This window comes from Halomonas sp. KHS3, assembly GCF_000830495.1.
Classification (GTDB): domain Bacteria; phylum Pseudomonadota; class Gammaproteobacteria; order Pseudomonadales; family Halomonadaceae; genus Vreelandella; species Vreelandella titanicae.
On sequence record NZ_JWHY01000016.1, the window covers coordinates 1 to 55,369 of the forward strand.

Consider the following 55,369-nt stretch of genomic DNA (forward strand, 5'->3'; position numbering starts at 1 on the left):
CGGATTAAGACCAAATTAAAAGGCCTGAGTCCGGTGCAGTACCGAAATCAGGCCTTGGCTGCTTAGTTTTTCACTGTCCAAGTTTATGGGGTCAGTTCATTCGGCTGCCCTTTTTATTTGTGACTGGCTCTATTATTAAACCGTCACCCCCGCCGCTTCTGCTGGCGCTCACGGTTATTGGCTTTGGCGCGATCGCTTTTACGTAGCATTACCCAGGTCGCGCCCAACCCACCTTCCGAAGGCTGTGCGGAGACGTACGCCTGCACTTCCTCAAACTGGCATAGCCACTTGGCCAAGTATGAACGCAGTACGTTGGCGGGGCTATCAATCTCTCGCCCGCGGCCATGCACGATCATAACGGAGCGTAAATCGTGGGCGTAGGCTTCTTGAATAAAGGGAAACAGCATACGGCGACACTCTGTTAATGGGCGCCGAAGCAAGTGGAGCTGCGACTGAACGCTATAGCCCCCGTGCTTTAATTTATCGACTACACCCTGCTGAATGCCCTCGCGGCGATACTCCATGGGATCAAAGGGGGGCAGCAGATCGACAAAGTCGTCGGACAGAAAGTTGCGTGCCCCCATCTCTTCCTCTGCCCACTCCCGCCGAGCCAACTGGGATTCTGAGGGGCTTTTGCGATTAGCGCCTGGGTCAGCACGATTTCTCGGTGGCAAAGGTTTCACATCACCTACGAGAGCACGAAAATCCAGATCATCACGAAGCGGCTGATTCATTGCAGGCTCCTACGGCAGGTTCTAATGAGCACCTATTTTACATGCAGGCTTTACCAACATAGCCTAGCAAACCTGGGTAGTTTGCTTAAGCAGATTCATACAGTCGATAACATAGAACTTGTCATCCTCTGCCTGTAGCGACAAGCTAAACGTCCGTTTTTTTTATCGCCCCATTCATATTCTCATCCTACATTGCGAGGCGCCCTGGTGTGATTAAAATGGTTTGGCTAAAACGCCTTTTGATTTTAAGCGGTGTGGGGCTCCTTAGCTTAGCCGGGTGGCTCTGGTTAACCATGCTGAGCCCGTGGTTTTATGACCGACCTGACGATCTTCCTACTATCGAACAGCGAACCCATCAGGTCTTTGTGTATGGCACGCTACGCTATGCCCCCGTTCGCTTAGTGGTCATGGGAAGTTTCGGTGCCCCTAAAGATGCGGTGCTAGCGGGGTACCAACGCAACGGTCTCGACCTTTCACCCCAGCCGGGGAGCAACGTTAAGGGCCTACTGTTACGAGTGGATGCCGACGAGCTGTCTCGTCTTGATCGCTACGAACGACTGGGGATTCGTTACGAGCGCAGGACAATAACCCTCGACGATGGTACCCGGGCCTGGGTCTACCTGCGTTTACCTGAGCAACAAAATACGTTTGTACAGCACGCGGACTTCCCGTTCGCTCTGATACCATAGACACCATGCTGTGCCCTATTTTGCAAAACCCTCATGCAAAGCCCTATTGCCAGGACAGCTTTTATGAACCCATTCAGGAATAGTGATGAGTGAAATGACACCGTACGTTTTGGTTCTGTACTACTCGCGCTCTGGCGCGACCGCCACCATGGCGCAGCAGGTTGCGGCTGGTGTAGAAAGCGTGCCGGGTATTCAAGCGCGTTTACGCACAGTGGCGCCGGTTTCAACGACCTGTGAAGCCATTGAGCCAGAAATTCCTGCAGAGGGCGCTGTTTATGTTGAGCTAGACGACCTGCGCAACTGCAGCGGGTTAGCACTGGGTAGCCCCACCCGGTTTGGCAACATGGCCGCTCCGCTTAAGTATTTTATCGACTCCACCAGCAGCCTGTGGATGAACGGTGCCTTGATCGACAAACCCGCCAGTGCCTTCACTTCGACCTCCAGCCTCCACGGTGGGCAAGAGAGCACCCTGCTCACTATGCTGGTGCCGCTACTGCATCATGGCATGGTCTACGCAGGGGTTCCTTATAGTGAAACCACCTTGCTGGAAACGCGTACTGGTGGCACGCCCTATGGTGCAAGCCACTTAGCAGGAACGCGCAGTAACCGCTCTGTTGATGAGCACGAACGCGCGCTGTGTGTTGCCCAGGGCAAACGACTGGCACGACTCGCTCTAGCGCTGCACGCCATGCGTCAGGAGGCATTATGAGGCAGTGGCTGGAGGATGTAGAAGCACGCCATGGGCTTGATAAACTGACCCTTCGAAGCCGACAGGTGGTATTAGCCAGCTTTGCTCTTCTGCTGGTACTGGTTATTTACCGTGGCTTTTTACTCCAAGACGACGATTTTAACTGGCGGCCGGTGGTTGCGTTTGTGCTGCCCCTGGTACTGTTTTTACCCTCCATCATTGGTAAACGTGCTCGAGGCCACGCCTGGCTCGCCTTTGTTAGCCTGCTCTACTTCACGCAAGGTGTGATGTTGGTCACTTTGCCTGGGCAGGGCTTGCGTGGAGTGGTCGAGGCGGTTGTCGCACTGGTGCTATTTACCGGCTGTATGGGCTATGCGCGCTTTCGCAGTCGACAGCTGAATCAATAAACACCGCTTTAAAACCAGAGCCATAGTACGGTGCCCGCTGCAATCAATAGCGCACTCAGCGCACGTAAGCGCAGCGTGGCAGCCTGCAGTCGCTCCTTACGCGCATCGACAGGCTGCTGGCGAAAGCGCTTGGTACCTACCAGCATTGCTGCTACTAGCGGTTCACCTAGCAGCCGATGTGCGATCAAGCCAGCCAGGTGCAGCCCAATTAGAATGATGAGCAAATCACTGTTGAGCTGATGCAGTGTTCTCAACTGGTTGCCTACTGCTTCGCCAAATACGCCATAGAGCGGCGCCTGAAAAAAGATATCGTCACTTAAAAACAGCCCGCTCACGGCTTGAAAACTAAGCGAAAGAAGCATTAACAGCACCATCCAGCCGCCTAGTGGGTTATGGCTGGCATAAGCGCTGGGTTGGCGCTTAAAAAATGACTTGGCGTAGGCGACTGTTTTCGCGGGTGGATATAAAAACGTTTTAAATCTCGCATACACGCTGCCCAAGGCACCCCACAGCCATCGGAAAACGAGTAGACCGATTATCAGGTAGCCCGCCTGGGCATGCACTTCAATTGGAAATAGGAAAGGCGCTCCGCTAGTCTTGGTGGTATAAAATGAAATCAACACCGCCGCCACTAACCCCCAGTGAAACAGGCGAAGCCAGCCATCCCATACCTCAATCGCTACCTTGTCGCGCATAACATGTCCTCTCTCAGCAGTGATGAGCCCCCAGTGGTGAGATAGCTTCGCATTAATTGAGCCTTTCTCATAGAATGCGAGACAGTTAGCCGCAATCGTCAGTCGTAACGATTAGTCGCAACACCGCCGAAAATATAAGCAGTGAGTCAACGCATTAAACATCCATTGATGTCGGTCACTTGAGCTTTAAAGACAGACCGGCGAACATGGATGAAACTCCAGGGAGAAGTATTCGATGACACGTAACATAGCCGATATCAGGCGTGATTATGAAGGCGGCAGGCTTGATGAGTCCCAGACACCCGACGATCCATTCGTGCTATTCGATGAGTGGTTTAGCCTTGCCCTGGAAAAAGAGGGCAAAGATGGCAACGCCATGACACTAGCCACCGTAGATAGCCAAGGCCGCCCTCACGCGCGGGTGGTGCTGTTAAAGGGATTTGATGAGCGCGGCATGGTTTTTTACACCAATTACCATAGTCATAAGGGGAGCGAACTGAGCAATGTGCCCTTCGCGGCCATGACCTTCTGGTGGCCTTCGCTTTCACGGCAGGTACGTATAGAAGGCCCCGTTGAGCAGGTTTCAGCCGATGAGTCTGATGAGTACTTTGCCAGCCGACCACGGGGTAGCCAATTGGGCGCATGGATTGCGACTCAAAGTGTGGTGATTCCCGACCGTAACTGGATCGAAGAGCGCCAAAAGCGCTTTGAGCAAGCCTATGATGGCCAGGATATTCCCCGCCCGATCCACTGGGGTGGGTATCGTGTTACGCCGGAAATGATCGAGTTTTGGCAGGGTCAGCCTAGCCGCCTCCATGACCGCCTACGCTTTGAGCGTCGTGACGGCGGTGAATGGGGCCGTTTCCGCATGGCGCCATAACGTCAGCAACAAGTTCACAATTTAGGCCTGCGTTTTATACGCAGGTCTTATCGTTTTTAAAGCTTTTCAAATGCCTAATCTGGTAGGCTCTCAAGGCGGTGCCGCTGCCATTCACTTTCGGGTTCGTTGAGGCGTAACACCGCATCAATCACCTGCTCTTCCATGTTATAGCGGCATTTAAAGCCTAAGTGCTTCATCAGCGCCCGCATTGGATGGTTATCGACCATAATTTTGCCGACCATTTCCAGAGTGCCGATGTTCGTGCAGTAATCGATCATCTTCTTCATTAGCAGGCTGCCAATGCCCAGCCCTTGAAGGTCATCACGAATAATGACCGAGAACTCGGTACGAATATTGTCCGGGTCATTCCATACCCGCACCACCCCAAGCATCTCTTTGCTGCCCTCATCGCCTAAATATTCCGCGATAAACGCCATCTGACGGTCGTAATTGATATGCGACAGGATCGACAGGTCGCGCTGGGTTAAATTGGACTTATTATGGAAATAGCGGAAACGGATGCTCTCTTCTGAGAGCTGGCGATGGAAGGTGGTAATCAAATGGGCATCTTCGGCACGAATAGGCCTTACCTCGACCTGCCAGCCGTTTTTCAGCGTCACCCATTCACGCAGCTCTTCAGGGTACGGCATGATCGCAAAGCGCGATGGCGAACCAAGATCCAAGGCGAAATCGACGGCGACCATACCGTCACGATTCAGCAGCAGAGGATTTACTTCCAGACCCCGTAGATCGCTTAGATCGGAGGCCATTTGCGATAGTTTGACCAGCATTTGGCATAAATGCTGAATGTCACGCTCTGGGTCGGCGGAGTGTTCACGAATTAATGAGGCGGCGTGGGTTCTCCCTACCACATCGGCAGCCAGGCTCATATTGAGCGGCGGCAGCGCGACCTGGCGGTCAGCCAGCACGTTGACCTTATAACCACCGATGCCAAAGACGATAAGTGGGCCGAACACCGGATCACGGGTAATGCCCGCGCAAATCTGCATCGAGTGCTTGCCACGCTGCATGGGCTGTAAACAGTACTCGCGGATCGCATACTCGGGAAATTTTTCAGCGACTTTTTCACCTAGCTGGCGAACGCCTTCCGCTACCTGTTCGGGCGTATCCAAATCCTGTAGCAAGCCTGCTGAAATTTTATGCGGGTGCTTGCGGTAGCGATAAGGGCGACAGTTGCCTTCATGAACCACTTTCAGCGCTTTGGTGCCAGGTATCTCTGCAGCGCGAGCAAGCGCCTCATCGGGGTTGGCCAAATACACGCTGGGTGCCGTGGGGATACCATAGGCCTCGAGCACTTGGGCGGTTTCAGAGTGGGTCAAGGTTTGCCTGCCCTGCTCTTTTGCCTGCTTAATCAGTGTACGGCACTGGGCGCGTATTTCTGGACTGGTGGAAAATGGCAGGCTGGGGGGGATCTCTTGCAGCAGCGCTTGAACGCGCTGATAAATCACCATATGCATAAACGCCTTAACGGCCTTTTCGGGTGAAATATAGGTTGGAATCCCGGCTAAATTACAGATATGGCGCGCATTAAGCGCCTCTTTTAAGCCCATCCAGCTGGTGAGCAGGTTGCGGCGAAATTTCTTGCGGTTATCGATCAGCGCCTGGGCAGTCACCAGCGATGGCGCCATCCGGGTGGGTGCGTGCACCACCAGTACAGCATCCACGTTGGCGTCAGCAGCGACAATCTCCAGCGCTTGGACAAACCGCTCGGGCGAGGCGTTGCCGCCCAGATCCACCGGGTTCTCGCCCGGCTTGCTCATATCGACCTCGCTACGGTGCAGCGCTGCCTGGGTTTCGTCGCTAAATTCAGCCAATTTACCGCCCGCGCTAATCAGCTTATCGATCGCCAGCATGGCGGGCCCTAAACCGTTAGAGACAATGGCCAGACGATCGCCCTTCAGGGGTTTCATGCGCGACAGGGTTTCCAGCGCATCAAGCAGCTCATCGGAATCATTTACCCGCACCACCCCTGCCCGAGCAAAAGCGGCATCAAACACCACGTCACGGTTAGCAATCCCAGGCGTGGGTGACATGCCGGATATATCCGATTCTGGGGTGCGGCCGCTTTTTATTGCCAGTACCAGACGATTACGTGATGCATCACGCACGGCGGTCATAAAGTGCTGGGCGTCGCTGATTCGCTCAAGGTGCAGCATAATGGCCTGAGCGGGCGAGAATTGATTAACGTAATCGATCAGGTCTGGCAATAGCACATCGACACTGTCGCCAACGGTTATCAAGTGCGAAAAGCCCACATCACGCCCGGCGGCCCAATCAATCATCGCATTGGCCAGCATGCCGGACTGGCCCAGGTAAGCGACGCGGCCCGCTTTCACCGGCTGACTGGCGTAAGAGGCGTTAAGCTTTTTGCCCGGTACAATTAGCCCCATGCACTCGGGGCCGAGTACACGAATACCCGAGACGCGTGCCGCACTCAACATTCGTTCGCGAATGGAACCCTGATTGCCTTTATCTCGATCCAGGTAAGCCCCGCCAGAGAGCACCAGGGCCGCTTTGACACCGTATTGCCCAAGCTTTTTAATCAGGCTAGGCACACCTTCAATCGGCGAGCAGACCACGGCTAAGTCGGGCACTTCGGGTAGCTCGCTTACGCGGCTGACGCACGGCACACCGAAGACTTGAGAGTAGCCTTTTAGATTGACTGCCCAGAGCGGCCCTTTGAAGCCACCCTCCTGAATATTTCTCAGCACTAGACCGCCCAACGACGCGGGTTTTTCAGAGGCGCCAAACACCGCTAGTGTGCGAGGTTCGAAAAAATGGTGTAAAAAGCGCGTACTCAAAATGCGTCTCCCCTGACATGAATCGCGGCTGTACGACTTATTGACACTGTCGCCCAGACCCTGAAGGCGATTAAGGTGGCATCAATGATAATGGAGCGTTGGAATGATTACCGCCTACCTTACCCACCCAGACTGCTCATTGCACCACATGGGGCCGGAGCATCCTGAAAGCCCTCAGCGTCTGGAGGCTATTCGCGCTCGCCTATCGCTTGTTGGGTTATTACAGCAAACCATGCAGGCCGATGCCAAGGCAGCCTGCGAGGAGTCTCTTGCCAGAGTACACCCCTTGCGCCATTTGCGCTCCCTAGAGAAGTGCTTGCCCACCGAAGGCATCGTTACGCTAGATAGCGATACCATGATGAATCCTGACAGCTTACAAGCCGCACGGGTTGCAGCGGGAGCGGTTATTCGTGGGGTAGATCAGGTATTTAAGCGTCAGGCGGATAACGTTTTTTGTGCGGTTAGACCACCAGGCCACCATGCGGAAGCCAGCGATGCGATGGGATTCTGTTTTTACAATAATATCGCCGTGGGGGCGGCCCATGCGCGAGCCAAATATGGTGCCAAGCGTATCGCTATACTGGATTTTGATGTTCACCAGTGCAATGGCACCATCGATATCTTTAAAAATGATCCTGAGATACTGATCTGCACCAGCTTCCAGTATCCGTTTTACCCCTGGCGTTATTTGCGCAGCGAGTGGCAAAACGTTGTGAATACCCCGCTTGAAGTGGGCACCGATGGCCCAGAGTTCCGGCGCATCATCGAAAACCACTGGCTACCTGCCCTGCACGCCTTTAAACCTGACTTGGTGATGCTCTCCGCGGGTTTCGACGCTCACCGTGATGACCCCATGGGGGATATCTGTTTAGAGGATGAAGACTTCTACTGGATTACCCATCTAGCCATGGAGATCGCCACCCTGTATGCCGATAATCGCATTGTATCGGTGCTTGAAGGCGGCTATAACCCGAAGTCGCTGGCAAGTGGCGTTGAGGCACATCTAAAAGCGCTGTTGGGGCTGCCGTTTGCTGAAGTGCCCTAAGCAAGCGTCAGCGCTCTTGCTTCTGCCAGCCGTTCTTAGCCGCTTCTTTGCTGTGATATGATGTTCGTTTACGCGCGCCTATAGACACGCACCGTTAGACAACGCAGCCAATGTGACGACCTATGACCGCTACGACTGAAGAGCATGCCGCGCTGCGTATTGCATCGGGAAGCAAACCCTTTGTTGAGCCGTTGCGTTTAGGCGAGCGGCTCAAACAAATTCGTCTCGCTAATCAGTGGACGTTGGAAGAGGTTAGCCAGCGCACTGGGCTGGCCCGCTCAACGCTGTCTAAAATTGAGAACGATCAAGTCTCCCCCACCTTTAGCGTGGTGCAAAAACTCACTACCGGGCTCAACATCGACTTGCCTCAATTGCTCACGCCCCCCAAGCGGGAACGTTATACCATGGGGCGGCGCGATCTAACTCGTAAAGGCAAAGGGCAACTGCACCCCACGCCCACGTACGAGCACGAATTATTGGGCCATCAACTCGCCCAAAAACGTATGATTCCCTTCAAAACCATCGTACGTGCACGCAGCTTTGACGAGTATCACCAGTGGGTACGCCATGATGGCGAAGAGTTTTTGATGGTGCTGCATGGCGATATTATGCTCTACACCGAATTTTACGCCCCATTAGTGCTAGCTGAGGGCGACAGCATCTATTTTGATAGTGATATGGGCCATGCACTGGTATCCACTAGTCCAGACGATGCCGTTGTCTTGTCGGTCTGTACGCGCGGTGATGTGGCCTAAGCTATTCGAGAACCAGCGAGCCATTTACACGGGTTATAGGCAGTTGGTAGGCTTCGGCAAACCGGCCAAGCGGGCAATTCGCTTTGCCGGGCTGCCGGGGAAAAGCTGCATCAGGTAAATGGAACGCCCTTTCTCTTCACCCAGTGCGTTTTTGGTTGCTTTCACAAGCGGTCGCATCGCCGGAGCCATTTCGTAACGCTGATAAAATGCCCGCACTACTTCGATGACTTCCCAGTGTTCAGCGGTAAGCGTTAAACCCTCTTCTTCAGCCATTAAATGAGCAACGGATTCGTCCCACTCTGACTGGTTAACTAGATACCCTTCTGGGTCTAGCGGATATCTTTTTTGCGAATCAAGATAACGGTATACTTTTGTCTCTGACATACTTAGTACCAGGTGACTGTCTTTTCATACTGCTCGGTGAGCGCCACAAAGCCATCCATCTCTAGTGTGGGCAGCTCATTATCCGTGGCAATGCTGGCAAGCCCGCGGCTTATAAGGTCTTCCGATAGAAGGAATATGCGCGACTGACACTGCTGCCATGCCTGCCAGGAGGGATCAAGGGCAGCTGTTACCGCTTCTTCGATCAGCAGCACGGCATCCTGCCCCCCTATCGCTTGCTGCATTTGAGTAGCGACAATGCTATCAGGCGCTTTGGTGAGGATGTGTAAGATCATAATTCTCTCACTAGGCCTAAAAGTTAAGTATCTGGGTGTGCTGCTGTAACAGCCCTGGTATTTCCTGATCCGCTATCAGGGTGATGCCCTCTACCAGTGAATCGGCGGATAGATGCATCCCTTGCAGCGCTTCTTCGGTCACCCAAAGCTTGTCAATATCATACATTTCCAACATATCAATGGTGGGCAGCGTGGCTTTTTGCCCCGGCGCACCACTGCCCTGTTCTTTCAGCAGTGCCATTATACCCTGCCCCATAAACAGCAAATGCACGGGTTGTCCAAAGGCCGCCGCCACCAGTGCGGCATCTAACCCTTCACGTAACCAGTTTGAGCTGTGGGGCGCGTGGCGAATTATCACTAATAGTGCATCAGGTGTCGCCATTGGCTCTCCTCTAAGCAAAGGTAATCAGGCGATCAGCGCGTTGCTGTAGCTCAAGCAGTTGCCCTAGCCCTGTCAACTCGAAAGGAGGTGCTACATTAAAGACCTGCTTGCCATGTCGCTGTGCTTCCGATTCGCTCATCAAACCTCGTCGCAACGCAGCGGCAATACAGACATCTAACTGAATCGCATGCTGCTGATGCAGTTCAATCCAGGCTTCTCTGAGGTTGAGTTCATCCTGGGGAGGAGCCATCAGCGATGATGCATTATGAACGCCGTCGTGATAGAAAAAAACACCGGCAATCTGATGCCCTCGCGCTAGAACGGCATGGGCAAAACGCAATGCAGAGTGCGGTGCTGGGCTGCTATACGGCGCCCCCATCACCAATAAGCCGTACTGCATCATGATAATACCTGGTAACGGTTACCCTAAAAAAAGACAGGCCCTAGCAATAGGGCCTGTCATATCGTCTATCGCTTGCTTAGATCAATCGCTGCTCATAATACCCAAAATCGACAACAGGCTAACAAAAAGGTTGTAGATGGATACGTAGAGCGTCACCGTAGCGAGAATGTAGTTCGTTTCACCTGCGCGATGAATGATCTCGCTGGTTTGATACAGAATGGCTGCTGAAGCAAACAGCACAAAGCCAGCTGACACCATCAATGAAAGCGCCGGGATGTTAAAGAAGAACCCAGCCACCATGGCCAGAATCAACACGATGGCGCCCGCCATCAAGAAGTTGCTCAAAAAGCTAAAGTCTTTCTTGGTGGTAAGCGCTACCGCGGAAAGACCAACAAACGTCAGACCGGTCATGGCCAACGCGTTCATAATCAACGCACCGCCATTAGGCAGGGTCAGGTAGGCAGAAAGAATCGGCCCAAGCGTGAACCCCATAAAGCCGGTAAAGGCGAACGTTGCTAATAAGCCGGCCGCAGAATTTGCGGTTTTATGTACCAGGAACATTAAGCCGTAGGCACCAACCAAGAACACGAAGATGTTCATTTGTTGGATGCCGAGGGCTACAGCAGCACCCGCGGTGACTGCTGAGAACAGCAGCGTCATTGCCAGTAGCGCGTAGGTGTTACGCAATACCTTGTTAGTGCTAACACTATTGGCAACGCCACTCGACTGAGGACGTGCCGTACGTAAATCGTTGTAAGCCATGTGTTCATGCTCCCTAATGGTATTTCCAACAACTGACAAGCATGCCGTTACCGAGTTCCAGACGCAAGCCTTTGTCTGTCTCGAGAACACCCCTTCACCAATGGTGATTCAACGTTGAAACCGCTTTGTAAGCGTTGTCTATGCTGGTTAAGCACTTCGTTTAGACACCAAAATGATGAAAAAATTCTACTTACTGATCGTTCAAACCGCCCCTTTGGCGACGCCCAGCGCCGCCAAAGGGTTGCTAGCAAGGCTAGGTTATAGCTTCACCGGCTTCAAAAACCGGATCGAGGGTAACCACAGCTTAGCTTTGCACCTCTTCTTCGTCTTCTTTTTCATCTTTATGTGGCGTAACGGAGGTCACAGCCGTTTGACGCGCATCTTGAGGAGAGTTATAGATACGAGCATCAATCACATGCAGTACCGCCAATTGCGCAAACAATACCGCAAAACAGACGATCAAACCTTTTAACATGGCGGCATATCCAGGGATGGTGGGACTAACATCCGCATATTAGCCGATCGCTAGCCAAACACAATCTATTTTGTGCGCCTGAAAACACCCTGTTTGAAAGCGTTGAATAGCGCGCAAAGCAGCTGTTCAGAACACGCCGCGGCTACTCCTTAACGGATACTTTGCGCAGATCCTCAACCATTACCCCCTCGGGTAAATCTGATTCCTCCGCGGGCAGCCATACGGGAGAGAGAGCGCTATCTTCCCGGCCATCTTCATACTGATGACCGGGAATGCGGTAAACGATCTGACTGTGGTGGTGATCCCATGCAAATACACGATCCATATGCTTATCCTAAAAAATAAAACTTCAGCTATGACATTCAGGTTAAGCACGATGTTCCCTCGCATTACATCGACACATGCAACGCCTATAAGGTTAAATGTCGAATGGATTATTTGCTGACAAGGAGTCATCAATGAAAGCACTCATCGCCCTTTGCCAGGTTACCTTTATACTTGCAGGCTGCAGTTCAGGCCCCACTTCATCAAGAACCGCAGACTGTCGCCAACTGGCAGAGAAGGCTGGCGACACCATGGTCTACGGTGACTGCATACGCGGCACCCAAGTGAATAAGGCAGGATCTTAATACCACATTATTTTCACGTTGATTTTGCTGGATTAATGGCAGGTGATGGCTTGAAAGAATCTCATGGCGGTAAAGACCCACAAGAGGCCCTGCGTGCCAGGCTAACGAAAAGCTTACAAGAACGCAGGGCCTCGGCCCATCGCCGTAGAATCGGCGCCCGAGCGACTCGTCAACAGTTTTTAGAGGCGACTCGCAACGTTGGGGTCATTGTGGTCGCTACTTGCTTCACTGCTGGCTGGGTAGTCACTAACCCCAGCCTGAATACCGATAACGTTTGGCTCGGTGTGGGGCTAGGTATAATCTTGATCTTTGTAGGGTCTTTCGGCTATGGTTACGTTGAGCGTGATAAAACCTCAGATGAGGATGATAAGCCATGAATGAACTTATCCTTGCTGGCATGTTGATGAGCCTAGTGGTCGTGTCAGGTGGCATGGTATGGAGCCAGCACCGAGAACACCACGGTAAAAAATCGCTAACCGATAGCGCATTTTCCTGGATTGCCAAACACTTTGCTTAATAAATCCAGTTAGCAAATATGAAAGGGTCGCGAATAGCGGCCCTTTTGTTTATTACGAGTACGCTAGCAGGCGCGTATTGTTTCGCTTCAACAGCTCATTTTTATTTTAAAGGTGATGATAGGGCCAGCGACAGCGAAGGAACCGGGTCACTCTTTTATCATCACTCAATTCCCATGCCGAAAACTGGGCTGACACACCATCACCGTAAGAGACCACCATGCCTGTTATTCAGCGACTGCTCCGCGTTCTTAAAGCCTCTACGCTACAAATTTCGTGGACATTCCTGCTTCTTATTGTGCTCGCCCATATGGGCACCACCTGGATGCTTTTCTCACTGGTCGGCGAATCGCTGGCCGACTCCGCTACCAACTGGGTTTATTTTTATGTCGTTGTTTCTAGCACCGTAGGTTTCGGTGATTTCAGCCCGACAACCGTGGCCGGGAAGTGGATCGCTACGATCTATCTCATTCCAGGTGGCATTTCGCTGTTCGCTGCCTTGATCGGTAAAGCCACCGTCACACTTTCAAATTTTTGGAGATTGCAGATGCAAGGTAAAGGCGATTTCAGCCACTTGTCCGGTCACACCCTTGTCATTGGCTGGCACGGCGAAACTACCGAGCGCATTTTGGACATTCTTAAAGCTGATAAGGGCCTGCCGGATGAAGTCGTGCTCTGCGTTACCAAGGAGATGAGCAACCCACGCCCTGCGGATTTGAAGTTTATTAAAGGGGAAAGTTTCTCCAATGCCGAGCTTCTCAAGCGAGCGGGTGTCGAAAGCGCCAGCCGCATCATCATTTACGACACCAGCGATGATCGAGTGGCCACTGTCGCGCTGAGTGCCTACAGTCTTAAAGCAAAAAACGCCCATATCGTCGCCCACTGCGCCAATCCCGACACCGCAGCGATGTTACGGCGCACTTTGCCCGGCATCGAATGCACCCAGGCCTTAGCGTTGGAAATGCTGGTACGCTCAGCCTCTGATGCGGGAATTTCGCGAGTCGTTAACGAACTACTCGCGGTTGATCGTGGCGCTACCCAGTACCAAACCAAGTTAAGCCAACCGCCTGCCGGCGCCACCTTTGGCGATCTATTTATGCAAGCAAAAAAGGTTTATAACGCCACCGTACTGGGGCTCGCCAATAGCAGTGGCGACGGCGAAGGTAATATGCTCAATCCCGCCAACAACCGCCCACTCAAAGATGGTGACATACTCTACTACATGGCTGATAGACGCCTTTCTCAGCAGCAACTGAGCGAGCTTCTCAGCGTGGAAAGTTAACGAGGTGGGTTTGTTCTTGTGATAGTTCTGATATAGCGCTTGGGTTTAGAGGCGGCGGTAAAAAGCGGTAGCGGCGAGGCACACCCGGCTAACGCTCTCCTACTCCGTAAGCCCCCAAAAATGCGCTATATGCCGAGTCGACGAAATGCCGACTTCCAGCATATACTTATCTGCTTCTCCGAGGCCTTCGTCGCCTCCGGCCATGATTGGCGTTCCGTGGCCCATCCCCTCGATGATGTACTCCTCGATCACTTCCTGCCTATCCGCATTGCACCAGACCTGGCGGGGAAAACCGGCCACTTGCTCTACCCGTGTCGGTGGCCCTTCAACTTTGTGGATCTGCTGCCACTGCCGAACAATAGAATCGGCGTTGGCGTTATCAACGGTCGAGTCGCTGCCCCCATGCCAGACTGAAATTGTTGGCCAAGGGCCGTCGAAAGTTGAAGCGCCACGCACAAGCGCGTCAAGCCGGTGGTCCGATGGGCCGCCATACCCCTTCATGCGAACCATCGCCTCTATCAGGTTGTCCGCGCTACGATAGGGAAGACCAGCGATGATCGCACCTCCTGCAAACACCTCTGGATAAGTCGCCAGCATCACCGATGTCATGGCACCACCTGAAGACATGCCGGTGACAAACACCCGCGTGGAATCGATGGCGTGATCATCAACAACCTGCTTGATCATATGACGAATAGAGAGTGGTTCACCGCCGCCTCGACGGCTATCGCCAGACTTGAACCAGTTGAAGCTGCTAATAGGGTTATTGGTTTTTCTTTGCTTTGGATACAGCAGTGCTATGCCGCTCTCATCGGCAAGAGTCGACCAACCTGACCCGCGGTCATAACCCTCCGCCGACTGGGTGCTGCCGTGAAGCACGACGACGAGCGGCCCATTCTTGGGGAAGTTCTTCGGTATATAGGTGTCCGCATGCAGCGACCCGGGGTCAGCCCCAAATTGTTGCAAGTTGGTCAGACGATCATGGCTATTTGAAGATGTCGGCATATAACCTCCTTGTACAGGTTAGCTCTAAGCTGGGGGTAGCAATCCACTCGCAAAAAGACAGCATTAGAGCTACCCCTGCTGCCAAAGGACAAAGAGCGGGGCGAAGAATGAGTTATAACCGAACAATTTATTTCAGGGAGGGACGCTGCCTCCCTTGCAGCGCATCGCGCAACATCCTTGTTTAGGCATATCCTTTGCCTCGCTTGCTTTAATGATGAGCCTTAAAGCGCACATTTACCGTGCGCTAACGAACATAGCAGTGAGGATTTTCAGGTATGCAGACTAGAAAGCGTTCATCTACTCATCCGGCGCTAACTCCTCACGTCTGGGCGGGCGCCCCACCTGCACTTCGCTAAGATCTTCTTGGGACAGGCCGCGGTATAACGCAAACATCATTGCAAACACCAAAATGAACATCGGTAGGCCAACAACGGTAATCACCTCCTGCAAAGCAGTAAGCCCGGCCTCGCCAGCAAGCACAATCAGCATCGCTGCCAGCATACCCTCCGAAACACCCCAGAAAACACGCTGATGCCATGGTCCGGGATCCGCACTGCCGGTACACAGCATATCGACAACCAGGGACGCAGAGTCTGATGACGTGGCAAAGAAGATCGCAACGATCACAACAGCCAAGCCCTGGATTAACGTAGCGGCCGGGAAGCTCTCGAAGAATGCGAACATAGCGAGGGGGATGCTTTCACCTACGGCGGCAGACAAGATACCTGCCTGCTCTCCCAGTGCTTCTCGAGCATCGGGCCCAATCCCGTCGATCTCCATTGCCGACCAACCAAAAATTGCAAACCAAACCAGTGTGAAGATAGAGGGGGCAAAAAGCACACCAAGGACGAATTCGCGGATTGTGCGCCCGCGTGAAATTCGCGCCACAAAGATCCCGATGAAAGGCGACCACGTCACTGTCCAGGCCCAATAGAATACCGTCCAGCTACCCTGCCACCCCCAGGCGCCGCCATCCCTGGAATAGCTTGCCAGCGTGTCATTCCAGAAAGCCATGGGCAGCAGGTTCGTTATGTAGAGACCAAAGGTTTCGACCACAGCGCGCAAAAGGAAAACGGTCGACCCGGTAAAGAGTACAAACAACAACAGGCCGACGGCCATGGCGATATTGATATTAGAAAGCCGTTTCACGCCTGAATCCAGCCCCGCCACAATCGATCCCACAGCGACAGCCGTCAGCATGGCAATGATGAACACCTTGGTGATAACGGCATCTGGAATACCAAACAACTCCGTTAGCCCCGCATTGATCTGTTGGGTGCCCAGGCCAATAGAGACCGCTACGCCAAACAGGGTGCCAAGTATGGCGAAGACATCCAGAGATTTGCCGAGAGGGCCATAAATGCGCTCGCCTAACAGCGGATAGAATACTGAACTAAAACGCATCGGCAGATTATAGCGATAAATAAAGTAAGCAAAAGCCAGTCCGGGCATAGCGAAAATCGCCCAGGTATGTAGCCCCAGATGGTAGATCGAAAAACTCATGGCATCGTCGGCGGCTTCCACAGAGAAAGGCACAACATCCGGCCTGGGTGGATTAGAAAAGTGGGAAATGGGTTCGGCCACGCCCCAGAACATCAGCACCGTTCCGATGCCGCCTGCGAACAGCATGGTGAACCAGGAGATATTATTGTAGGCAGGTTTTGCATCATTGCCCCCCAAGCGGATCGCCCCGAACCGGCTAAGCGCCACCCACAGCAGAAACGCTACCCAACTCGTCACCCCTAAAATAAAAAACCAGCCAAGATTGGTAACAATCCATTCCCGCCCGGCACCAAAGGCTGCCCCGATGGGGCCCGGCGCAATCAGTAGCACCACAAGAAAAAGGATCATGATCCCTGCGGACGTGAAAAAAATGATGGGATCCGTCTTGAGGCCCAGTTTTCTCGCTAGTGCATCCATTATTATTCCTCCCGTGTCTTTCCACCAACATAGGAGTCATTGACCGATAACGCCAAGGGGCCAGCAAACCGTGATATTTTCCCAGGAGAAACTACGTATGAATAACCACTTACCTGATAGACGATAATCGATTATCTCAGCCGATAACCCACTCCAGTCAACGTCTCTATCCGCGCAGACTGGCTGCCAAGTTTGCGGCGCAAGGTGCGTACAATGGCATCAACCACATTGCTGCCTCCTTGATATCGGGTACCCCAGACATGCTGCAACAGCTCACGACGGGACACTGCCTTACCCTGGTGTTCGACCAAATAGCGCATGACACCGAACTCAAGGGGCGTCAGCGCAACGAAGCCTTCCGCCAACATCAGTTGCCGGGCTTCGACATCTAACAAGGCAGGATCACGCTTTATGCCCAGCTCGGCCGCGGCAAGCTCCGCCAGCCAGCCATCCACAGATGCCGGCCCGAAATCGAGCACCGCACTCGGATAGCAAACGCCATCCAGCTCCACCTCCCATCCGCCAAGGACTTCAAACCCCAGCCGCTGCGCCACTTGCCGGTAAGCGCCAAGATCGGTCGCCGTAAGATAGACCCGCCGCAGCCCAGGGCGCAGCTCCATATAGCTGCGCTTAAGATCCAGCCAGATAGCCGCCTGTATTTCACTGGGTGAATCGCCTTCCTTGAGACTTAGCCAGCGGCGACAAAATAACGCCACCTCGCCCGACCGCATAGGCGACTGTTCAAGATGGGAATACCACTGGGCGGTCACCGGGTCATTGAGCAACCAACTGGGTTCAACCTGGTCGGAGCGCAGTTTGCAATACAGTCCTTCTACTTCCCCGGTCACGCCCCGCACGATGGAAAACGCCTGGGGCATACGCCGCCACCATTGCAGCAGAAGCTCGCTGGCCTGACGGCCATCACGGGCGCGGACAATCCCGGTAAGGGCTTCATCGTCTTGAGGCTGTGCCGCTTCCACGCTGTGAAGCGTCGTCACGGTGGGGAAAAATGCCTCACGCACCACGGGGTTTTCAATCAGGTAGAGCATGTCCGCCGTATAGCGCCAGAGATCGTCGCTGGCCGCGAATTGCGACTCGCTGACCAGCTGTCGCCAGGCCGACCGACGATAGTCCAGGTAGCGGCTAGGGTCGCTGGCATGCAGGGAACGGGCAAGCGGATCACGCACGGCCTCATGAATAATCAGCCCGTCATGCATGCCATCCACAAAGGGCAACCTGCGCAGCCGCTCGTAGGCATCCTGGGGATCGAGTTCCGGAAACAATGCCTGTAACAGAGAGACCGTCACCCGGCGTAGCACCACGGCGCCCTCCAGCACATGTCGGCTCGCCGAATCTTCCACATCGGCAAGAAACATCCGACTCAGCTCATCAACCGCGTGCTGTAGCACCGTCTCTTGCGGCCACGAACGGGCGTGGTTTTCCCGGCTGGCGGTGGCCGCCAGTTTCAGCGCCAGCGGATGACCATGGGCGGCCCGGATCAGGGATGCCGCATCTTCCTCCTGTATGCCATGCAAATTAAGGAGCACTTGAGCCTCCGTCGGGCTCAACGGCTGTACCGGCACACTCTGAACCAGGCGCCCCCAGTCCGGCGCCGCAAACCAGACATCCAGAGGGCGTTGGCGACTGAAAAAGACGATGCGTACGTTATCCGGCAACAACGGGACAAATATCTGACGCAGCCAGGTATCGAGCAGCCTGAACACTTCGTAGGTGTCCAGCGCGAGCAGAACCGTGGGGCCCAGCAGGCCCAATCGCTCCACCAGCGTATCCACCCCCGGTCCACCATCCCCAATGGCGACACCTAGCGCATGTAAAAATCCAGGTTCGGTGGGCTCTATGTGGCGACAGTCCAGTCGGATGACGCTAGCACCTGCGTCCTCCGCCTCGGCCGCCAATATGTCCAGCAGCGCCGTCTTACCAATGCCGGTAATACCGTAGACATGCGCCACCCGAGGCCCTGCCGTCGCAAGCACACCGCGAAGAGTATCAAGCTCACTAGTGCGGCCAACGAAACCCTGATAGGCCCGGTTGGTCGTCAAATCCGACGTCCATTGCCACATGGCTGGTTTCTCTACGTGTCAGGCTTAGCTGATACCTGAGTTCAGCATAGCTACAAATAACCACCCGACACAGTAGTTGCGCGCCGAACGATGACACTCAGATGCAATTCTCACGTAATTCTCATCAGTTCCTCACATCCCGCGAGCGATTCAGCGCTATAACAAGAGATACCCAAAAAGAAATATCACAAAAGCCATCCAACGACGTTAGGAGGAGACGACATGAATCCCCAATGGAGCCTGAAAGGCGACTACCTCGAAAGCTGCAATTGCAAAGGTGCCTGCCCGTGTATCTACCTCGGCAGCCCTACCGAGGGTGAATGTACCGCCCTGGTGGGCTGGCACATTACCCAAGGCCAGTTCGAGGCAGTGGATCTCGACGATAGGAATGTGGCTATCGCCCTGCACTCCCCCGGCCCCATGGCCGAGGGAAACTGGAAAGTCGTGCTGTATATCGACCAGCGGGCAGACGAGGCCCAACAGGAAGCGCTAAGCCGCATATTCGGCGGCCAGGCCGGTGGCCACCCGGAGCTGTTGGCCACCTTTATCGGCGAGGTGCTCGCGGTAGAACACCTTCCCATCCAGTTTGAAGTGGAAAAGGGGCATCGACATCTGAAACTTGGCCAATCCGCCAACACGGAAATTACCGCCCTGGAGGGCCAGAACGGCGCTGAGGTGACCATTCATCATCACCCGTTGGCGGTAGCGCCGGGCGAGTCTCTGGTAGTGGCCAAGTCGCAATCGTTGCTGCACCGTGCTTACGGCATCAACATTGATCTTAGCGAACGCAGTGCGTTTTATTCACCCTTCGCTTACAGCGGGTCTTGAGGGGGCATTGGCGATGGAACTGACGATGAGCACTCTCCATGCCCGGGAACGCTTACTGACCTGGTTAGCACTGATAACCGTGGCAATATTGGCGTGGGGTTACCTGCTTATGCACGGCATGCACGCGCAAATGCCGATGAATGGGGAGATGGCCAGCACAGGCGACGACGGCATGAGCGTGCTGGTCACGGCCACTGTGATGTGGAGCGTGATGATGGTGGCCATGATGCTACCCAGCGCTAGCCCCATGCTGCTTACTTTCCTGCGCATCCACCAGCAGCGCGAACGCGAGGCAGGTGCCCGCGCAGCCACCTGGGTTTTCATAGCAGGTTACCTTGCCGTGTGGCTGGCGTTTGCGGGGGCAGCCGCCGTCATGCAATGGGCGTTGCAGCAGAGTGCGCTGTTAAGCTCATCCTTGGGCCACGTGACCCCACTGTTAGGAGGCACCCTGCTGGTAACCGCAGGTGCTTTCCAGTTCAGTGATCTTAAACAGGCCTGCCTGAACAAGTGTCGTTCGCCCTTAAGCTTTCTGATGACCGAATGGCGTGAAGGCAACGGCGGAGCGCTGATCATGGGGCTCCGCCATGGCGCCTACTGCACCGGCTGCTGCTGGGCTTTGATGCTGCTGATGTTCGTTGGCGGCGTCATGAGCCTAGTTTGGATGGCGGGGCTAGCCCTTTATTTTCTAGCAGAGAAGCTACTCCCCCAAGCAGAACGGATTAGCCAAATCAGTGGGTTCCTACTCGCTGGTGTAGGCGTCATCATTTTGCTGTCTGCTGCCTATTAAATCGAATTACCTTGCCTTTTGGTGGGGCCACTCCCGCAGCGTTGGCAAAATAAAGGGCGCCTATATCAATATCGGGATTATGGAGTACTCCTGACACTGATATACGCGCCCATAGCTCAGCGTATTGCGCTATCGAACGTTAGACGTAAAAGTCCAGATCCTCTTGGGCTTTTAGCAGATCGCGCATCTTGATGGGATCGTCGCCAAAGAAGAAGATGAGCCCCCAATGAGTCCCGAAAGCAGACCGGTCAGGCACTGTCTCTTCTGCCGGTGCGACCAGTTCGTGTGACTCGAAGTACGGGTGATTAATCGTCTCTTCAGGCATTTCCAGCTTGCTGACAACACGACGTCGTGGGTATACACCAAAACAACCTGCGTAACCCTTCGCATCGACTACTTCGCGGGGGAAGAACGCCGCTACTTCTTCTTTTGTACTTTTCGGGTCGAACACCAACATTGACGCTTGATAGGCGTTAAAACCGTAGGCTTTTTCGATCAGTTCGAAAGCTTTGAAGCCGGGTGGGCGGTAGGCAACTTCGCCAAAGTACATCTCACCGTCAGCTGTCACGAAGTACTCGGGGTGAATCAAGCCGAACTGGATGTCGAAGGTTTTGATCAACAGCTCGATCTGTTTGGTGATCGCATTGCGCCAGCTCTCAAGCTCCTGGGTAGCAGGCACGAACACCGAGTAGCCTAACGTCACGTATTCCGAAATATTCAGGAACTGAATTTTGCCATCGTGTATCCAGGCTTCAACGGCAAACTCCCAGCCGCTCAAGTGACTCTCCATCAGCAGCGGATACTCCTCATCCGGAATGTTATCAATTTCTTCTAACGTTCGGATCATCCGGTGGCCAAGACAACCGGCTTTATCGAATGCTTTGACGTGTATCGGGTCATCCGGATCACCATCAAGCTTGAGCAGCGTTTGATTGACACGCTTCATAAAGCGGACGATGTCTTCTTTTTCGTGCGCCTCTTCAAATATCCCAACGCGGATACCGCCAAGCTGGGCACGGCGCTTCATCAAGGCCTTATCACGGAATAGAATAGACTGACCAAACATGCGTGGGCTGTCGAGAAGTACGGAGTTGATGGCACCTGACCACTCAACGGTTTCTTCAAACAGTGGGATGGCGACGTCTACGCCTTCAGCTTTCAACTTTTCGGCAATCTCCATGGAACGATCATTCAAGCGAATAAAATCCCAGGAAATGAACGGTATATTGTTCGCAGCACAGAAATCCTCAGCCCATTCGGGAGCAACGACGATATAGCGACGGTCAAACTTTTGCGCCGCCTTAATCGCGTTAATACTCCATCCAAGTAAGGCAATGTAACCTTTGTTCGGATCTTTGGGTGTCTCGGTACCTTTCACCGAGTCCATTTCCGGGTCACGCCAGGCCGCTACTGCTTCGGGTAATTGCTTTTCTGATGTTATCGACATTTGATGTCCTCCTTGCTGGTTAACCCAAATTGACTGGGCTGAAACTGGAGCGCACCAAGTGAGCCAAGCCGCAGTCAGTGGTGTTCAGAAACGATTGAGTAAGCCAGCATTAGGGTTTTTTTAGCGCACCCGTCGTAACTAAGCTAGTCGATACGGTTACAAATGGCAATTAAACTGTAGAGCTTCTGTTGAATAACTGTAGAAGTTATCTCACCGATAGATGGGGATAATTTTTAAAACGCAGTTGATCAACAGCAACCCTATGCATTGAAAAATTCAGAAGGTCGAGCCTTTATTACCGCGTCATCGATTAACCACCATCATGTTCTGCAGCGTCTTCAGCTCCCTCCTCGACCATCTCTTCGGCCTCCTGCTCCTCTTCTGCGGAAGCTTCAGGCCTTCCTTGATCTTTGCGACCAACGGTAAGCGTGGTAGAGAGGCCAAAGTGGTCAGAGCCTTGCACCTTCACTATGTCGATATCAATAAGATGAAAACCGTCAGAAACGAAAAGATGGTCAATTGGGTATCGCCACCATGGGTATTCCGCATGGTAGGTGCTGAGCAATCGCCGGCCACGGCGGGGATCTTTGAGATCACTCAAGTCAGCGAAAAGCTTGGTGGTGTCAGACCACGCAACGTCATTAAAGTCACCGGTGACGATCCAGCGGTTGTCTGGGTCTTTTTCCACATGACGAGCAATAAGCATGAGCTCTGCATCGCGTTCTCGGCTGTCCCGTCGTTCGTCCTCGTTGCTGACGGTTCGTTCCTGCAGACCTGGCGGAACCGGATGGGCGCCAACGAAGCGCACTGGCCCGATGTCTGGCACATCAATCGTTGCGAAAATGGAAGGCCGACGCTCAGAGACCAAATATTCAACCTCCTGCTCCAGCAGCGGAATCCGTGACCATAGCACGATCCCAAGGCCCTCATCGCGCACCTCCCCTACTCTATGGGCGTACTCCTCATCAAGTGGCGCTAGCCCATCAGCCCAAGCGCTATTAACTTCGATTAGCAGTAGTAAATCGGGATCCTCGCGCTGAACCATTGCCACTACCTCAGCGTACTGATCATTTTTGTAGTCAACATTTGCCGTTAGCACTTTTAACGTCGTCTGGTTTTCGCCGGGTTGAACCTCAGCGGTGGGCACCTCGGTCGACCAAACGGATGTAAATGGCAGGATGTGCGTTAAGTGCCACCCTCCCACTGCAAGGATGACCACTCCCCACACGGCGTGCTCTTTTGTTGGGCGCTTTAGCCAAGCGTGCACGCCTAGCAGCAGTAGTGGTAAGACCAACGCGCCCGTTAGCTGCAGTCGTGGAAAATCCCACAGCCTGATCCACCACTGACCGCTGGATATTAATGGCAGCAAGGCCACCACTACCATTAAGAGCACCAACAACCGGATAACCCAGAGAAGGAGTTTTAACAACATGAAACCTCTCAAACGCGACAACGGTAACCAGGAGAATCCCGGTTATACCGGCCTAGATTGCCGCGGATATTGTGACGATTTAAGCATACCCCTCTCTGGATAGCTGCATGCCCTCTGCAAACCGTATCCCGCCATAGTGGCAAAGCGATCATCACATCGATATAGCCCGGAAAAACGCATACCGAAAATGGGACTGATCACGCCCAGGTGATAAGCTCACCAGCCTGCATAGATTCGACCTTTGAGGTAAGCATAGTGACGAGGAAAACCTTGCTACGTGCCCTGGTTCTGCCAACGCTGACAGCGCTGGTGTTTTTGGGTCTGTGGTGGTTATGGTATTGGCAATACAGCCAAGTCCAAGCCGATTCACATCGTCACGCTGAAAATCGCTTGGCGCTCTACACGAGCAGCCTGCAAGGGGCGCTAGAGCGTTTTACCTACCTGCCCGGGCTACTCGCCCAACACCCTTTAATTCATGCAGCGCTTCGCGAACCCAATGATATATTTCTGACGCAGGCTAACCAGCATCTGGCCTTGGTGGCCGAACGCTCCGGCGCCGAAACGATCTTTCTCATGAATGACCAAGGGGTCACGCTGGCCAGCAGCAACTACGAACTCGAGCAAAGCTTCATCGGCCACGATTATCACTTCCGACCCTATTTTTTCGATGCTATGGAGGATGGTAGCGGTGAATTTTTTGCGGTTGGCAGCACTACTGGACAGCCAGGTTACTTCAACTCTTACGCCGTCACTTTTTCAAACACTGCCACCGCAGGAGTGCTTGCGGTCAAGGTCTCTCTGGAGGCGCTCCAGGAAGATTGGCGCCGAGCAAATGAAAACGTCATATTGTCAGATGCCAACGGCGTAGTTATCCTTTCCAGCCGCGAGCAGTGGCGTTTTGGGCACATCGATCAACTTTCTGACGCCGCCTTAGAGCAGATTAATGCCCAACGCCAATTTCTTGATGAACCGCTCCCCCTATTGGGACGCCGCCTTCCTGACGACACCCTGGTAATGGAGGCCCAAGGAGAAGACGAGCGTTTTCTGATCACCTCCTCATCGCTTTCCACGCTTGGCTGGTCGATGCATTACCTGAGCCCAGTGCAGCCGCTTTATACCAGTGCCCGCAACATGCTTTTGGCCGGTCTGATAACACTTTCCGCTTTACTGTTACTCGGCCTGTGGCTACGAGAACGACAAAAACGCCACCGCATGCGCGATGCTCAGGCGCAGATTATCCAGCAAACCAATATACGCCTGGAAGAGCGCGTCCAGGAGCGTACCCGGGCATTGGAAGATGCCCAGACCGAGCTGGTTCAGGCAGGTAAATTGGCCGCCTTGGGCACCATGGCGGCAGGTATCGCCCATGAGCTGAACCAGCCACTGTCCGGCATACGTACCTATGCTGCCAACGGCGAACGGCTGCTGGCGATGGGTCGTCAGGAAATGGCTAGTGATAACTTTCAACGCATTCAGGTATTGAGCAAGCGCCTGGCTCGGCTGATCGAACAACTCAAACTCTTCGCCCGCAAAGGAGGCAGCCTGGAGAGTGTCGATCTTCAAGCCAGCCTAAACTTCGTGCTTGAGCTACTCGAGGAACGCTTTCAGCAACAAAAAGTACGCCTTGAGCGTAACGGCGCCTGGCAGCAGCCACTGCTGGTACGCGGAGATGAAGTCCGCCTTGAGCAGCTACTTACCAATCTGCTTGGGAATGCTTTAGATGCCTTAAACGAAACGCCTGACGGCGTGATTTACCTTCACGCCGAAATAATCCCGACGCAAGTAATTTTGACCATTCATGATAACGGCCCGGGTTTGCCCCCAGAGGTTATCGAGCACATGTTTGACCCTTTCTTCACCACCAAGCCAGTTGGGGAAGGTTTAGGGCTGGGACTGTTTATCAGCTACGGTATTGTTCAGGATCTTGGCGGCAAGCTTAGCGCTGGCAATCAACCTACTGGAGGGGCTTGGTTTCGATTGGCGTTACCGCATGGAGAGGAGACTCCGTCATGACACAACCATCTTCTAACGCCTTCTCTCGCATACCAGCCGCCACGCTATCGGTTTGGTTGGTGGAAGACGAAGCAGATGTACGCGATTCGCTTAGTCAATGGCTGGAAGTATCAGGACTAGCGGTGCGAGCGTTTTCCCGTGCCCGCGAAGCGCTTAAGGCACTTCAAGATGATCAGCAGTGCGGCGTATTGATCAGTGACATCAAGATGCCGGAGATGGATGGCCTGGCCCTGTTTGCCGCTGTGCAAGAACTCGACACGCCGCCGCCTGTGATTCTGATTACGGGCCACGGTGACGTGCCCATGGCGGTGGCCGCAATTCAGCAGGGGGCTTGGGATTTTGTACAAAAGCCCTTCGATCCTGAGCGCTTGGAAGAGTGCGCGCGTCGAGCGCTGGAGCATCGCGCCCTGGCGCTGGAAAATTTGCAGTTGCAGCAGGCTCTGCGGCATAACTATTTGAACACTCGGCTGCTCGGCGACTCTGCGCTGATGCAGGAGCTACGACGCCAAGTGGAAAACCTGGCCGCCAGCCGCGCCAACATAGTTATCAATGGCGAAACTGGTAGCGGCAAAGAGGTCGTGGCCCGAGCTCTCCACGATTTCGGTACCGGCAATCAAGGCGCTTTCGTGGCTTTGAACTGCGGTGCAATGAACAGCGAGTTGATCGAGTCGGAGCTTTTCGGGCATGAGAAAGGCGCCTTTACCGGGGCCGGAGAGCAGCGCATCGGGCGTCTGGAAGCCGCTAGCCACGGCACCCTGTTCCTGGATGAAATTGAGTCACTGCCGCTATCTGCACAGGTCAAGCTGTTGCGTGCGCTACAGGAAGGCGAAATCACTCGTCTGGGTAGCAATCAGGTGATTCACCTGCAGCTTCGCGTCGTGGCGGCAAGTAAAGAAAACTTATTAGAGATGGTCGCTGAGGGCAGTTTTCGAGAGGATCTCTATTATCGCTTGGCGATTGCCGAGCTGGCGATTCCCCCCTTGCGTGAGCGGCGCGAAGATATTCCCTTACTGTTTCGCCACTTCTGTCACCAAGCCGCCGAGGTTCATGAAAGGCCTCTCCTCGAGCCTACAACGGAGCTACTTGCCGCCCTGGGTAATCACCGTTGGCCGGGAAACCTGCGCGAACTGCGCAATATTGCGACACGCTTTATTTTGGGACTGGATCTGCCCTGGCAAACGTCGAGTGTGCCGCTATACCAAGCCAGTGCCCTTTCGGCGCGCATGGAAGCATTCGAAGCCACGGTTCTGAAAGAGTCGCTAAAGCGCCATGCCGGTAATATTCAAGCGGTACTGGAAGAGCTTGACCTGCCCCGCCGCACGCTCAACCAGAAGATGCAGCGCCATCAGTTGCGCCGTGAAGATTTTCTCGTTCCCTAGACATCATTTAGGAAGGCTTTATTCATCGGCCATTTGTTGCCGATGATGGCGAAAACCATCGGCAACAAATGGCCGATAGCCGCGCCGCCAGCTTCGCCTTTCGTCGAATACGAAAACATGCAAACATTTGATTAATATCTGGTTATTTAAAGTTGGCTAGCTTCTCGCTCTATGGGGAAACGGAGTAGCGATTACTCCCATAATTCCAATAAGCCAGGAGCAACTCCATGCTGAAACGTCAATTTCTCAAAACCACACCTATTCTCAAAACCACATTGTGCCTTGCTACCGCCGCAGCAATCGGGGTCAGCACCTCCGCTGCTATCGCTCAGGAGAGTGATCAAGGCGGCCAGTACATCATGGGCACCGCGACCACCGGCGGGACTTTCTACCCGGTAGGCGTAGCGCTCTCCACCCTGGTACGCGTCAAGCTAGAGCCCACCCATGGCATCTCTGTTTCCGCCATCAGCTCGGCTGGTTCGGCCGAAAACCTGCGCCTGATGGACGACAGCCAAGCCCAATTCGGCATTCTACAAGCGCTTTACGGCGCCTGGGCTTGGTCAGGTGAAGGCCCGGTACCTAAGGCCTACGACAACGTACGCTCAATCTCCATGCTATGGCAGAACGTCGAACACTTCGTGATGCGCGACGAGCTTGTCGAAACCGGTACTATTGACGATCTGGCCCAGCTATATGGGCGCGGCTTCTCCATCGGCGCACGCAATTCCGGCACCGAAGGCTCCGGTCGGCAAATTCTTGCCGGTCTGGAAATTGATCCGGAGCAGATGAATATCGCCTACCTGGGTTACAGCGCCAGCGCTGATTCTATGCAGAACGGCAATATAGACGGCATGAACATACCGGCGGGCGTGCCGGCTTCCGCGGTGACCAGTGCTTACGCCAACATGGGTGGTGACATTACCACGCTGAATGTGACCGCAGAGCAGCTTGAGCGAATCAACGGCCAATATCCGGTGTGGAGCGCTTTCGACATTCCCGCCGACACCTATCCCGGCCAGGAAGCGCCGATCAACACTATTTCTCAGCCCAACATTCTGGTGGTCAACGCCGATGTTCCGGAAGAGCACGTGTATCAGATCACCAAGGCAATGTTTGAGAACCTGCCGTTCCTGAATAACATTCACCCAGCGACGCGCGATATGACACTCGAAAAAGCCCTGGATGGCCTGCCGATGCCCCTACATCCCGGTGCTGCACGCTATTTCCAGGAGCAGGGCATGGAAATACCCGAGCATCTTCTCGAAGGCTAATGCCTCCCCCGCGAGTATCCGCCCGGCACAGCCCGGGTGGATGTCCTTTCTATGCCTTACCGTGTTTCATGAGGTACACCATGAGCCATTCGATACCTGATACGGTGCGCGACGAATCCGCAAGCGATGCGGCGGAGCGCCTCGAACACCCTTGGCTTGGCCGGATTCTGAGCCTACTCGCCATCGTCGTTGCCCTGTCGCATATCTATTTCAATACCCTGGGCACAATCTCAGAGGTCTGGGTCAGCGCCCTTCACTTCGGCATGTTCGGTCTGTTGTGCGCCCTTTCCGTGCCTATGTTTAAAGCACACTCTGCTAACGGCCAACGGCTATTACTTGCGGTCGATGTGTGTCTCGGCCTGGCCGCCCTGGGCTGTGCGTTTTATTTGATTGGTTTTGAAGATGCGCTCTACGCCCGCGGGGTGCGCTTTTCCTTGGCTGACTGGATTGTTTCGATCACCGCTTTAGCGCTGGTACTTGAATTTGCCCGCCGTACTACAGGTTGGTTCATCCCGCTGCTCTGTATCATTGCGTTGACCTACGTTGCCTGGTGGGGGCGTTATATAGGTGGGGTATTCAATTTCCCCGGACTGAATTGGGAAACCGTACTCTTTCGCAGCTTTCTCGGCGGCGACGGCATTCTAGGCTCGATAGCCAATATTTCCTGGTCCTATGTCTTCATGTTTATTCTCTTTGGCGCCTTTCTGGTACGTTCCGGTGCTGGAGAGTTCATCATCGAGTTGGCGCGCTGTGCCGCTGGTCGTTTTGTTGGCGGCCCAGGCTTCGTCGCGGTGTTTGCATCCGGGCTGATGGGGTCAGTCTCGGGTTCCAGTGTGGCAAATACGGTCTCTACCGGTGTGATTACCATTCCGCTGATGCGCAAGGCTGGTTTTCCACCACGCTTCGCTGCCGGTGTTGAGGCGGCGGCTTCTACCGGTGGTCAGCTCATGCCCCCAGTGATGGGTGCGGGTGCCTTTATTATGGCCTCCTATACACAGGTGTCCTATCTCACCATCATCGGCGTCGCCGCTCTTCCCGCGCTGCTGTACTTTCTCTCGGTGGCCATGTTCGTGCGTATCGAAGCCAAACGAAGCGGTACCCAGCAGGTAGAAACCGAACAGGCACCTAAACTAATTGACGTGCTAAAGGGTGGCTGGCACTACCTGCTACCGTTGGTGATTCTGGTCGCGGCGCTTGTTAATGGTTTCACCCCCACTTACGCTGCAGGTATCGCCATCTTATCCGTGGTGGGTGCTTCCTGGCTGTCACGCACCCCCATGAAACTTCAGGCGATAATCGATGCCTTGGTGCTGGGTACCCGGAACATGATTTCCACCGCGATTCTGCTGCTGACGGTCGGATTAATCGTTAACGTGGTCTCAACGACCGGTATCGGTAATATTTTTTCGTTGATGATCGCCGACTGGGCGGGCGGTAGCCTGTTAATCACCATCGTGTTGATTGCATTGGCCTCCCTGGTACTAGGCATGGGTCTGCCAGTGACGGCCGCTTATATCGTATTGGGCACGCTATCAGCACCCGCGCTCTATGGTTTGATGGCGGAAAGCCATCTGCTGGAGCTGATCATGGCCGGAGACCTGCCTGAGCAGGCACGGGCTATCTTTATGCTTGCCGCTCCGGAAGCACTAGAGGCGTTGAACGCACCGATGGATGCCGCCAGCGCCCAGGAACTCTTGGCGGTCGTCCCGGACAACTTCCGTTCGCAGCTTTACGAGCAAGCGCTTTCATCGCATACGTTGTCGATGCTGCTGGTCGCGGCGCATATGGTGATCTTCTGGCTCTCTCAGGACTCTAACGTGACGCCGCCGGTATGCCTTACCGCCTTCGCCGCGGCGGCTATCGCCAAAACTCCGCCTATGCGCACGGGCTTTACCGCCTGGAAAATTGCCAAAGGCCTCTACATCATTCCGCTACTGTTCGTGTGGTCGCCAATGATCACCGGTACGCCGATGGAGATGCTGGTGGTGTTCGCCTTCGCGCTGTTCGGTATCTACGCCATAATTGCAGGCCTGGAAGGCCACTTAGAAAGCGCGTTGCCCTGGTGGCTTCGTCTCGCCATGTTCCCCATCGGTGCCTTGATGCTATGGCCCCATGGAACCTTGCTGCTGGACTTCCTGGGCTTGGCACTGTTTGTTGCCACGTTGGTGTGGAGCTCTAAACGCGACAGTCAAATGGTTCATGCTACAGCCTAACGCATAGCAGACAATGCAAGAACAGAATGGCCGCCACCTACTCAAAGGGGCGGCCTTTTTTGTACAACTGAACTGAGTCGAGCACATCTTGGTTGGTGCTTAGCGACCTATCTCAGTTATTCTACACGTAGTGTTTGCGTTCCATGACTGAAGGATAGCCATATCTATGTTGGGATTCCTGCAGGGATTTTCCTATGGCCTGTTTATGACCTGCCTGCCCTGGCTACTGGTCGGCCTGTTCAATCCTGGCCTGGCGGTTCCGCTGGCGACTCCCAATCGACTCCAGGTGATCGCCCGCTATTGCCTGGTAGTCCCTACCATTAGCATGCTGCTGTGGCTGACCTCCCTATGGGGTGGTTTCAGCCCCAGCCTGTTTGGCTGGCTAACGGGCCTCGTCGCCATTCCTGTGGCACTTCCTATCGAGCGAACGCTACGCGGCTGGCTGGCCCGCCGCCGCATGCGTCGCCATGAGGTTCAAAGAGAGGCCGAAGCACAGCGGCGGCGGGCTGAAGAGGAGCGCAACGCCTATGAAGCAGGTGTCTCGGTGCTCGATCCCGCAAGCCCCCCCGTGGGAGCCAACGACCTCGTACTAGCCATGTGTCGGGCCAAGCAGAACCTGCTCGACGTGCACCGTCCCGATCTGGCTATCCTCACAGACCGCCTCTATAGCCGCTACCACCATGTGATGGACGTGCTGGGCGACCGATTCCACACTGGCGAACTGGCCTTCGAGCGCTCACAAGGCTTGGTCACTCAAGTTTGTTTTGGTGCGGTGGATACGTTGACGACTATGGCCTCCCAGGCAAGGGGTGTGGTTAGCGTGGACGGTAATTACGTTCGAGGTCGATTGGAACGGGAGGGCAAACGATTAAGCGATGAAGAGCGCGCGGCCCTGGTGCGTCGCCTCGATCTGCTAGTGGAAACCGAACATCGACTGAACAAGCTCTCTGCCCGTATCGAATCCGCCTTGACCGTGCTCGACGATACCGCCGTTTCCATGGCGCGCATCGAGACGGCTCGCCCTCAGGCGTCGGTCACCACCGAAAAAGCGCTGGAAGATCTGCGCCGCTTCGTCGAAGGTGCAGATCGTTATGCCCGCAAAGATTAAGATTACATTCAGTGGTACCGTGCAGTTTTCTCTCTGTTTTTTACAATCGGTTTTTTATAACCGGTTTTATTTAATCGGGCTTTTTTAATAGTTCAGGAGATCTCTATGGCTCAGCAATCCGATGACAAACGTCAGCTCTCCCTGCCCCCGGTGGACGAGATCGCTGACCAGTTGGGAGCTAGTCGATTGGGGGCAAGTCAGGCTGAGTCGGTAACCCCCGATGAGCGTGATATCGACCCTGAGCTTGAGGCGATGGCCGACCGCTTTGTCGAGGACATTCTTGCCGAAGGGGACGAAGAATCCGTGGTTCGCCAGCGCCGTGCCGTGGATAAGATGGGCCTTGAACTGCAGCAGCAGGCCGCCCATCGCAGCGCCATGCTGCAAACGCCGCTGCGTAAGTTGGCCCACCAGGGCGACGAAGGCGGGCCGGTCGCCAAGGCACTGACCGATCTGCGCGGGCGTATGGAGGGGCTCGACCCTGCACGCCATCGCCTGGCACCAACTACTTTGGATCGCGTTCTAGCGCTCATTCCTGGCCTGGATAGCCGCCTGCAGCGCTACTTTCGCAAGTTCGAGAATACCCAGCAGGCCTTGGATGCGATCATCGAGGATCTGGAAAGCGGACGGGATATGCTGCATCGTGACAATCTTACCCTAAACGATGACCAGCAGGCGTTAACTAAAATTCTTGGCGAGTTGAACCGCCAAATTGCGCTGGGGCGCATGATCGATCGGCGCCTGCAGGAGGAGATCGCCGCTCGCGATGGCGATGATCCGCGGCGCCAATTTCTTGAGGAAGAACTACTCTTTCCACTGCGTCAGCGCATTGTCGACCTCCAGCAACAACTGGCGGTAAGTCAGCAAGGCGTACTGGCGCTAGAAGTGATTATTCGCAACAACCGAGAATTAATGCGCGGCGTGGACAGAGCTATTAACGTCACCGTCTCGGCGCTCACCGTCGCGGTCACGGTGGCCATGGCGATGGCTAATCAGCGCCTGGTGCTGGATCGCATTGAAGCCCTCAATACGACCACCTCGCAGATGATTGGCGGAACCGCCAAGGCTCTGCGACAGCAAGGCGTGGACATTCAGAAACGAGCCTCCTCCGCAATGCTCGACATGCAGATACTTGAGGAGGCTTTCAGCGAGGTGATGGGCGCCATCGACGATCTCTCAAGCTATCGTCAAGAGGCCCTGCCCCGGCTGGATGAGCAAATAGATCGCCTGGCGACCCTGGCAAAACAAGGAAATGCGTCCATTGAGCGTCTCCAAGAAGGCAGCGAGTCGCAACCACAAGATGGCCGCGACGCCAGCTAACTGTTCAGTCTTTTTTAAGTGAAACGCATGGTTAATTGAACATAGTTAGTTAAATAAGCTACTTGAAACGGGAAGAGGCGTCCCGGAAGGCTTTACGCATCAGCTCCCACGAGTCTTCCATACCTTGGCGGACAGTCTCCCAGGCCGCTTCGCTGGCATGCTGAAGCTCATCAAGCCTTTGTTGAGTCTCCGCCTGGCGCTTCTTGAGTCGCTCGATGTCCTCTTGGTACTTCACCCTCGCCTCGTCGCTCGCCTGACGCGCCTTGGCGGTGAGCTTATCGATATCAGCATTCCACTCGTCGAGCCTGGCTTTCATTTCTTCAACGAATTCGTCACGCTGTCTCATTGTGATATCTCCCCTTCAGTAACGGGCTCCAGTTCGAAGCGGATATCCCCCTGCTTCTAATCCGAGTCATATGTCAGCCCTCTTAGCAGTTGGTATACCCTCGCTATGAATCACCCAGGCGAAACAGGGCTCTAGGACTCGCATCAAGAATGTACTGACGATCATCAGCATCTCTAACCCAGTCATTGAGCCATCCGTAAGTATCGCGGTAAGTGTGTTTATTCTCATGGCGCGTCCATGGCCAGTCACTGCCCCACACTAACCGATCACGTCCAAGATGATGCAACAATGCCTGGACATGCGGTCTGAGGTCAAACACAGGGGAACGATAGGGGGCTGAGAGCTTCACCCAGGTTCGTTCTGCCTGTCCTGACTCAAGCAGAAGACGACAGCCTGGGTCTTGCATAGGAACGTCGTCGACTGGCAGCCCAATATGATCAATGACTAACTTCACGCCATGCTCATGTAATGCTGGAAAAATTTCAGGTAACCGGTTCCCTTCCAGATGCAGCTCAAGATGCCAGTCCATAGCTTTAAGATTATCTAGAAAGTCTATCCATTGAGGATCCTTGAGGTTTGGCAATGCGCTGCGCCCCTCAATGAGATTCCATCGCACCCCTACAATACCTGCAGCATCAAGGGCGGCTATCTCCTCTAGCGTCGTCTCCTTGGCTAGCTGAACGACCCCGCGATACGCATGATTAAGCCTGGAGAGAATTTCGAGCAGTTGCCGGTTGTCGTTTCCCAAAAAGCTCGGTTGCACCAGTACCCCGCCTCTTAATTTGCAGCTTTCTAGGTTTTCTTGCCAATCCAAAAGTGGTGCAGGACGAGATGGACTGTAGTTAGACCCGTTGGCTTCCTTAACAGTCCCGTAGACATGAGCATGACAATCAAAACCTAATTTCACTTTTGGCACCTCATTACGTTCTGACTGGGGATTTCGTATCCCTGAGTTGTTATACATAAGTCTAGTTCTCTAGAGAACTGGTTGACTGGAAGTATACACGGGTCTTCAATGACCTCAAGAAATCAAGATAACCACTGGGTGACCCTATGCAAGCCAAGTTCTCTGCTAATACGGACGGAAGATTACCCCTGTACGCCAAACTCCGTGATCAATTAGGCTCAAGGATCGCCAATGGTGAGTGGAAACCAGGCGACATGATTCCCTCGGAGAACCGTTTAGCCGAAGAGTATGGCGTTGCTTTAGCAACTATGCGGATGGCCCTGAAGCAGCTGGTCGATGAGGGGCTGCTGGATCGGCGGCGAGGTACCGGCACTTTCGTTAAGCAACCCGCCTTCCGAGCCGATCTGTTTCGTTTTTTCCATGTACATGATGTGGAAGATCCCGATGTACCCGTTATTCCGGAAAGTCGAATTCTCAGTCATCAGGAAGTCGCCCTTCCCGCCGACGTAAAGCAGGCCTTCGGCGAAGAATCAGTCAGCCACTGTATAAAGCTGGAACGTGTACGCCTTTGGTCAGGCGACCCACTGCTGTTTGAAGAAATTTATCTACGTCTGCCCGATTTCAACGGGCTCATGTCGCTGAATCCAAAAGCGATGGGCCCTTTGTTGTATCCCGTATTTCTGGAGGAATTCGGGATTTTGATCTCGTCGGCAACCGACGAGCTGTCGTTCGGCACCGCCACCAAGGCCAGTGCAAAGCATCTAGAACTAGCCACTGGGGCACCGGTCGCCGCCATCCAGCGCATTGCCCGCAATCCCGCAGGCAGAGTCATCGAGTTTCGACGAGTACACGGAAGGCCTGAGCGGTTCCGCTACCGTGTCACGCTCGGTGATCAACCTGCTTGAGATCGCATTAAATGCACACCTCATCACCCTGCATTTCAAAAAAAGGTAACTAACAATGAAAACTTTACAGCTTACGTCTTTAGTTGCGCTATCAGCGTTTACCGCTATGCCTGTCATGGCTGACGACTATCCGAATCGTCCTATCGAAATAATCGTACCGGCACCAGCCGGCGGCGGCACTGACAACGTTGCCCGCATGCTCAATCAATACCTTCAGGAAGAGTTAGGAGAGTCACTGGCCGTGCTTAATGTCGCTGGTGGGGGTGGTGCTATTGGGGTCAACCAGATTGCCCGTGCCAAGCCCGATGGCTACACGCTGCTTTCTACCTGGAATAGTCCTATCACTACCGTCCCGCACATGCAGCGTGTTCAGTACTCTTACGAGACATTGACCCCGATCACCAGCACTTCGCAGAGTGCCTACACTATGTGTGTAGCCCCCGACTTTCCAGCTGAAACAGGTGAGGAATTCCTTGCCGAGCTACAGAATAACCCTGGTCAGTACACCTACGGCAATGACGGGGTCGGTGGAACCATGCGTTTGGCAGCAGAGCGTATCTTTGAAGCCTATGACATTGAGGCCCGCCCTATTCCTTTTGGCGGCGCTGGTGAGACCCTCCAAAACTTCCTGGGTGGACACGTGGATATCTACGGTGGCTCCATCACACCCGCACTTCCCTATGTAGAGGATGGAAAGGCGAAGTGCCTACTCGTGACCTCAGCCGACGATAACGAAGCACTACCCCAGGCATCAGGCCTAGCAGCACTCGGCCATCCTGAACTGGAAACAGTGCTATGGCGCATGATGCTGGCACCAGAGGGTATGGATGAGCAGCGCGTTAACGTCATCGCCGATGCCGTAGCTAGCGCCGTCGAGCATCCTGAGTTCCAAGCGTTCCTGACATCTCAAGGAGAGACGCTGAATCTCGTACGTGGTGAAGAGCTCCGTGAGCGTCTGCATCAGGAAACCGTAGCGATTGGAGAGACACTCGAAAAGCTTGGACTTAAGAAAAACTAATTCATGACTGAATGGACGGTAACTTGCTCATGAACTTCAGAGATATTATCTCTGGCATCGCCTTCCTCATCTTTGGCTGCACGGTGGTCTGGGTGGGGAGTGGCTTTGATGCCGGCGCCGCTTACGTGCCCATGGGAGTTGGCATTCTGATGTGTCTTTTCTCACTTCCTCTGATCGTTAAGGGCGTGGTGCAAACGCAGCAAAATGGCGGTTTGAGCAGCGCCGCCGCCTTAATCGATCATCCGGGAAGGTTTATGGCGACAGTTGCCTGTTGCCTGATCTATTACCTAGCCATGCCAACCGTGGGGTTCTACTCCACTAGCACCCTTTTCATCATCCTGCTGGCTCTGGTACTGGGTGAAAGGCGCCCCATCGTGGTTTTAGGTATTACGGTGGGCTTCATCATCCTCTTATACGGGCTTTTTGCGATGGTGCTAAAACGACCCTTGCCCGTCGAATTTTTCCTGGTTTCCTAAATAGGGTTACACGATATGTTTGATTCCCTGTTCAACGCACTACCTGTGGCCTTGCAATTTGGCTCCGTAGTCAGCCTCTTCGTCGGCACCTTGGTGGGTATCTTGATCGGAGCCCTACCTGGGCTCAATCCGGTCATGGCAATCGCTCTCATGCTCCCACTGACGTATGGGTTCGATCCTGTAATTGCTCTAGGGTTGGTAGCAGGTATCTACAACGGCTCAATGTACGGTGGAGCTATTCCCGCCATCTTACTAAAAATCCCAGGAACGCCGGCTGCAATCGCGACAACATTCGACGGTTACCCTATGACACGTAACGGCCAGGGCGGGCTGGCTCTCAAGACTGCGTGCTGGTCGTCCGCCATCGGTGGAATTATTAGCGCCATAGCATTGATGACGCTAGCCCCCCTTTTGGCACAGGTAACGCTCGCTTTTGGGCCCACCGAGTATTTCTGGGTAGCCGTTTTCGGACTAGTAAGCATCGCCGTATTGGTGGGCAGTGATATCAGCAAAGGCATGCTCAGCGCCCTGTTGGGCGTCATCATCGGTCTTGTAGGTGTTGACACAATCAGTGGAGCGGAACGCTATACGTTCGATTCGCTTTATTTAAGCGGGGGGTTCGACCTGATCATTGTACTCATCGGCCTCTACGCGATACCGCCAGTGCTGGAGATGGCGGAGAAAAGCAACGCGACTTACTATGATGCAGGAAGCTTCAAGGTTGATGCTAGCGGCAACGCACTCGGACTGATACGTCAGCACTGGCGCACTTGGACTCGCTCGTCGCTGATAGGCGTTAGTGTAGGTATCTTGCCAGGTGCCGGTGGCAATCTGGCAGCATTACTGAGTTATAACGAAGCGAAGCGCAAGTCCACGAACCCCGAATCTTTCGGCACGGGCAATCCTGTGGGGGTTGCAGCAGCTGAATCAGGTAACAGTGCAGACAATGCTTCTGCAATGATTCCATCCCTAACGTTAGGGATTCCAGGCAATTTGGTTGCTGCCTTAGTGCTCGGCGCGCTGATGATTCATGGACTTCAGCCCGGCCCACAACTGTTTACGAAGTCGCCTGATGTGGTCTTCGGTTTCATGTGGCAAATGCTGTTTACTGCGATGCTACTTCTGTTACTAGGCGGCATGGTGGCCACCCGCCTATTCGCTCAGGTCTTGCGCATGCCCACCGCACTCCTGGTACCAACGACGTTGGTACTCATGGCCGTGGGTGTTTATACCGTCAAAGGGAACATGACAGACCTCTATGTAATGCTAGCCTTTGGGTTGCTCGGTTATTTACTCCATCGACTAGCCTTCCCGCTTGCACCAGTAGTGCTGGGAGTACTGCTAGGGCCAATGGCGGAACAAAACTTACGTTTGGCTATGCTGATTTCTCAGGATAACTGGGGATCTCTATTTACTCGCCCTATTTCGCAGGGAATCATCGCACTACTGTTGATGGTGTTATTCACCCAGGCCTGGAAAATACTAAAAAAAGGGCGTCAGAATTAACAACGCTATGAAAGTAATCCCACAGATTTATTGACGAAGGTTGTGCATGGGAGTCAGGCAGCGGCGCTGGCCGAAACAGCGTCAACAAACCTTGATGGACAGAGCGCCGCCACTCCCTAAGCTGCTGAATCGATACTGTCGAAGTAGTCATCCAGCAGCTCCGGCAAAAGACTATCGAGCCCACTGGCTTGATTACGGGCGCGCGCTAGCTCCCGCATCAGAGTATCTAGGTGACGCGTATCTAAATCAGGGTGCTTACGCTTCATCGTTAGCGGCAGCGTGTCGAGAATGGCGGCGATCTCTGCCGCGATTTTGAATAAGGTGAAGATCGCAAATTCGCTGGGCACCACTTTACGAGCGGCCAGTTCGTTCTTCTGCTGCTGGCCAATACGGCGCTCTTTGGTCAGCAGGTACTCTTCATGTTCGCGCTTATGCTTGAGCAGTGGGTCAAAGCCCATATCGTCATCGCCAGGTTGCGATGATTGTTGTTTCGCCTCTAGCTCAGCCAGCTTCAAATCCAGCACAGAACGGCAGTCGAAATAGACGCTTCTACCGATCTTCGCAACCGGTTTAACCCCATTTATCAAAGTCTTGCACGCTGACACCCAGGTTTGCCGCCATCTGTCTTTTGTTCAGCCAGTAAGGCTCTGGTGATTGCTGTCTATTGCTCGACATCTAAACAACAACCTCGCCTTAGAAAATTCTCATAAATAGCGCGAAATCGAGGCTCTGCGCCCCCGTACAACAGAGGCACCCGCTCGGGAGGAACCGTGGACTTTAACCGTTTGAGGGGGTTCGTCTCATCCGTTAAATGTGCGGCAACGGCTCTACCGCGTTAAGCTGAAAGCTCGAAGTCATTTTCAAAGGAATCAGCATGGATAACGCTCAAGAGGTAGAGCGAGCGCTTCAACAATTAAGTAAGGAAATTCAGATTTTAATTAGAGCCTCGGAGGATCCGGCAACCCCAGTAACACCTGAACTGCGTGCTCGCTTCAAAAATCTAAAAGACCGGATCGCTTTAGGCGCGGAAATTGGAACAGTCACAGGCGATAAACGGGAGCTAACCGATAGCGAACGTGACTTCTATCAGCCCGCTCTTCAAAATGCTCTTTTCTATTTTAAAGCCTCTGCAAACGCTGCACCGACGAAGTGGCTAGACACCCTTCTTGATATCCAGGTCAGTATTGAGACCATGATGGCTCGCAACTCACTTTGATCACTTTTTACTCAATCCATAGGTATAGTATCCCCCCAGAATGCCATGAAGATATTTTGGACTAGACGACTTCCTGGTCTGAGAAAAGCCCTCTTCTTTCGCAGTAAACATTCTATGTCTCAGCATTTAAATTGCTCATTAGTGCTCTGCATATTTTTTCGCTAAAATTATATTTTAAATTAAAGAAATCTAATTTTAAGCCGATAGCATTAGATCAACCCAACAGCAGGAGAAACAAATGACAGTTATAATAAATTTTATTTTAGGCGGCATTGGAACAATAGCTATTGCGGCAGCTACGTTTTGGGTTAAAAACATGCTTACTCCTGGATTTTACTCAAGAATAAAACGCGAAGAATTTGAAAACATTATCAATAAATATCGCATATATAAAAACAATCAAAACTGTGCATCTGACAGAGCACTTTTTGAAAATTCAATTTTTGCTAAATTTGGTTGGCCAATGCCAATTAAAGCTGTTGCACTTATAATTGAAAGAGAGAAGAGTGCTATAAATTTAGAAAACCTCCACAAATCAAGACTTAATATTAAATTCGAAAACAATAAATTCGAAAGCAAAAGAAGCAAGCCTTTATCCATCCTTATGTCACCCACAAAAAGATGCATAGATTTCTATTCTTATTTAGGAATGACAACAGCAGTAATAGCTGCCTTAATGATATGGTGCTTAATGATAACTGCAATATTCTTAAAAGAAGAATATCAGAACATTCAAAACCTCTTCAACTATCTGTCATGCTTTTTTGTTATCACAGTTATCATCATTGCCAAAATACAATCAACTTTAATAAGAGAGCAGAGCCTTATTGAATTAAGTCAATAATGTAAGAATAAATTCAATCTTGGCTCATTAAAATTTCCACCACTGCCGCCCGATCAGCATTGAATCGGCGGCGTAGCGCCTCATATTTAGCGAGCAACAGCAGTAGCCCCTTATTGCTCTGTAAGATCCACGTAGGCGCTGGCAGCTCATTGGTTAGATGTGCCGGCACCTGGGGGCTGTTGCACTCCAGTGGCATTGCCTGATCGCTGAAGCTCGCGCACCCAGTCAACAATCCCATCAGGCAGATCGCTATCAAGCCAGTCACCTGCTTTCGCATCTTGTTCTCCCAATGGTTCGAGGGCCCCGGTGCTGGCGCCTATATCGTCATCAATGGTTTCTAATGTGCGCTCAAGGAACAGTCGGACAGTTAGATCACTACCTTCCTATTAGCGAATTTTCCGAACTTGGGCTAACAGCGCTAAATCTTGTTCCAGCATGTGGTGATTGCAACAAAAAAAAGCTTACATATATTCCAAGCTCCGAGAAAGAGCAACTAATCCACCCGTACTTCGATGAGGTTGAAGAGAGATGGCTTTATGCAGAAGTAAATGAAACGACACCTCCATCATTACGTTTTTTTGTCACCCCACCAGCTGCTTGGGATGCAATAAAATCTGATCGTATCCGAAAGCATTTTGACTTTTTTAGACTTAATGGAATATATAAATCTCAAGCAGCGGAAGAGATGCTTAACCTAAGATTTTCATTAAGAAATATGTCCAAAAGCAAAAGTGCCAAGAAATTAATAAGCAATCACCTACGAGAGAAAGCGGATAGTTGTGCTGATGTGCACCAGAACTCTTGGCAAAGAGCCACCTATGACGCACTGGCCGATTCTGATTGGTATTATTCTGGGGGATTTAATAAAATCTAAAAGACAAAAATTAACGCAGGCTTCAAATATCGAAACAATAAATGAATATTTATGTATTTTTGGTCTGCGTAAATCTATATATAATTATTAAACTAAATAATTACTGGCATACTTTCAATTCACACAAATTATTCCGAAGATAAAATCCAATTGAATAGCTAAAATCGAGCGCGACGCGCAGCATGCTGCAAAGCATTGACACTCTCAAAATGTCTCAATCCCTCATTTAGCCCAAGCGCCCTAAGCAACACCTCCTGCCGCTCCACCATCTGTCTGGCAGTCACCATCCAAATGCTATGACCCATCTTATCGGGTCGGATTCTGGCGGCCTGCATCAGCATCGCCGCAGCCTGGCGTTTGGGCAGTTGATCGAGCAGTACGCCGCAGGCTTTATGCCACTCGCTTTGAGGGTGGTAGCGCAGCGCGGCCAGGTACTTCACCCGCCAAAGCCGTCACACTGAACGGCTGGTATCCAGGGTTCTCATGACGGTAATCAAGCTGCAGCTCCAGCATGGTGTCAATGATGCGGGACACGGCAGCATCACGCGCTCGTTCATCACTCTTCGCCGCCTCAACGACACGCCAGGGGTTTGCGACTCGTTTCCAATCATCAAACTGCATGTTGCTCCCCTTCTGCTGTGTCATCACCCATTCCTCCACTCGGCACCACTCTCCAGCGCCAGCCGTTCGCCGGTTATTTGCGTACGGGGCCAACTAGCGTATTCCCTAAGACTGCTTTTGCCTCCTCAAGCCCTAGCGCCAGCACGGCTCAATAGCCCTTATATTCGCTATCTTCCAGCCACTTGAATTGGCTATCGGCTAGCGGCGCATCCTTGGGCGGGGTGGCCTTGAACTCCAGGTACAAGCCAAACCAACCGCCGCGGGCCTGACGAACAGGAAGATCGCTAACGCCTGCCTTTACGCCCTGGCGCTTGAGGTCGCTCGCGGTTTTCTTATTGCGGTGGCCGCCGTTGGGCATATGGAAGGTGGAATCAAACAACTCACCTACCGGATGACCGCGCATCTTCTCGCCATACAGCCAACGGATCAGAACGGTTTGCTCCTGCCCTTCCCAATCAACAGGCTTTGCCCGGGCGCGCCGCTTTTGGTCAGTGCTCGAGGGCGGCGTAGCTTTTTGGCCGTGGTTTGCTGGCGCCAGCTCATGCCAACACCTCCCGGGCATTGATCAACGTCAACCGGCCCGTATGAAAAGCACCGGTGTCGATATAGAACACATTGCCCAGCCAAGTAGGCTGCTCAACAATGGTGTGCCCGACCACTACAGCATCGATGCCGACCACTGGCGTCGTGTCCCTACGCTTTATACGAGTCCGGCCCCATATCATTTCCACTTTGCCTGCATCATCCGCCATCTCAACCTGCGACCAGTCCGCAGGCGGCTCGGCATGAACGATGCCAACCTGCTGCCCCAAAACATCTATCTGGCGGGCGTAAGGCAGATACTTCAGCGCCTCACGAAGAATTTGCCGGACTTCGATCATATTCTCAGTGATCGCCCAAGTGCCGCCGTTGATCATCCAAAGGTCTTCGGCGTCTCCACCATGCTCAAGCGCATCAATGGCCAACATCTCGTGATTGCCACGCACGCCAAAAAACCAAGACTCAAAGGCTAGCGATAAGCACTCGAAAGAATCCATCCCCCGGTCGATCAAGTCACCTACACAAAACAACCGATCCTTTGACTTATCGAAGTCAACGCGCGCCATGGACTCAAGCAGCAGGTCGTACTGCCCATGAATATCACCAACGATAAAATCTCTTCCATTCATGTTCTGGCCGTGCTTTTGAATCAAGCTCATAGCCTTAGCTCCTGATTGAGTTTCCAATCCATATAACGATGATAAATCACCTCCCAAGCCCTTCCGACTTTGAACTCTTCACGCCATCCCCCCAGCGATCTGATCGAGCATTCGTTGCTGGCGCTCCCAGCGTTGGTAATCAGCCACAATCCGCTCCAGCATGGCCCTCGCCCGATCGTTATGATCCAGCTCGGCGCGGCTTTGGATGCCACACGAATGACGGATGAAATCAGCGCAATCCTCCAGGCTGTGGGTACCATCGGGCAATTGCCGATATTCAAGCGCTTTTGCCTGACGGCGGCGGCAATCGGGGTACAAACCAAATCGCACGTTTTGGCACAATAACGCGGCACGACGCGCCTGCTGCCCACCTTTCTCGGTCATGGAGTACCTCCGGCCACAAACATTAGGCGGTTTTTTAAAACCAGTCCTAAACTAGAAATGATCACTCCCTCCTTAACATTCTGTAACGGAGAGACACGATGAAATTTCAAAAAAGGTGCCAAGCAGGAGAATGGGATCCACCGGGCCAAATCCCATGTGTTCCACCGATCAGGATTCCCAGACCAGAACCTCGTTTTCCTGATGATCCAGACTTTCCTGAAGACGAAGTCTGCATACGCTCCTAGTAGGGATTTAATGACATGAAAGATGTAAGCCTTCCCAGTATTCCTGAAAGGCACGACCCAATGTCGTTCGAGGAGGCTATTGATGGCACCTGTTACATGGTTAGGTACATGCAACTGCAGCAAAGACTTTTTAGCAGGATGGCCAACGTGTTCACGTTCACCAGTCTTTTTGGCGGTAGTGCTGCTTTTGCAGGAGTGATCACTGAGCACACGGTTTTGACCGCTACCAGTGGTGTCATTGTTGCAGTAAGTACCATGCTGGATTTTGTAATAGATCCCAAAAAGCACGCAGCTCAATGTCGCAAGGCAAGGAGACGCTTTCAGAGGCTCTACATGAAGAAAGCTGCTTACAGCTTTGAAGAATACGAATGTGAAACGTGCAGGATCGCTTTGATCGACTTCCCCGATATAGAAGGCCTTCGTAGGCCTGCTTTTAACGATACCTGTGTGCAGCTCGGGCGCACAAAAGGAGTGGTTGTTCTCAACAAGTGGGAACGCTTATTGAAGCTGATCACTTAGAGCTTGATTTAAAACGAACATTACCCTCCATCGCTTGGGGAGCATTGCATTACTTCCCATGTGATATTGGTGAATAGGCGGAGCCTTTATCATAGCAATTCCCAGAAATAGAAAGCCCAGCCTCAGGCCAAAGAAGAATTGAGCAAAGCCATCCAATATCGCTATATTGGTGGCTTCTAAACTAGGGATAAGGGGAAAGCGTTGGACAAGGCCGCCTACCACAAGCGTTGGGATCAGCTCGAGCAGATGCAGCGGGAATACAGCAACCTGCCAGAGTCGGGCGTCGAAAACCTCGAAGCACTGCACAAAATGCTGGTTAACACTTTCCGAGAGTTTGTCGTTGCTTGTTATTGCGACCACTGGCGTGACGCCTACCAAGGCGCCGCGTTTCCCCTCGACTCTGATCGAGACGTACTGATAGCCCGCGCCATCAAATCTCACCACTGGACACCGGGCATTGCCACCAGCCTCTCCAGCTACGACCTTGCCCTTTCTCTCATTGATGAGCTGGCGACATTCACACTGACAGAAATGGCCGTTCACGTGTCGTATATGAACCTGCAGGCACTGCCCAAGGCGGATTACCAAGCACTCATTCAACCGCATGAATGACAGTTGATCTGCATCATTCCCTCGGACGCTTGCTCGGGAATAGAAAGCCCCGCCAGTGCCCGTTACAGTGGTAATTGCAGCACCACCTACCCATAGAAAAACATCGACATATGCTGATCAACGGCAACTCTCGGGTCATTGATTAGCTCCACCTCTTCAAAATACCAAAGCCTAGACATTGGTCTTAATCCCATTGATTCGTTTTCAAATAGAGAATAGCTTTAAAAATGTTGACGTCAACATATAGAATTTCAATCCACTCTCCATGCGCCTTGGAGATGAACCAGGGACGAGTAAGCACAAAAGTTGATCCTGCTCACCAGAGACGCCTCGGGATCATTCACAAGCCACTCCAGAAACCAAACGGCCTCGTCAATCGAGGAACCTGAATATAGGAGATTATAAGATGACCAATGAACTCACTGGAAAAGTTGCTGCCGTTACTGGCGCAGCATCAGGTATCGGGCTTGCCACTACCAAGGCCATGATTGACGCTGGTGCCAAAGTGGTCATGATTGATAGAGATGAGGCTGCGCTGAAAACCATCTGTGAAGAACTTGGCGAAGCTGCATTTCCCCTAGTTATTGACCTACTTGACCCACAGGACTGCGACACTCTCCTCTCACAAATCTTAAAGAAGGCAGGACAGTTAGATATCTTTCATGCTAATGCCGGTAGTTATATCGGCGGCGATTTGATCGACACCTCCCCTGCCGCCATCGACAGAATGCTGAACCTCAATGTTAATGTGGTGATTAAAAATGTCCATAACGTCTTACCCCACATGATCGAACGTCGCACGGGCGATATTATGGTGACAAGCTCCGTTGCGGGGCACTTCCCGGTTCCCTGGGAGCCAGTCTATGCTTCCTCCAAGTGGGCCATCAACAGCTTCGTTCAGACTACTCGTCGTCAGATCAACAAGCACGGTATTCGCATGGCTTCGGTGTCTCCCGGGCCTGTAAATAGTGCATTGCTCGCCGATTGGCCAGAAGAAAATCTGCGCAAGGCAAAAGAATCCGGCAGCATTATCGAACCAACGGATGTATCTGATGCGATTATGTTCATGCTTACTCGCCCCCGAAATGTAACCATCCGAGACATGGTTGTTTTGCCTAGCAACTTTGATATGTAGGAAGTATTCAATCCAACAACTATTAAGGTGTTTCTTTAACTTAATCAGATCAACCAGCCTTCAACCTCTTACAGTTTTGAATAAACACTTCGCATGAACGCTTTGATCATTTGTAAAATCTTAGAGGAATAGACATTGGTCGTATGACCGTTGACCAACCTCTAAAGGGCACATAGTCTTCAAATTGTTGACGTTAACATTAATGACTTTGTCGACATTGAAAAACCTTTAAGAGAAACAATAACAATCACGGAGTTAACAATGAAAATTAATAAGATCACTGCAAATTTTCGCAAAACGGCTCTTGTCGCCGCCTGCGCAGCCGCCTTTGTTGCAGGAACCGCAGCAGCCGATGAGCATACTCTGACAATCGGCATGTCCTTTCAGGAGCTCAACAACGAGTATTTTGTGACCATGCAGGAGGCACTCGAGACCGCCGCAGAGAGCCTGGGAGCTGAGGTGATTGTCACCGATGCACGCCACGATGTCTCCAAGCAGGTCAGCGACGTAGAGGACATGATCCAACGTGGCATCGATATCCTGCTGCTCAACCCTGCCGACTCCGTCGGGGTTGAAACGGCGGTGTTGTCTGCCCGAGAAGCAGTCGTCACCACGGTCGCGATCGATGCCCAGGCAGAGGGCCCAGTGGATGGCTTCGTGGGTTCCAAGAACTATGACGCCGGCTACTTAGCCTGCGAATACCTCGCCCAACAACTCGATGGTGAAGGTCAGGTAGCCCTACTGGATGGCATTCCGGTTGTGCCGATCCTGCAACGTATTGAAGGCTGTACCGACGCGCTTAATGAGTACGATGGCATCGAGATCGTAACCAAACAGAATGGCCGTCAGGAGCGTACCCATGCGATGACAGTCACCGAGAACATCATCCAGGCAAACCCGGATCTAAATGGTCTCTTCAGCGTCAACGATATCGGCGCGCTGGGCGCTCTGATAGCCATTGAGGCCAGTGGTCAGGACATCAAACTGGTCAGCGTCGACGGTCATCCCGAGGCAGTCGCAGAGATCCAGAAGGCTGATTCCCCGTTCATCGCCACCTCAGCGCAATATCCCGCAGACATGGTGCGTGTAGGGCTCGGCCTGGCGCTGGCTAAGCACTGGGGTGCAGAAACTGCGCCCGCGGAAATTCCCATCGACGTACAACTGATCGACCGCGACAAGGCCGCTGACTTTAGCTGGTAACCCCTCCCACCGACGATGATGACGTGTGCTGCCCCCTACGGGCGGCGCACGAGGGTATCCCTATGACTCCATTACTTTCCCTGAGACACATCTCGAAGTCATTTCCCGGGGTGAGGGCCCTCACGGATGTATCGCTCGATGTCCATGCTGGCGAGGTGCATGCTCTGCTTGGCGAAAACGGGGCCGGCAAGTCGACTCTGATGAAAATTCTCTGCGGCATCTACCGACAAGATGAAGGTGAGATCAACATCAATGGCGAGGTATGCAATTTCCATGGCTACCAAGACGCCCTCAACGCAGGCATCGGTATCATCTTCCAGGAATTCAGCCTGATCCCCGACCTGGACGCCGTGGATAATATCTTCCTTGGGCGTGAATTGCGTAACAGATTCGGGCTGCGAGACCGGCGCAGCATGATCGCCGAGGCGCAGCACCTGCTAGACCGCCTAAAGGTCTCGATCCCCTTAGACCGCCCCATCGCCGACTTGAGTGTCGCCGACCAGCAGTTCATCGAGATCGCCAAGGCCCTGTCACTGAAAGCGCGCATCCTGATCCTCGACGAGCCGACAGCAACCCTCACGCCTAGCGAAGCAGATCACCTGTTCACCATCATGCGAAAACTGCGCGAGCAACAGGTCGGCATGGTATTCATATCACACCACATGGAAGAGATATTCACCATCTGTGATCGTGTCACCGTGATGCGTGACGGTGAGAAGGTCGACGACTGCGACGTCGTCTCGACTACCCCCGACGACCTAATCGAGAAAATGGTCGGCCGCCGTGTTGAGAATCTTTATCCCGAACAGCGTAGCGATGCCGATTATAACGATGTGGTATTAGACATTGAATCCCTGCGCCTTGATGTCAATGGCCCCGAACACTCATTGAAGCTCTACCGCGGCGAGATCCTGGGCTTTGCTGGCTTAGTGGGGTCGGGCCGCACAGAACTGGCTATGGGGCTGATCGGTGCGACGCGCCCCGTGCATGCCAAAATCCTTATAGAGGGCAAGCCAACTAAACTCCTACACCCCGCCACCGCCCTGAAGCAGGGGATCGGCCTCCTACCGGAAAGCCGAAAGATCCAGGGATTAATCCTGCCGTTCTCGTGTCGCGAAAACATCACCCTGAACAATCTGACACAATTCCAGAGTGCTTTGCCACTGATCAAGCGCCGCCAAGAGTCCAGTACTGCCGCCGATCTGATGAAGGCAGTCCGCGTCAAGGCTCCCAGCCCCGAAACCCCAGTGGGCAATCTCAGCGGCGGCAACCAGCAGAAGGTTGTTATCGCCCGCTGGCTGGGCCACCAGTGTAAGGTGCTGATCTTCGATGAGCCCACCCGCGGCATTGACGTCGGCGCCAAGTCAGAGATCTACGCCTTAATGAAAGAGCTCACTGCCCGAGGCGTGTCGATCATCATGATTTCGTCCGAACTCCCGGAAATTCTTGGTCTATGCGATCGCGCAGCGGTCTTCTACCAGGGACAGATCGCCGCCGAACTGCAAGGCAACGATCTCAATTCACAATCCATCATGCATCACGCCACGGGGGGACTCAGCTCATGAGCCAGCTCGACTCAATACCCAGCAACACCCACCAGTCCCTCAAGATGCGGCTGGCCAGTTGGCGCCGTACTCCAATCTTCTACCCGCTGATCGGTTTCATCGTCGTTTTCATTGCCATGTCGACCATCAACGACAACTTTCTAACCATAAGCAACCAAGCCAATCTGGTGCGTCAGACCTCGATCATCGCCATCATAGCTGTGGGGATGAGCCTAGCTATTCTCACCGGCGGCATCGACCTTTCTGTGGGCCCGGTAATGGCCTTGTCGGGAACGGTAATGGCTGGGCTGATGGTGGCGGGGGTTCCTCCGTCGCTAGCCATCCTGCTAGGCGTATTGGTAGGTGCAGGTTTCGGAGCTTTCAATGGCTTTTTTGTTGCTTTTGCGGGCATGCCACCCATCATCGTCACTTTGGCCACTATGGGGATTGCCCGCGGGCTTGGCTTGATATACACCGGAGGCTACCCAATTTCTGGCCTCCCCCCGGAATTTGCCTTCTTTGGCCGCGGCAGCTTGGCCGGCATCGAAACCCCGATACTGATCATGATCAGCGTCTACGCACTCGGCTTTTTGCTGCTCCACCATACTGCGACCGGACGCTACCTGTATGCCATTGGCGGCAATGAGGAAGCGACTCGGCTATCCGGTATCCGAGTGTCCCGCTACAAGTTGCTGGTCTACACCCTGAGTGGCACGACTGCGGCCATTGCCGGGTTGATCTTGACCTCTCGGTTGATGAGCGGCCAACCCAACGCCGGGATCGGCTTCGAGCTCGACGCCATCGCCGCCGTAGTACTGGGCGGTGCCGCTATCACCGGTGGGCGAGGAATGATTCTAGGCACACTGGTAGGCGCCATGCTGCTTGGCGTGCTCAACAACGGCCTTAACCTGATGGGGGTATCGCCCTACCTCCAAAACGTTATCAAGGGCCTGATTATCTTGTTGGCGATCTACATTAGCCGCAAGCGGACTCCCTGAGACCCTGCTCATGCTGATCATGCATCGGCTAAATGCCAACCACAAATCGAGCGAGTGACGCTACATCATGAACTTCGAACTCCACAACCAACGCATCCTCGTTACGGGAGCGACCAGCGGCATCGGCCTCGATATCGCGCGGTCTCTGGCTGAACTCGGTGCCGAACTGGTGCTGTTTGGTCGCAACCGGGATCAGCTAGCCAAACTCGAGAAAGAGCTGGGGGCACGCACCCTGGCCGTAGACATCACCGATGAGGCCGCGGTTGTCGTGGCCTTCGCCGAGATGCCCGTCCTCGATGGCCTGGTCAATTGTGCCGGTATCTCGATCCTCGACGATGTCTTGGATTTCAAGGCGAAAGATATCGAGAACATTATGAACACGAACGTCACTGCCAGTGCCGTGGTGGCACGGGAAGCGGCTCGCCACATGATCGCGCACGGCCGTCAGGGCAGCATCGTCAACGTCTCAAGCCAAGCATCCATGGCCGCTCTGCCCGGCCACTTAGGCTATTGCGCGTCTAAAGCAGCCATGGATGCCATGACTCGCGTGCTGTGCCTCGAGCTGGGTTCCAAAGGTATCCGCGTCAACAGTGTCAACCCGACGGTGACCCTGACCCCCATGGCCGAACGTGCCTGGGCCGATCCCGCCAAGCGCAACCCGATGCTGGCCGCCATTCCCCTAGGGCGCTTTGCCACTCCCAGGGAAGTCGCCCTTCCGGTTGCCTTCCTTCTCAGCCCAGCCGCGTCGATGATCAGCGGAGCCTGCCTGCCGGTCGATGGTGGCTTCACGTCTCACTAGCCCCTTGTGTTAAAAGGAACCTGACATGTATATCGGTGTGGACTGTGGTGCTCAGAGCCTCTTGACGAGAGATCCCGAACCAACTCCGAACCCGACCGCATCGCTGCCTATGACCAGACCTATGCCCGTTACTGTCAGGCCTTGGCCAGTCATTACGGCTGAACACCAATCCCTATGCCTTACATAACCGACCACTTATTCGAGGAAGATACTTCATGACCCAACGACTCGACGCCCTTCGTCAGCACTCCATGGTGGTCGCAGACACCGGCGACCTTGACGCCATCAAACGCTATCAACCCCATGATGCCACCACCAATCCTTCGCTAATCCTCAAGGCTTTCGATCTGCCGGGCTACCAGGCACTGATCGATCAGGAACTCGCGGCGGTCAAGTCCACGGACAACGGCCGGCGAGAAGCGCATGCCGTAGATCGCCTTGCTGTGGCCATGGGCAGCGAGATCGCCAAGCTGGTGCCCGGCCGTGTTTCCACCGAGGTAGCCGCCAAGTTGTCCTTCGACACCCAGGCCAGCATACGCAAGGCCCACGAGCTGATTGAGCTCTACGAGCAACGCGGCGTGTCCAAAGATCGAGTGCTGATCAAGCTGGCATCAACCTGGGAAGGCATCTGCGCCGCCGAGGTGCTGGAGAAAGAGGGCATCAACTGCAACCTGACGCTGCTGTTCAGCGACGCCCAGGCCAAAGCTTGTTTCGATGCTGGCGTTTTCCTCGTCTCACCGTTCGTCGGCCGTGTCACTGACTGGTACAAAAAGGAGACTGGCCAGGATTTCCCCCCCGAGAACGACCCTGGAGTGCAATTCGTACGCGGCGTCTGCGAACGGGTCAGCCAGGGCGGCTTCGACACCGTGGTGATGGGCGCGAGCTTTCGCACTGTCGACCAGGTGCTGGCGCTCGCCGGCTGTCCCCGACTAACCATCTCACCTACGCTGCTTGAGGAACTCGCTACCGCAACGGGCGCGGTGGAACCCAAGGTGTTAATGACACGCAACGGTGGCCCTCGTCCTACCCCACTCTCAGAGTCCGCCTTCCGTTGGGATCACAACAAGGATGCCATGGCCAATGACAAACTGGCCGAGGGGATACGGCGCTTCGCCGATGATCAGGAACGCCTGGAGGAACTGATCGCCGACCGTTTGGCGACTCTCTGAGCTCGTAACCTGAACTGCAACTAGCCGCCGATTGGGAATCCTTACGCCAAGTCCGGCCAACCCGCTATGGGCCAACCGCCACCGCTTCGTGCTCTCCGAGGGTATGATGCACGACGAAAGCTGATGACTATCAGTTACCGCCGGAGGATATAAGTGTGGCGGAGATCACGACCTCACGGCCGGCGGCCATGGGATCCTCAATCTGTTCAAAGAGTATGCGAAATGCCTCGTGCCCTAACCGGTAGGTGTCATGCGCAGCACAAGGCACTGACACCTCGAAGATATCAGCATAAGGCAAACGGTCGACCCCCAATACCATCACATCGTCCCGAGACACACGTGCATCATGCAGGGCACGCATGGCGCCCAAAGTAATCAGCTGATTGAACCCAAACACGGCTTCGGGGAGTTTGCCCTGGCGTAGGTAATCGGCCATATCGCGATAGGCCGGTTGCAAGGTGTAGTCCCCGGGGCGCTGCTCCAACACTAAGGAGACGCCCGCCACGTCAAAGGCTGTCTTCAGGCCGATCAGCCGGTCTTGGGTGATCCGCGAGTCACGCGGCCCCGTCAACGCAAGCACCCGGCGGATGTCCTTCTTCACAAGCAGTTCACCAAGCAGACTCCCGGCAAGACGGTTGTCCAGTACCACACGGCTGAAGTCGGATACGTTCAAGGTACGATCCAGCATAACCACTGGTAAGCGGGTAGCACGCAAGCGATCAAGGTAAGCGGGGCGATAGGCGGCAGCGTCGGAGACGGGCGAAAGGATGATGCCGGCTACCTGATAGCTGAGCAGGGTTTCGATCGCCACTTCCTCGCGCTGTGGCGAGCCATCTGTATCAATCAGAATGATGGTGTAGTCACGCTCCTCGGCCGCACGAGAAACTGCCTTGATCACCTCGCTATAAAAGGGATTATCCACGCTTGCTGTGACTAGGCCAATCAGCCGGTTCTTACGACTCCGAAGATGGCTCGCAAAAGCATTAGGGACATACCCCAGTTCCTTCGCAGCGGCGAGGATCTTCTCCCGAGTCGCTACTTTCACCTTGTCAGGATTGTTCAAGGCACGCGACACCGTCATATTGGTCATGCCCACATGTTCGGCGATGTCGGTGATAGTAACCTTGTGGCGACTTACCATACTTTACTCTGTTGTGAATTTTATCGTTTTGATATGACCCCTCGCTGTACCCAACGAAGTAGCACCAGCGTCGTAAGGATACTACGCAAGGTCTGCTCACGAAAATGGGGATGATTTATGGATGTAACCTACCGGCAGGGATCCGAACCCTGGATAGGCTATTAACCTATGCCGGTTTTCAACACACCGAGGCTATGCTGCTACTTAATCTAACCAACTGATAATTTAATGTTTATTCGTTTGGTGCAACGTGACTCAATGGCATAAAAGGCACATAACGTGCTGTTACTCACGTCAGCAGAGGTGACGCGCTCAACTGTTCAGGAGCGCTCAATCGCCTCCCAAAATATCTATTCTCACCCCTGCCGACCTAAAACAGATTAATGAGGAGGAGATTGAAGGTGCAGAGTGATGACTTTATGACCGGTGAAGAGCTTGGCAATACGCTGCTGGCATCCATACGGCCAAATGAAGCAAGGCAAACCAGCTCGAGAGACACAAGTAGAAGTACTCAAGGCCGCAGAAATTCGCCATCGCATGGGGCTCTCTCAAGGAGAATTTGCTAAGCGCTGGACGTAAGCCCCAGTAGGCTTCGCGGCTGAGAACCACTGTGTGCCTACTGGAAATGTACGTACACTGCTACAAGTAGCTGAAAAACATCCTGAAGCGCTGACTGACCTCCCTTAATGAAGCAGGAAAGCCTTACACCTAAGCCTGGTTCATCTATATAAACAGTTGAAATTTAGCTGCTGTTAAAAAAACCAAAAAATCACCCTAACGCCCAATGAGGCTCGCCCTACTTGTTGCTAAGTCACTGGCAGATATGGCCTCTGTTAACGTCTGATGATTTATCCCCGCTATGCCGACGCCTATCCGCTTCCTGTTCGGCTAGGTCCTCGTTGAGTCAGCGTTTTGCCTCAGGCTGCCTTTAGATATCCCTCGCGAGAGACTCCGCGCAATACTAAATTTCGCCACCTAGGGGTAGGAAGATAATCGTAAAATCCATACCAAAGCGTTTATCAAGCTAGTAGCGCCCTTATCAGGCGGATCATTAAGTCAACGACCCACCACGGCCCAGGAATGGTTCAGCGGTAAATGCGGTTCAGCCGTGCAAGTACCCCCAAACTGACTTCGACAATCGGCGCGACTCACTTTCTCAGCGGCGATTAACGTAAATATGAGTACCACTCACCCTATCACCGCCATAATGCTGTACTATTACCTATTAATAACAAAATAATCTATTCTTATTCCTGAAATAAAAACTCACTTCTCAGGAGCTCGACATGTACAACGAAACTTCCCAACCAGTAATGCCACAAATTAACCGTCCAGCACCGGCTTTTACCGCGAAAACCACTCATGGTGAAAAGTCGCTCACTGACTATTTAGGTAAATGGCTGGTTTTATTCGCCCACCCGTCGGACTTTACCCCTGTATGCACCACGGAATATTCGGCATTTGCGAATTACGAAGAACAGTTCAAAGAGGTCAACACGGAGTTGCTGGGCCTTTCCATCGATAGCATCCACTCACACATCGCCTGGACACGCAGCATTAAAGATAACTTCGGGGTTGAAATTACCTTCCCGATTATTGCTGATCTCAACATGAAAGTGGCAAATGCCTACGGAATGATTCAGCCAGGTGCCAGCGACACCGCTGCGGTTCGCGCTACTTTTGTGATTGACCCAGAGGGTGTACTGCGTGCCATGTTGTACTACCCGATGACCAACGGCCGCTCGGTGGAAGAAGTGCTTCGCCTGGTTAAGTCCTTACAAACAAGCGATGAGCATGGGGTGGCGACACCAGAAGCTTGGTTGCCCGGCCAGCCAGTCATCGTTCCACCGCCCCACACCTCGCAAGATGCGGAAGCCCGTCAATCAGAAGGCTATGAATACACCGACTGGTACTTCTGTAAAAAGACACTTGAATGCTGAAAGCTCCTCACCCTGATATCCCTCAATTCTTAGGAGGACTACGCATGAATACCTTTAAGCTTTCAAAGCACACTGGAACAGGCAAGCCCGATGTCGCCGGTTTTTTTGACCCACGTACCTTTAGCATCCAGTACGTGGTGAGCGACCCCGCTACCAAGCAGTGTGCGATTATCGACCCCGTATTGGATTTTGACGAAAAGTCCGGCGCAACCGCGACCCACTGCGCCGATGAACTGCTGACCTATATCGAAAAAGAGGGGCTGTCGGTGGTGTGGATTCTCGATACCCACCCACACGCCGACCACTTCTCTGCAGCACACTATTTGAAAGAAAAAACAGGTGCTCCGACGGCTATTGGGCAGCATGTCACCAAAGTGCAGACACTTTGGAAGGAGATCTATCACTGGCCAGAAATGCCTACCGATGGCAGCCAGTGGGACACACTGTTTAGTGAAGGCGCCACCTTTAACATCGGTGAACTTAATGCTCGCGTACTTTACTCGCCCGGCCATACGCTGGCCTCGATTACCTATGTGATTGGCGATACGGCCTTCGTGCACGACACTCTATTCCAGCCAGACTTTGGTACCGCTCGGGCGGATTTCCCCGGTGGAGATGCCAAAGAACTGTGGCACTCCATTCAACAGATTCTATCGCTGCCCGCTAACACCCGGCTGTTTACCGGGCACGACTATATGCCCGATGACCGCGAGCCCCAGTGGGAAAGCACGGTCGCTGAGCAGCGTAAACATAACCCACACTTAGTCAACATGAGTGAAACGGGTTACCTCTCTCTACGCCACAAGCGCGATAGTGAATTGCCCATGCCCAAACTGATTTTGCACGCCCTACAGGTCAACACGCGTGGTGGAAGACTGCCGGAGCCTGAAGCTAATGGTAAGCGCTACCTAAAAATTCCTCTGGATGCCCTTGAAGGCGCCGCTTGGGATTAATAAGCCACTAATTTTCAGAACCTCTACGATAGAAGGAGCATGACCATGCAAACGCAGCCTTTAGAGACCGATGTCGAGATTACCTCGGCGCTCACGGTAGAAGAGCTTGAGCAAGTAAAAGCAAAAGGCTTCAAGACGGTTATTTGTAACTGCAAGCCTGGAGAAAGCGCTGAGTTT

The 55,369-nt window shown here is 53.4% G+C and carries 62 protein-coding genes (1 of these 62 cut by a window edge); 37 read left to right on the forward strand and 25 right to left on the reverse strand.

Going from position 1 to position 55,369, the window contains the following annotated elements; genetic code table 11:
• The coding region (locus RO22_RS25410; protein ID WP_411906771.1) for an IS3 family transposase at positions 1-66 on the forward strand (66 nt) is incomplete at its 5' end.
• Between the two features lie 77 nt (positions 67-143).
• Here the strand turns inward: RO22_RS25410 and smrA are convergent.
• Positions 144-734 (reverse strand): DNA endonuclease SmrA, encoded by a 591-nt coding sequence (gene smrA, locus RO22_RS22755; protein WP_027959436.1) that lies wholly within the window; start codon positions 732-734, stop codon positions 144-146.
• 218 nt (positions 735-952) lie between these two features.
• Between smrA and RO22_RS22760 the strand changes: the two genes are divergently transcribed.
• From RO22_RS22760 to RO22_RS22770, 3 genes are all read left to right on the forward strand, one after another.
• Positions 953-1,423, forward strand: a complete 471-nt coding sequence (locus RO22_RS22760; RefSeq protein ID WP_041159505.1) for a gamma-glutamylcyclotransferase family protein — start codon at positions 953-955, stop codon at positions 1,421-1,423.
• Positions 1,424-1,508: 85 nt separating this feature from the next.
• Entirely contained in the window at positions 1,509-2,132 is a 624-nt protein-coding gene (wrbA, locus tag RO22_RS22765; RefSeq protein WP_041159472.1) for an NAD(P)H:quinone oxidoreductase, read from the forward strand.
• On the forward strand, positions 2,129-2,518 hold the full coding sequence (locus tag RO22_RS22770; RefSeq protein WP_041159473.1) for a DUF2069 domain-containing protein: 390 nt from the start codon (positions 2,129-2,131) through the stop codon (positions 2,516-2,518). Before wrbA ends, RO22_RS22770 begins: the two co-directional genes overlap by 4 nt.
• Positions 2,519-2,526: 8 nt before the next feature.
• Here RO22_RS22770 and RO22_RS22775 read toward each other — a convergent pair whose 3' ends face one another.
• Positions 2,527-3,213, reverse strand: coding sequence for a cytochrome b/b6 domain-containing protein (locus RO22_RS22775; RefSeq protein WP_041159474.1), 687 nt, complete (start codon positions 3,211-3,213; stop codon positions 2,527-2,529).
• Between the two features lie 235 nt (positions 3,214-3,448).
• Between RO22_RS22775 and pdxH the strand changes: the two genes are divergently transcribed.
• The gene (pdxH, locus tag RO22_RS22780; RefSeq protein WP_009287866.1) at positions 3,449-4,093 is read left to right on the forward strand and encodes a pyridoxamine 5'-phosphate oxidase; all 645 of its coding nucleotides are present in this window, start codon (positions 3,449-3,451) and stop codon (positions 4,091-4,093) included.
• A 74-nt stretch (positions 4,094-4,167) separates the two neighbouring features.
• On the opposite strand, the gene RO22_RS22785 is transcribed toward pdxH, so the two are convergent.
• On the reverse strand, positions 4,168-6,915 hold the full coding sequence (locus tag RO22_RS22785) for a bifunctional acetate--CoA ligase family protein/GNAT family N-acetyltransferase (protein ID WP_022523453.1): 2,748 nt from the start codon (positions 6,913-6,915) through the stop codon (positions 4,168-4,170).
• Between the two features lie 103 nt (positions 6,916-7,018).
• Between RO22_RS22785 and RO22_RS22790 the strand changes: the two genes are divergently transcribed.
• Together RO22_RS22790 and RO22_RS22795 are read left to right on the forward strand one after the other, a co-directional pair.
• Positions 7,019-7,960, forward strand: coding sequence for a histone deacetylase family protein (locus RO22_RS22790; RefSeq protein ID WP_009287865.1), 942 nt, complete (start codon positions 7,019-7,021; stop codon positions 7,958-7,960).
• Between the two features lie 122 nt (positions 7,961-8,082).
• Complete coding sequence (locus RO22_RS22795; protein WP_009287864.1) at positions 8,083-8,715, forward strand: helix-turn-helix domain-containing protein; 633 nt, start codon at positions 8,083-8,085, stop codon at positions 8,713-8,715.
• Between the two features lie 33 nt (positions 8,716-8,748).
• Here RO22_RS22795 and RO22_RS22800 read toward each other — a convergent pair whose 3' ends face one another.
• The 7 genes from RO22_RS22800 to RO22_RS22825 all read right to left on the reverse strand — a co-directional run bounded on the left by RO22_RS22800 (position 8,749) and on the right by RO22_RS22825 (position 11,739).
• Entirely contained in the window at positions 8,749-9,099 is a 351-nt protein-coding gene (locus RO22_RS22800) for a TusE/DsrC/DsvC family sulfur relay protein (protein ID WP_041159475.1), read from the reverse strand.
• A 2-nt stretch (positions 9,100-9,101) separates the two neighbouring features.
• Entirely contained in the window at positions 9,102-9,392 is a 291-nt protein-coding gene (gene tusB, locus RO22_RS22805; RefSeq protein ID WP_041159476.1) for a sulfurtransferase complex subunit TusB, read from the reverse strand.
• A 16-nt stretch (positions 9,393-9,408) separates the two neighbouring features.
• Positions 9,409-9,774 (reverse strand): sulfurtransferase complex subunit TusC, encoded by a 366-nt coding sequence (gene tusC / locus RO22_RS22810; protein ID WP_041159477.1) that lies wholly within the window; start codon positions 9,772-9,774, stop codon positions 9,409-9,411.
• Between the two features lie 10 nt (positions 9,775-9,784).
• Entirely contained in the window at positions 9,785-10,174 is a 390-nt protein-coding gene (gene tusD / locus RO22_RS22815) for a sulfurtransferase complex subunit TusD (RefSeq protein WP_041159506.1), read from the reverse strand.
• Between the two features lie 84 nt (positions 10,175-10,258).
• Complete coding sequence (locus RO22_RS22820) at positions 10,259-10,939, reverse strand: Bax inhibitor-1/YccA family protein (RefSeq protein ID WP_022523447.1); 681 nt, start codon at positions 10,937-10,939, stop codon at positions 10,259-10,261.
• A 304-nt stretch (positions 10,940-11,243) separates the two neighbouring features.
• Positions 11,244-11,414: a hypothetical protein gene (locus tag RO22_RS24805; RefSeq protein ID WP_022523446.1), complete on the reverse strand. Its 171-nt coding sequence runs from the start codon at positions 11,412-11,414 to the stop codon at positions 11,244-11,246.
• Positions 11,415-11,556: 142 nt separating this feature from the next.
• On the reverse strand, positions 11,557-11,739 hold the full coding sequence (locus RO22_RS22825; protein ID WP_027959445.1) for a hypothetical protein: 183 nt from the start codon (positions 11,737-11,739) through the stop codon (positions 11,557-11,559).
• A gap of 133 nt (positions 11,740-11,872) precedes the next feature.
• Here RO22_RS22825 and RO22_RS24725 point away from each other — a divergent pair, with 133 nt between their 5' ends.
• The 4 genes from RO22_RS24725 to RO22_RS22835 all read left to right on the forward strand — a co-directional run bounded on the left by RO22_RS24725 (position 11,873) and on the right by RO22_RS22835 (position 13,840).
• A complete protein-coding gene (locus tag RO22_RS24725; protein ID WP_161793664.1) occupies positions 11,873-12,043 on the forward strand; it encodes a hypothetical protein in 171 nt (56 codons plus the stop codon).
• Positions 12,044-12,093: 50 nt separating this feature from the next.
• The gene (locus tag RO22_RS22830) at positions 12,094-12,420 is read left to right on the forward strand and encodes a hypothetical protein (RefSeq protein WP_152618933.1); all 327 of its coding nucleotides are present in this window, start codon (positions 12,094-12,096) and stop codon (positions 12,418-12,420) included.
• Positions 12,417-12,560 (forward strand): hypothetical protein, encoded by a 144-nt coding sequence (locus RO22_RS24755; protein WP_155705851.1) that lies wholly within the window; start codon positions 12,417-12,419, stop codon positions 12,558-12,560. Before RO22_RS22830 ends, RO22_RS24755 begins: the two co-directional genes overlap by 4 nt.
• 218 nt (positions 12,561-12,778) lie before the next feature.
• A complete protein-coding gene (locus RO22_RS22835; RefSeq protein ID WP_041159479.1) occupies positions 12,779-13,840 on the forward strand; it encodes an ion channel in 1,062 nt (353 codons plus the stop codon).
• 99 nt (positions 13,841-13,939) lie between these two features.
• Here the strand turns inward: RO22_RS22835 and RO22_RS22840 are convergent, their stop codons facing one another.
• The 3 genes from RO22_RS22840 to RO22_RS22850 all read right to left on the reverse strand — a co-directional run bounded on the left by RO22_RS22840 (position 13,940) and on the right by RO22_RS22850 (position 18,846).
• Complete coding sequence (locus RO22_RS22840; protein ID WP_041159480.1) at positions 13,940-14,845, reverse strand: alpha/beta hydrolase family esterase; 906 nt, start codon at positions 14,843-14,845, stop codon at positions 13,940-13,942.
• 297 nt (positions 14,846-15,142) lie between these two features.
• Positions 15,143-16,765, reverse strand: coding sequence for a BCCT family transporter (locus tag RO22_RS22845; protein WP_041159481.1), 1,623 nt, complete (start codon positions 16,763-16,765; stop codon positions 15,143-15,145).
• 131 nt (positions 16,766-16,896) lie between these two features.
• The gene (locus RO22_RS22850) at positions 16,897-18,846 is read right to left on the reverse strand and encodes a winged helix-turn-helix domain-containing protein (RefSeq protein ID WP_041159482.1); all 1,950 of its coding nucleotides are present in this window, start codon (positions 18,844-18,846) and stop codon (positions 16,897-16,899) included.
• A gap of 222 nt (positions 18,847-19,068) precedes the next feature.
• On the opposite strand from RO22_RS22850, the gene RO22_RS22855 reads away from it, so the two are divergent.
• Together RO22_RS22855 and RO22_RS22860 are read left to right on the forward strand one after the other, a co-directional pair.
• On the forward strand, positions 19,069-19,674 hold the full coding sequence (locus RO22_RS22855; protein ID WP_041159483.1) for a DUF1326 domain-containing protein: 606 nt from the start codon (positions 19,069-19,071) through the stop codon (positions 19,672-19,674).
• Positions 19,675-19,699: 25 nt separating this feature from the next.
• Positions 19,700-20,461 (forward strand): DUF2182 domain-containing protein, encoded by a 762-nt coding sequence (locus RO22_RS22860; RefSeq protein WP_052475750.1) that lies wholly within the window; start codon positions 19,700-19,702, stop codon positions 20,459-20,461.
• Between the two features lie 139 nt (positions 20,462-20,600).
• Here the strand turns inward: RO22_RS22860 and RO22_RS22865 are convergent, their stop codons facing one another.
• Positions 20,601-21,848, reverse strand: a complete 1,248-nt coding sequence (locus RO22_RS22865; protein ID WP_343123214.1) for a carboxylate--amine ligase — start codon at positions 21,846-21,848, stop codon at positions 20,601-20,603.
• A gap of 370 nt (positions 21,849-22,218) precedes the next feature.
• A complete protein-coding gene (locus RO22_RS22870) occupies positions 22,219-23,340 on the reverse strand; it encodes an endonuclease/exonuclease/phosphatase family protein (protein ID WP_041159485.1) in 1,122 nt (373 codons plus the stop codon).
• Between the two features lie 255 nt (positions 23,341-23,595).
• Here RO22_RS22870 and RO22_RS22875 point away from each other — a divergent pair, with 255 nt between their 5' ends.
• The 6 genes from RO22_RS22875 to RO22_RS22900 all read left to right on the forward strand — a co-directional run bounded on the left by RO22_RS22875 (position 23,596) and on the right by RO22_RS22900 (position 32,641).
• Positions 23,596-25,353, forward strand: a complete 1,758-nt coding sequence (locus RO22_RS22875; RefSeq protein WP_052475751.1) for an ATP-binding protein — start codon at positions 23,596-23,598, stop codon at positions 25,351-25,353.
• On the forward strand, positions 25,350-26,732 hold the full coding sequence (locus RO22_RS22880) for a sigma-54-dependent transcriptional regulator (protein WP_081742516.1): 1,383 nt from the start codon (positions 25,350-25,352) through the stop codon (positions 26,730-26,732). Before RO22_RS22875 ends, RO22_RS22880 begins: the two co-directional genes overlap by 4 nt.
• Positions 26,733-26,959: 227 nt before the next feature.
• On the forward strand, positions 26,960-28,003 hold the full coding sequence (locus tag RO22_RS22885; RefSeq protein WP_041159486.1) for a TAXI family TRAP transporter solute-binding subunit: 1,044 nt from the start codon (positions 26,960-26,962) through the stop codon (positions 28,001-28,003).
• Between the two features lie 80 nt (positions 28,004-28,083).
• The gene (locus tag RO22_RS22890) at positions 28,084-30,216 is read left to right on the forward strand and encodes a TRAP transporter permease (protein ID WP_041159487.1); all 2,133 of its coding nucleotides are present in this window, start codon (positions 28,084-28,086) and stop codon (positions 30,214-30,216) included.
• 166 nt (positions 30,217-30,382) lie between these two features.
• Positions 30,383-31,324 (forward strand): hypothetical protein, encoded by a 942-nt coding sequence (locus tag RO22_RS22895; RefSeq protein ID WP_041159488.1) that lies wholly within the window; start codon positions 30,383-30,385, stop codon positions 31,322-31,324.
• A 105-nt stretch (positions 31,325-31,429) separates the two neighbouring features.
• Positions 31,430-32,641, forward strand: coding sequence for a toxic anion resistance protein (locus RO22_RS22900; protein ID WP_041159489.1), 1,212 nt, complete (start codon positions 31,430-31,432; stop codon positions 32,639-32,641).
• A gap of 58 nt (positions 32,642-32,699) precedes the next feature.
• Here the strand turns inward: RO22_RS22900 and RO22_RS22905 are convergent, their stop codons facing one another.
• Together RO22_RS22905 and RO22_RS22910 are read right to left on the reverse strand one after the other, a co-directional pair.
• A complete protein-coding gene (locus RO22_RS22905) occupies positions 32,700-32,987 on the reverse strand; it encodes a hypothetical protein (RefSeq protein ID WP_027959459.1) in 288 nt (95 codons plus the stop codon).
• Between the two features lie 103 nt (positions 32,988-33,090).
• The gene (locus RO22_RS22910) at positions 33,091-33,894 is read right to left on the reverse strand and encodes an amidohydrolase family protein (RefSeq protein ID WP_235270544.1); all 804 of its coding nucleotides are present in this window, start codon (positions 33,892-33,894) and stop codon (positions 33,091-33,093) included.
• A 146-nt stretch (positions 33,895-34,040) separates the two neighbouring features.
• On the opposite strand from RO22_RS22910, the gene RO22_RS22915 reads away from it, so the two are divergent.
• Genes RO22_RS22915 through RO22_RS22930 form a run of 4 tightly spaced genes read left to right on the forward strand, consistent with a single transcriptional unit; the run spans position 34,041 to position 37,799 of the window.
• Positions 34,041-34,799 carry a GntR family transcriptional regulator gene (locus tag RO22_RS22915; protein WP_009287856.1) on the forward strand — a complete coding sequence of 253 codons (759 nt, stop codon included), beginning with the start codon at positions 34,041-34,043 and terminating at the stop codon, positions 34,797-34,799.
• Between the two features lie 55 nt (positions 34,800-34,854).
• On the forward strand, positions 34,855-35,817 hold the full coding sequence (locus RO22_RS22920) for a Bug family tripartite tricarboxylate transporter substrate binding protein (protein WP_009287855.1): 963 nt from the start codon (positions 34,855-34,857) through the stop codon (positions 35,815-35,817).
• 29 nt (positions 35,818-35,846) lie between these two features.
• The gene (locus RO22_RS22925; protein ID WP_223827947.1) at positions 35,847-36,293 is read left to right on the forward strand and encodes a tripartite tricarboxylate transporter TctB family protein; all 447 of its coding nucleotides are present in this window, start codon (positions 35,847-35,849) and stop codon (positions 36,291-36,293) included.
• Positions 36,294-36,308: 15 nt separating this feature from the next.
• Positions 36,309-37,799, forward strand: a complete 1,491-nt coding sequence (locus RO22_RS22930; RefSeq protein ID WP_041159491.1) for a tripartite tricarboxylate transporter permease — start codon at positions 36,309-36,311, stop codon at positions 37,797-37,799.
• A gap of 116 nt (positions 37,800-37,915) precedes the next feature.
• On the opposite strand, the gene RO22_RS22935 is transcribed toward RO22_RS22930, so the two are convergent.
• Positions 37,916-38,386 (reverse strand): terminase small subunit, encoded by a 471-nt coding sequence (locus RO22_RS22935; protein ID WP_200890278.1) that lies wholly within the window; start codon positions 38,384-38,386, stop codon positions 37,916-37,918.
• A 287-nt stretch (positions 38,387-38,673) separates the two neighbouring features.
• Here RO22_RS22935 and RO22_RS22940 point away from each other — a divergent pair, with 287 nt between their 5' ends.
• Both RO22_RS22940 and RO22_RS22945 read left to right on the forward strand, forming a co-directional pair.
• Positions 38,674-39,015: a hypothetical protein gene (locus RO22_RS22940; RefSeq protein WP_041159492.1), complete on the forward strand. Its 342-nt coding sequence runs from the start codon at positions 38,674-38,676 to the stop codon at positions 39,013-39,015.
• Positions 39,016-39,253: 238 nt separating this feature from the next.
• Positions 39,254-39,859, forward strand: coding sequence for a hypothetical protein (locus tag RO22_RS22945; protein WP_041159493.1), 606 nt, complete (start codon positions 39,254-39,256; stop codon positions 39,857-39,859).
• A gap of 13 nt (positions 39,860-39,872) precedes the next feature.
• On the opposite strand, the gene RO22_RS24730 is transcribed toward RO22_RS22945, so the two are convergent.
• Positions 39,873-40,136 carry a hypothetical protein gene (locus RO22_RS24730; RefSeq protein ID WP_041159494.1) on the reverse strand — a complete coding sequence of 88 codons (264 nt, stop codon included), beginning with the start codon at positions 40,134-40,136 and terminating at the stop codon, positions 39,873-39,875.
• A gap of 63 nt (positions 40,137-40,199) precedes the next feature.
• On the opposite strand from RO22_RS24730, the gene RO22_RS24595 reads away from it, so the two are divergent.
• Positions 40,200-40,733 carry a hypothetical protein gene (locus RO22_RS24595; protein ID WP_152618934.1) on the forward strand — a complete coding sequence of 178 codons (534 nt, stop codon included), beginning with the start codon at positions 40,200-40,202 and terminating at the stop codon, positions 40,731-40,733.
• 158 nt (positions 40,734-40,891) lie between these two features.
• On the opposite strand, the gene RO22_RS24600 is transcribed toward RO22_RS24595, so the two are convergent.
• The 5 genes from RO22_RS24600 to RO22_RS22975 form a co-directional block, all read right to left on the reverse strand.
• Positions 40,892-41,173 carry a hypothetical protein gene (locus tag RO22_RS24600; RefSeq protein WP_152618935.1) on the reverse strand — a complete coding sequence of 94 codons (282 nt, stop codon included), beginning with the start codon at positions 41,171-41,173 and terminating at the stop codon, positions 40,892-40,894.
• Entirely contained in the window at positions 41,124-41,378 is a 255-nt protein-coding gene (locus RO22_RS22960) for a hypothetical protein (RefSeq protein WP_052475752.1), read from the reverse strand. Before RO22_RS22960 ends, RO22_RS24600 begins: the two co-directional genes overlap by 50 nt.
• A gap of 124 nt (positions 41,379-41,502) precedes the next feature.
• Positions 41,503-41,916 carry a VRR-NUC domain-containing protein gene (locus RO22_RS25115; RefSeq protein WP_235270545.1) on the reverse strand — a complete coding sequence of 138 codons (414 nt, stop codon included), beginning with the start codon at positions 41,914-41,916 and terminating at the stop codon, positions 41,503-41,505.
• Positions 41,894-42,553, reverse strand: a complete 660-nt coding sequence (locus RO22_RS22970) for a metallophosphoesterase (RefSeq protein WP_041159497.1) — start codon at positions 42,551-42,553, stop codon at positions 41,894-41,896. The genes RO22_RS25115 and RO22_RS22970 overlap by 23 nt, the downstream gene beginning before the upstream one ends.
• Before the next feature lie 78 nt (positions 42,554-42,631).
• Positions 42,632-42,937, reverse strand: a complete 306-nt coding sequence (locus RO22_RS22975; RefSeq protein ID WP_041159498.1) for a hypothetical protein — start codon at positions 42,935-42,937, stop codon at positions 42,632-42,634.
• 260 nt (positions 42,938-43,197) lie between these two features.
• Here RO22_RS22975 and RO22_RS22980 point away from each other — a divergent pair, with 260 nt between their 5' ends.
• The 8 genes from RO22_RS22980 to tal all read left to right on the forward strand — a co-directional run bounded on the left by RO22_RS22980 (position 43,198) and on the right by tal (position 51,158).
• Positions 43,198-43,701: a hypothetical protein gene (locus RO22_RS22980; RefSeq protein WP_009287844.1), complete on the forward strand. Its 504-nt coding sequence runs from the start codon at positions 43,198-43,200 to the stop codon at positions 43,699-43,701.
• A gap of 201 nt (positions 43,702-43,902) precedes the next feature.
• Positions 43,903-44,313, forward strand: a complete 411-nt coding sequence (locus RO22_RS22985) for a hypothetical protein (RefSeq protein WP_041159500.1) — start codon at positions 43,903-43,905, stop codon at positions 44,311-44,313.
• Positions 44,314-44,719: 406 nt separating this feature from the next.
• Complete coding sequence (locus RO22_RS22990) at positions 44,720-45,448, forward strand: SDR family oxidoreductase (protein ID WP_041159501.1); 729 nt, start codon at positions 44,720-44,722, stop codon at positions 45,446-45,448.
• A gap of 261 nt (positions 45,449-45,709) precedes the next feature.
• Positions 45,710-46,648: an ABC transporter substrate-binding protein gene (locus RO22_RS22995; RefSeq protein WP_084625529.1), complete on the forward strand. Its 939-nt coding sequence runs from the start codon at positions 45,710-45,712 to the stop codon at positions 46,646-46,648.
• A 62-nt stretch (positions 46,649-46,710) separates the two neighbouring features.
• A complete protein-coding gene (locus RO22_RS23000) occupies positions 46,711-48,213 on the forward strand; it encodes a sugar ABC transporter ATP-binding protein (protein WP_022523413.1) in 1,503 nt (500 codons plus the stop codon).
• Positions 48,210-49,190, forward strand: coding sequence for an ABC transporter permease (locus tag RO22_RS23005; RefSeq protein WP_022523412.1), 981 nt, complete (start codon positions 48,210-48,212; stop codon positions 49,188-49,190). Before RO22_RS23000 ends, RO22_RS23005 begins: the two co-directional genes overlap by 4 nt.
• A gap of 67 nt (positions 49,191-49,257) precedes the next feature.
• Positions 49,258-49,989, forward strand: a complete 732-nt coding sequence (locus RO22_RS23010) for an SDR family oxidoreductase (protein WP_022523411.1) — start codon at positions 49,258-49,260, stop codon at positions 49,987-49,989.
• 215 nt (positions 49,990-50,204) lie between these two features.
• A complete protein-coding gene (tal, locus tag RO22_RS23015; protein ID WP_022523410.1) occupies positions 50,205-51,158 on the forward strand; it encodes a transaldolase in 954 nt (317 codons plus the stop codon).
• Between the two features lie 130 nt (positions 51,159-51,288).
• Here the strand turns inward: tal and RO22_RS23020 are convergent, their stop codons facing one another.
• Complete coding sequence (locus RO22_RS23020) at positions 51,289-52,299, reverse strand: LacI family DNA-binding transcriptional regulator (protein ID WP_027959480.1); 1,011 nt, start codon at positions 52,297-52,299, stop codon at positions 51,289-51,291.
• A gap of 1,286 nt (positions 52,300-53,585) precedes the next feature.
• Between RO22_RS23020 and RO22_RS23025 the strand changes: the two genes are divergently transcribed.
• The 3 genes in view from RO22_RS23025 to RO22_RS23035 are tightly spaced (at most 45 nt apart) and all read left to right on the forward strand, a layout consistent with a single transcriptional unit that may run on beyond the window.
• A complete protein-coding gene (locus tag RO22_RS23025; RefSeq protein WP_022523406.1) occupies positions 53,586-54,239 on the forward strand; it encodes a peroxiredoxin in 654 nt (217 codons plus the stop codon).
• Positions 54,240-54,283: 44 nt separating this feature from the next.
• Positions 54,284-55,192, forward strand: coding sequence for an MBL fold metallo-hydrolase (locus RO22_RS23030; protein ID WP_022523405.1), 909 nt, complete (start codon positions 54,284-54,286; stop codon positions 55,190-55,192).
• A 45-nt stretch (positions 55,193-55,237) separates the two neighbouring features.
• A protein-coding gene (locus RO22_RS23035; RefSeq protein ID WP_022523404.1) for a TIGR01244 family sulfur transferase crosses the window boundary here: on the forward strand, positions 55,238-55,369 show its beginning. 297 nt of this gene lie beyond the right edge of the window; the window shows 132 of its 429 coding nt (coding positions 1-132); its start codon is at positions 55,238-55,240; its stop codon lies off the right edge, out of view.

Excerpts from the sequence above, each read along its gene's own strand:
- RO22_RS22920 (WP_009287855.1), top strand. The coding sequence starts at position 34,855 with ATGAAAACTTTACAGCTTACGTCTTTAGTTGCGCTATCAGCGTTTACC.
- RO22_RS22930 (WP_041159491.1), top strand. The coding sequence starts at position 36,309 with ATGTTTGATTCCCTGTTCAACGCACTACCTGTGGCCTTGCAATTTGGC.
- RO22_RS22885 (WP_041159486.1), top strand. The coding sequence starts at position 26,960 with ATGCTGAAACGTCAATTTCTCAAAACCACACCTATTCTCAAAACCACA.
- RO22_RS22865 (WP_343123214.1), bottom strand. The coding sequence starts at position 21,848 with ATGGACTCGGTGAAAGGTACCGAGACACCCAAAGATCCGAACAAAGGT.
- RO22_RS22860 (WP_052475750.1), top strand. The coding sequence starts at position 19,700 with ATGAGCACTCTCCATGCCCGGGAACGCTTACTGACCTGGTTAGCACTG.
- RO22_RS22995 (WP_084625529.1), top strand. The coding sequence starts at position 45,710 with ATGAAAATTAATAAGATCACTGCAAATTTTCGCAAAACGGCTCTTGTC.
- tusD (WP_041159506.1), bottom strand. The coding sequence starts at position 10,174 with ATGCAGTACGGCTTATTGGTGATGGGGGCGCCGTATAGCAGCCCAGCA.
- RO22_RS23030 (WP_022523405.1), top strand. The coding sequence starts at position 54,284 with ATGAATACCTTTAAGCTTTCAAAGCACACTGGAACAGGCAAGCCCGAT.
- RO22_RS24730 (WP_041159494.1), bottom strand. The coding sequence starts at position 40,136 with ATGCGAAAGCAGGTGACTGGCTTGATAGCGATCTGCCTGATGGGATTG.
- RO22_RS23020 (WP_027959480.1), bottom strand. The coding sequence starts at position 52,299 with ATGGTAAGTCGCCACAAGGTTACTATCACCGACATCGCCGAACATGTG.
- RO22_RS22975 (WP_041159498.1), bottom strand. The coding sequence starts at position 42,937 with ATGACCGAGAAAGGTGGGCAGCAGGCGCGTCGTGCCGCGTTATTGTGC.
- RO22_RS22850 (WP_041159482.1), bottom strand. The coding sequence starts at position 18,846 with ATGTGGCAATGGACGTCGGATTTGACGACCAACCGGGCCTATCAGGGT.
- RO22_RS22790 (WP_009287865.1), top strand. The coding sequence starts at position 7,019 with ATGATTACCGCCTACCTTACCCACCCAGACTGCTCATTGCACCACATG.
- RO22_RS22840 (WP_041159480.1), bottom strand. The coding sequence starts at position 14,845 with ATGCCGACATCTTCAAATAGCCATGATCGTCTGACCAACTTGCAACAA.
- tusB (WP_041159476.1), bottom strand. The coding sequence starts at position 9,392 with ATGATCTTACACATCCTCACCAAAGCGCCTGATAGCATTGTCGCTACT.
- RO22_RS22990 (WP_041159501.1), top strand. The coding sequence starts at position 44,720 with ATGACCAATGAACTCACTGGAAAAGTTGCTGCCGTTACTGGCGCAGCA.
- smrA (WP_027959436.1), bottom strand. The coding sequence starts at position 734 with ATGAATCAGCCGCTTCGTGATGATCTGGATTTTCGTGCTCTCGTAGGT.
- RO22_RS22800 (WP_041159475.1), bottom strand. The coding sequence starts at position 9,099 with ATGTCAGAGACAAAAGTATACCGTTATCTTGATTCGCAAAAAAGATAT.
- RO22_RS22960 (WP_052475752.1), bottom strand. The coding sequence starts at position 41,378 with ATGACACAGCAGAAGGGGAGCAACATGCAGTTTGATGATTGGAAACGA.
- RO22_RS22980 (WP_009287844.1), top strand. The coding sequence starts at position 43,198 with ATGAAAGATGTAAGCCTTCCCAGTATTCCTGAAAGGCACGACCCAATG.
- RO22_RS22770 (WP_041159473.1), top strand. The coding sequence starts at position 2,129 with ATGAGGCAGTGGCTGGAGGATGTAGAAGCACGCCATGGGCTTGATAAA.
- tal (WP_022523410.1), top strand. The coding sequence starts at position 50,205 with ATGACCCAACGACTCGACGCCCTTCGTCAGCACTCCATGGTGGTCGCA.
- RO22_RS22900 (WP_041159489.1), top strand. The coding sequence starts at position 31,430 with ATGGCTCAGCAATCCGATGACAAACGTCAGCTCTCCCTGCCCCCGGTG.
- RO22_RS22835 (WP_041159479.1), top strand. The coding sequence starts at position 12,779 with ATGCCTGTTATTCAGCGACTGCTCCGCGTTCTTAAAGCCTCTACGCTA.
- RO22_RS22760 (WP_041159505.1), top strand. The coding sequence starts at position 953 with ATGGTTTGGCTAAAACGCCTTTTGATTTTAAGCGGTGTGGGGCTCCTT.
- RO22_RS22795 (WP_009287864.1), top strand. The coding sequence starts at position 8,083 with ATGACCGCTACGACTGAAGAGCATGCCGCGCTGCGTATTGCATCGGGA.
- RO22_RS23005 (WP_022523412.1), top strand. The coding sequence starts at position 48,210 with ATGAGCCAGCTCGACTCAATACCCAGCAACACCCACCAGTCCCTCAAG.
- RO22_RS22940 (WP_041159492.1), top strand. The coding sequence starts at position 38,674 with ATGGATAACGCTCAAGAGGTAGAGCGAGCGCTTCAACAATTAAGTAAG.
- RO22_RS22880 (WP_081742516.1), top strand. The coding sequence starts at position 25,350 with ATGACACAACCATCTTCTAACGCCTTCTCTCGCATACCAGCCGCCACG.
- RO22_RS22825 (WP_027959445.1), bottom strand. The coding sequence starts at position 11,739 with ATGGATCGTGTATTTGCATGGGATCACCACCACAGTCAGATCGTTTAC.
- RO22_RS24805 (WP_022523446.1), bottom strand. The coding sequence starts at position 11,414 with ATGTTAAAAGGTTTGATCGTCTGTTTTGCGGTATTGTTTGCGCAATTG.
- RO22_RS22820 (WP_022523447.1), bottom strand. The coding sequence starts at position 10,939 with ATGGCTTACAACGATTTACGTACGGCACGTCCTCAGTCGAGTGGCGTT.
- RO22_RS23000 (WP_022523413.1), top strand. The coding sequence starts at position 46,711 with ATGACTCCATTACTTTCCCTGAGACACATCTCGAAGTCATTTCCCGGG.
- pdxH (WP_009287866.1), top strand. The coding sequence starts at position 3,449 with ATGACACGTAACATAGCCGATATCAGGCGTGATTATGAAGGCGGCAGG.
- RO22_RS22905 (WP_027959459.1), bottom strand. The coding sequence starts at position 32,987 with ATGAGACAGCGTGACGAATTCGTTGAAGAAATGAAAGCCAGGCTCGAC.
- tusC (WP_041159477.1), bottom strand. The coding sequence starts at position 9,774 with ATGGCGACACCTGATGCACTATTAGTGATAATTCGCCACGCGCCCCAC.
- RO22_RS22870 (WP_041159485.1), bottom strand. The coding sequence starts at position 23,340 with ATGTTGTTAAAACTCCTTCTCTGGGTTATCCGGTTGTTGGTGCTCTTA.
- RO22_RS22775 (WP_041159474.1), bottom strand. The coding sequence starts at position 3,213 with ATGCGCGACAAGGTAGCGATTGAGGTATGGGATGGCTGGCTTCGCCTG.
- RO22_RS22970 (WP_041159497.1), bottom strand. The coding sequence starts at position 42,553 with ATGAGCTTGATTCAAAAGCACGGCCAGAACATGAATGGAAGAGATTTT.
- RO22_RS22925 (WP_223827947.1), top strand. The coding sequence starts at position 35,847 with ATGAACTTCAGAGATATTATCTCTGGCATCGCCTTCCTCATCTTTGGC.
- wrbA (WP_041159472.1), top strand. The coding sequence starts at position 1,509 with ATGAGTGAAATGACACCGTACGTTTTGGTTCTGTACTACTCGCGCTCT.
- RO22_RS24725 (WP_161793664.1), top strand. The coding sequence starts at position 11,873 with ATGAAAGCACTCATCGCCCTTTGCCAGGTTACCTTTATACTTGCAGGC.
- RO22_RS23010 (WP_022523411.1), top strand. The coding sequence starts at position 49,258 with ATGAACTTCGAACTCCACAACCAACGCATCCTCGTTACGGGAGCGACC.
- RO22_RS25115 (WP_235270545.1), bottom strand. The coding sequence starts at position 41,916 with ATGCCCGGGAGGTGTTGGCATGAGCTGGCGCCAGCAAACCACGGCCAA.
- RO22_RS22890 (WP_041159487.1), top strand. The coding sequence starts at position 28,084 with ATGAGCCATTCGATACCTGATACGGTGCGCGACGAATCCGCAAGCGAT.
- RO22_RS22855 (WP_041159483.1), top strand. The coding sequence starts at position 19,069 with ATGAATCCCCAATGGAGCCTGAAAGGCGACTACCTCGAAAGCTGCAAT.
- RO22_RS24595 (WP_152618934.1), top strand. The coding sequence starts at position 40,200 with ATGTGCGCTCAAGGAACAGTCGGACAGTTAGATCACTACCTTCCTATT.
- RO22_RS22915 (WP_009287856.1), top strand. The coding sequence starts at position 34,041 with ATGCAAGCCAAGTTCTCTGCTAATACGGACGGAAGATTACCCCTGTAC.
- RO22_RS22945 (WP_041159493.1), top strand. The coding sequence starts at position 39,254 with ATGACAGTTATAATAAATTTTATTTTAGGCGGCATTGGAACAATAGCT.
- RO22_RS22895 (WP_041159488.1), top strand. The coding sequence starts at position 30,383 with ATGTTGGGATTCCTGCAGGGATTTTCCTATGGCCTGTTTATGACCTGC.
- RO22_RS23025 (WP_022523406.1), top strand. The coding sequence starts at position 53,586 with ATGTACAACGAAACTTCCCAACCAGTAATGCCACAAATTAACCGTCCA.
- RO22_RS24755 (WP_155705851.1), top strand. The coding sequence starts at position 12,417 with ATGAATGAACTTATCCTTGCTGGCATGTTGATGAGCCTAGTGGTCGTG.
- RO22_RS22845 (WP_041159481.1), bottom strand. The coding sequence starts at position 16,765 with ATGGATGCACTAGCGAGAAAACTGGGCCTCAAGACGGATCCCATCATT.